The sequence below is a fragment of the Pseudochrobactrum kiredjianiae genome (assembly GCF_030362795.1).
Lineage (GTDB): Bacteria > Pseudomonadota > Alphaproteobacteria > Rhizobiales > Rhizobiaceae > Pseudochrobactrum > Pseudochrobactrum kiredjianiae.
In genome coordinates this window covers 114,261-171,931 of record NZ_JAUCBM010000002.1, presented here as the reverse complement: position 1 = coordinate 171,931, position 57,671 = coordinate 114,261, and the positions used below count along the sequence as shown (strand labels likewise).

Below are 57,671 nucleotides of genomic sequence, written 5' to 3'. Positions count from 1 at the left end.
ATTATATATTATGTTGGGGGGGCGTTTTATGAAGGGGAATGTTTTGCAAAACGATAAATTATCAAAAGTTGATTGCGCTTATGAATTATTAAAAAAAGATATTTTAAATTTAACAATTCCCCCTGATACTCCTCTGAAAATGACCTGGGTACAAAAGCAATATAATGTTGGCTCAACGCCGCTGCGTGAAGCGTTGAAACGCCTGGAAGCTGATAGATTAGTAATATTACATCCGAATAAAGGTTATGTTGTCTCGCCGGTTTCCATTGAAGAAATGATGGAATTGTATCGGGCAAGGCGATTAATCAAACAGCAACTTTTGAAAGAGGCAATGCTTTTCGGAGATAAAAGCTGGGAAGCAAACATCGTTGCAATGCATTATTGTTTTGTGCGGGAACCATCCCCTGCTGATGATGCATGCAGAATTGAAGGCTTCATTGCCTGGGCGCAGGCACATGATGCATTTGATAGCGCACTCCTTGCGGCGCATCGTGCACCGTGGTTGAAACGTTTTTATACCCTGACAACTGAACATATCCGGAGGCATGGTCGCGGGTTAAGAATATTAATGCCAACCGTAGAGTGGCAGGAGTTTGCCGATGCGGTGCACAAGTCGCAAGCACTTCGTACTCTGTACGCAATAGAAACATATACAGAATTAAAAGAGGCTGTGCTCAATCGTGACTTTGATTTGGTAGCGCAATTCGTCGATAAGCATGTGGATCTCGTTATAACTGCAAATAATGAAATTCATGAATTAAACGAGGGAAATAATAAAGGCGGTGCCAATTAAATTGGCACCGTACTTAGAAAAACTCATCTAATCCAAGATGAAAACGTAATCTCTTCTGATCGGGTGTTGTAATACCATAGGTTTGAAACAGCCTCTCCTGAAGGGCGGGGCTGAATTCACCAAGGCAATCCCATAAAATAGCAAGGTCCTGATATTGGTCGGCAAGGCCAGCGCGGCCGGTATCAATACAGCCGATGACTTTGTCGCCATCCATCAGGATATTATCAAGTGAGAAATCACCGTGGGTGACAACAGCCTCTGTTTGTAACGGTAACAGAGCTGTTATGTCATCCCAGACCTGCTGGGCTGTCTGCCCTTCATAAAGCGCACCAAAATCATCTGTATCGACGCTTCCGGCCTTTAAGCGCTGATATGCGTGAGCAAGACGCAAATGATGATCGCTGTTAAATGGACAGGATCGAGCGGGAATAGCGTGAATTTGACGTAAGAAATCCGCAAGCGCAGCGACAATCTGCGGACGCGCTTCCGGCTCTTCGCTCAAGCGTTGATAGGCGGTACGGCCGGATAAAGCTGACATTAATAGCCATGCCTGCCCCTCTTGTATTGTGAAAGCAACCACGTGCGGCACGGTTATATATTGTCCCAGCCAGTTCAGGCGTGCCATTTCATCGGCAATATCAGCTGCAACTGATCCACTGCCATATTTGAGATAGAGATCTGGCTCACCAGCTACGCCATAGAGCCTGTAGACTGTACCACCGGACATTCCAACGACATTGCGCTTGGCAAGGCGACCCTGCACAAGCTTAAAAATATGGTCCGGCAGTTCCGGAAATTCAGCACTGATTTCGCGTAGATCATTCATAAAAAAATATCTGTTTTGTTTGTAGGGAGAATAATATCCCATGTGCCGAACTGGATCAGTCCGGCAGATATTGCCAGAGAAACCGAAGCCTGATTATCCAACTGGCAGCGATATTGCGGTTCATATCCCAGAGATGCAGCATGTCTGCTGATCGCATGGACTGTATCGCGTGCATAACCTTTGCCTCTATAGGCTGACAGCGTCAGCACCCCCATATCGGCCAGCTTGGATTCTTGCCAGGGATACATACTGGCAGCACAAACAAGGCGATCTCCTTCAAAAGCACCGAAAACCAGCCAGTGATCGAGTTCCACATAAGCGGCATCCAGATCGTCTTCAGAAGATACGGCGCAAAATTCTGCAAAGGTGGTTTTATCGGCTGTAGTCAACTGGCGCACTGTGCGGGATTGCGGGGCAAGCGCTGCTGCTGCGCCGGCTGGGAAGTAAAAGAGATAGTCAGCACCATGCAGGCCAATATTATGCTCTGTGAGTTTCTGTCTGAAACTCTGATCAGATATTGGCGCAGAGTTTAGATCCAAGCGCTTGGCAAGTTGCGGATGGAGGCTGACAGCGATCTTATTCTTTGTTGCAAGGATGGTGCCGCTCTCATCCTCATCCAGCTCATGATCGGCATAAATTGAAATATCAGCGTCCTTATAAAGCAGATCACCTTTTGAAAAGGACTGTTGCCAAAGCTCGGTAATGATGGGTGAAAACATGGGGGTCTCTCATGATGCATGCAGGACAGAATAAAAGCCGCGCTGGTATCCCTTATTCATTAATAGCGTTTTTGTGCGGGCAATGTGTAGTGATTGTGTAGGTTGTGTGCAGAAACGACGCCGCAGATTGACGGCTGGCATGGAATGCCTGATTTTATTATTCAGGAAAGGCACCCATTGGCTATGACGAATGCGCTTATACTCATCATTGAAGATGAGCCGGAAATTGCAGATATTCTTCGCCGCTATTTTGAGCGCGAGGGATTTCGCACGGTAAGTGCCGGTGACGGCGAGACGGGTTTATCGCATCATTTGCGGTTGAAGCCTGATCTGGTGGTGCTGGATGTCAAGCTGCCGCGTCAGGATGGTTTTGAGGTCTTGTCTGTCTTGCGCCAGCGTGGTGACACGCCGGTTATTATGGTGACAGCACTTGCGCAAGATATTGATAAGCTTCAGGCTTTGCGCAGTGGTGCCGATGATTATGTTGTGAAACCGTTTAATCCGCTGGAAGTTGTGGCACGGGCAAAAGTCGTGTTGCGGCGTGCGGGCCATAATCGCAAAAGCGTTATGAGGGTCGGCGCATTGTTGATCGATATGGATGCCCATACAGCCATTGCCGAGGTCAACCATCAAAGACACAATCTTGATCTGACCCGCACAGAATTCCGCCTGCTTGCCCATATGGCGCAATGGCCGAACCGTGTGTTCGAGCGTGGTGAACTGGTTGATGCCTGTCTGCCGGAGGGCGATGCCGTCGATCGCACTGTCGACAGTCATATCAGTAAATTACGCCGTAAGCTTCATGAGGCGGGTATTGATAATCAGCTGACTGGTGTGCGCGGTGTCGGATACCGGTTGGAGGATCGCTTTGTTTAAGAATGGTCTGATCTGGAAGATCGTTCTGGCCATGACGATCGTCAATATTGTTGCCCTTGCAGCCATGTTTTTTGGCTGGATGATCTTTCTCGCCGTTTATGACTGGTTGTTTCCCAAAACGCCCTATCCTGATGACTGGACGGCTTTCGATCTTGTTGTGTTTGGCAGCATTATCCTGATCGGGCAGCTGACTGCTGCTGTCGTTGGCTGGCGTCTGGCCAGAAAAATTACCGCTCCGCTCGCTGCTGTCGGCATGGCGGCACGCTCGGTGGCAGAAGGTGATTTCAGCGCCCGTGCAATGGAAAATGGAAAAAGCTTCGGAGAAGCCGAACAGCTGCTGACAGATTTTAATGCGATGGCTGCACGTCTTGAAGCGGCAGAAGCAGAGCTGCGTTATTCGAATACGGCGATAGCCCATGAATTGCGCACGCCACTGACAATTTTGCGCGGCCGTTTACAGGGCTTGAATGACGGGGTGTTTACACCGGGTCCTGAGTTATTTGACTCTCTGGTCGCGCATGTCGACGGACTGTCACGACTGGTGGAAGATTTGCGCGTATTGGGCTTGTTTTCGGCCAGCAAACTGGAGCTGACAACGCAATCCGTGGATCTTGCCGCGGAAGCGACGGCTGTGCTGCGCTCCATGGCACCGGATCTGGCGATTGCTGATATCACGCTCGAAACCGCATTCAAACCTGTGTGGATTAAGGCCGATGCAGCGCGGGTGAGACAAGCCTTATTAGCTTTGCTGGAAAATGCCTGCCGCTATGCAGCAGGGTCTGATGTGCGGGTAGAAACACTGATCATTGATCACTACGCTGTATTGCGGGTGAGTGACACCGGTGCCGGTTTGCTGCCGGATGAGTATGACCATGCTTTCGAGCGCTTCTGGCGGGCGGATACATCCCGCACCCGCGCCCGTGGCGGCTCAGGGCTCGGACTTTCAGTGGTACGCGCGATAGCTGAAAGCCATGGCGGCAAGGCTGAGATCAGGCCGAATGCGGGCTGCGGCATCATTGTTGAGGTGTTTTTGCCGCTGCCCAAGCGTGATCACGGCACAACGCACTAAATTCCAAAATACAAATTGGGCACTTCTGCAAGTGCCGTACAGATTTTACGAACAGGCCTTGCTGGCCGGGAAATACCTATGTCTGAAACTGACTTTTCAAGAGATGATGCCTATCACGATCTGGCTGCAAACCATGTGTCGGCTGGCAGAATTTTAGCTCTGTTTAAGCCCTATAAGCGGCAGGTTTTGCGCGTGGTTATTTTGCTGCTGTTTGGCTCTGCTGTCGGTATGGCATCGCCGTTTTTGCTGCGCGCTATTATCGATGAAGCCTTGCCTAAAGCGGATATACAATTGCTGATTTATCTTGCCGGTGGTCTGGTTGGCATTGCTGCCCTTTCTGCAGGGTTGAATACATTGCAGATCGTGATGTCCACCAAGATCGGTCAATCGATTATGCATGATCTGCGTGTGCGGCTTTATTCGCATTTGCAATCACTGTCCTTGTCGTTTTTTGCGGCAACGCGGTCCGGTGAGATTCAGTCGCGCATTGCCAGTGATATTGGTGGCTTGCAAACGCTGGTCACTAATACAGCCAACGAACTGGCACGTAATACCAGTGTTGTGGTGATGACCGCAGTCGCGATGTTTTTTCTGGATTGGCGTCTGGCGCTGTTTTCTATGATTGCGGTGCCGGTATCGATCCTGCTGAGTGATCGTGTCGGTAGATTGCGTGAAACAATCACGCATGAGCAGCAGGTGCGTCTTGGTGATATGTCTGCAGCCGTGCAGGAATCTTTGTCCATTTCCGGTATTATTCTGGCACGTACGATGGGGCGGGGGGAACATCTGACACGACGTTTTACCCGCACATCCGAGGATGTGGCGCGCCTTGAAGTACGTTCGCATACGGCCGGTGAATGGCAATGGCAGATGATCTATCTCATCTTGTCCATTCTTCCTGCGCTGACTTTGCTGCTTGGCGGTTTTCTGATGAATAGCAGTGTTCCGGTTACGATCGGGACGCTGGTTGCCATGATTGCTTTGCAAGAGCAATTGCTCTGGCCGCTGGAAGAATTGCTGTCGATCGGGCGTGAGGTACGTAAGACCCGCGCCTTATTCACCCGAGTGTTTGAATATCTTGATAAGCCGGTTGAGATTAAAGAAACAGCGGATGCCGTTACCTTTGATAAATCTCAGATGCGGGGCGCCGTGCGTGTTGAAAATGTGAGTTTCTCTTATCCTGAGAGTGAAAAGCCGACTTTGTCTGAGATCAGCATTGATGTGCCTGCGGGCTCAAGTGTTGCGATTGTCGGTTCAACGGGCTCGGGCAAGACCACGCTGGGTTATCTGCTGGCGCGGCTCTATGATGTTGGGAGCGGTTCTATCCGCTATGATGGTATTGATGTTCGTGACCTGAGCTTTGATACATTGGCGGATATGCTGGGTGTGGTAACACAGGAGCCCTATCTGCTTTATGCCTCGGTTGCAGAAAATCTACGTTTTGCAAAGCCGGAAGCAACGGATGAAGAACTGATCAATGCGGCAAAGATCGCACAGATTCACGATAGTCTCGCTGCACTGCCTGAGGGCTATGATACGATTGTCGGTGACCGCGGCTATCGCTTCTCCGGTGGTGAAAAGCAGCGCCTTGCTCTGGCACGCACAATCTTGCGTAATCCGCCGGTGCTGCTGCTGGATGAGGCAACAAGTGCGCTGGATACGAAGACAGAACGGACGATGGAAGCTGCTTTGGCCAACCTGTCCAAAGATCGCACAACCATTACCATTGCGCATCGTTTATCGACTATTCGACGGGCGGATCAGATTGTTGTTCTGCAACAGGGAAGAATTGTTGAAAGAGGCACACATGAAGAACTGGAGCGCCTAAACGGTGTCTATGCAGCACTGATTAAATCCGGCTCCTGATGCGTTTGGTGCTTCGAAGGGACGTTTTAGACTTTGTGTCATGTGGCTGACATTGTGTTTGATTATGAGCTGACATGGTCTGGAGAACCAGAAATAGTCTGCAGAAAGCAAAACGGGAATTTGTGAACAGGATATGGTGCAGTCAGATGATGTCAGCAGTTCTGAAACAGCTGCCAACAGAGGCTCTTGTTCGGAGGTGTTTCGTGTTTTTCTTAAACTTGGCCTGACATCTTTTGGCGGGCCGGTTGCTCATCTGGGCTATTTCAGAGATGAGCTTGTTGTGCGCCGCAAATGGATTGATGAAGCAGGTTATGCCGATCTGGTGGCGTTATGTCAGTTCTTGCCAGGGCCAGCATCCAGTCAGGTGGCTTTTGCGCTGGGTGTGTTGCGTGGCAATGGTCTTCCCGGCGGGCTGGCTGCATCGCTGGCATTTACGCTGCCCTCGGCCCTCGTTCTGGTGGTGCTGGCTTTAGGTGCAACATCTCTGGCAGGCTCTTCTGCTGATGGCCTGCTGCATGGTTTGAAACTGGTGGCCGTTGCCATTGTTGCACAGGCAGTTTGGGGTATGGCTCGCAGCCTGACACCCGATAAACCACGTGCAGCCATAGCTTTAATAGCGGTTGCTGTGCTGGTTTTTGTCGGGGGAGCAGTGTCACAATTCGCTGCGATCATCAGCGGGGCATTGCTGGGGCTGTGGTTGTGCCGTGATTATGGCACCGTTCCGGCAGGTTCGTTTAAATTCCCCGTTAAGCGCAATACTGCCATATCTGCCTTAATTCTGTTTACTGTCTTGTTCGCGCTACTGCCACTTCTGGCTGTCATCACCGGTCAGCAAGGTTTTATGCTTTTTGATGCGTTTTATCGTGCCGGTGCGCTGGTTTTTGGTGGCGGGCATGTGGTTTTACCATTGTTACAAGCCGAGGTGGTTGCGCCGCAGTGGGTGAGTAATGAAGTGTTTCTGGCCGGTTACGGGCTGGCACAGTCCGTTCCGGGGCCGTTGTTCACATTTGCCGCTTATCTTGGTGCTGTGATGCAACCGCAACCCAACGGGATTGTGGGCGCTCTGATTGCGCTGGTCGCGATATTCCTGCCAGGATTGCTGTTGGTTTATGGCATATTGCCGTTCTGGGACAGGCTGCGGCGGCGCCAGACAGCACAGGCTGCGATGCGTGGTGCCAATGCGGCCGTTGTCGGTATCCTAGGCGCTGCATTGTATAATCCGCTATGGACAAGCGCGATTTTGACTGCGCAGGATTTTGCGCTGGCACTCACCGGCTTTTTGTTACTGACAGTCTGGAAGATACAGCCGTGGATTATTGTTGTTCTGTTGGCCGGTGCGGGCATGATAACGGCCATCTGAAGGGAGTTAAAAGAGTGTAAAACCGCATTGACTTTTGTCGCGGGAAAGCTCATTGCGCAGCAAGATACGGTTGTATTGTCTGAAGGGAATGAGAATACAACCGGCGACGGGAGAGGCTTTGAAAATAGCAGGTTTCCCCGATGTTTTTGACTATACACTCGAAACGGGGGACAACATGCGCCGCTACTATCTTTCTGCAGCTGTTACTTTTTCATTGTTCACTGCCATGACCGGCAGTGCTGTGCAGGCACAGGACAGTATCGATCCTTCCTATCTCGAAAAGCGTAATGATCTTGGCATTATCGCCTTTTGTAGTGACAAAGGCCTGCTGGATAAGGATTCCGAAGAGTTTTTCCAGGTCGGTATTGATGAGATTTACGGCGAAGTGCCGGATTCAGACGAGGCTGATCTGCATGAGCAAAAGGGGCGTGATGGTATTTCTTATTTGCAGGGGGATGAACAGCCTCTTGAAGAGCTCGCAGAAGCCAATAATGTTGATGTGGAAGCAGTCTGTAAGCAGTATAAATCTCAGGTGACTTTGGGACGCATGATTGCTAAGCAGAAAAGTGGCCAGTAAGACCAGTTCTTAATACGTATGATCATTCCATTATTCTTCCTATAAACAGGATTTTCTCATGAATATGAAATTTTTATCTGTTGTTGCAGTGGCACTGATCCAGTTGCCGGTTTTGTCTGCTGTTTCTTTTGCGGATGCGCAAAGCGATCAGGTTTATAATTCTGCCCGCAATCAGCTTGGTCTGATTAAATATTGTGTAGAAAATGGTCATGCTCCCGCTGAAACCGTTGCTGCCTATGAGAAAATCATCACAATGCTTCCCGCGGCCTCAGATGCGGCGACAAGTGAGAAATACGAAGCGGAAGGTGTCAAAGGCAATAGCTATGACGGTTCGCAGACTGTTTCTCTGACAGACATTGCGACAGCAATGGGATCAACTGTTGCTGCCCATTGCAGCCAGTATGAAATGCTGACCAAGCAGTAATTACGTGTCCTACTGTGTTTTGCAGATCATTGAATAATCAGAAAATGTGAAAGGCAGCAGATGATAATCTGTTGCCTTTTTATTTGCCTTTCAGACCCGCGTAGCAGGTTTTTAGCTCCTGCATTGCAGTTTTAGACTGAGCGGATGTAAAGTGATAATTACCAATTTGGAGTGTTTTTGCTTCGGATATGGCGGCAATCCAGTCTGTTGCGCCGTCGAGTTCAACAGTCAAAGTGCCGGCCAAAGGGGTGGCCGTTGCGGATATGTTGCGGCCATTAAGAACAACGGGCAGCTCACCTGTAGTTTCAGGAAAAGCCTGTGCAACCGACAGCATCGCGGATAAACGCGGCTGTTTCTGGTCGGCAGATGCTTTGACCATAACAATTGAAAATTCACTCTGATCTGAGCCGGCAAGAGCAATGAAGCAGGAGCATTTTGCATAGAGCAATGTCCAGGCTTCAATTGATTTTTGTGATAGCGCAATATCGCCATCCTCAACCAGGCACATATCCGGTGGTGTTGAGGGAGGAGCGGGCAGTGAGAAATACCACAAACTGATTGCGTAAAGCAGAGTGAGCATCATGCACCGTTAAGATGATTAGCTGGTATTTCAATCATCAGGCTGTGAGCAGAAGCGTGATCATCGCGATTGCTGCAAAGGGAATGACTGCCCAATAATATTCTCTGCGCAGCATCTTGAGGCTTACAAGAAGCGCAATAATCATAGCAATGACGAGTGGTATAACGATAAAAAAGATATCGATCAGGGACATTGAGCACTCTTTGCAAGTTTGAGCTGTAAAATCCTTGCTTCCTTCAATGCAAAAGAAGTTTTAGAATTTGAGAGTGCTATTAGACGAAGAGCTATTTTAAAAGCAAGATTACTGACTGGAATTTTGAATTATTTTTTGGATTCATATTTTGGATTTTTACTCTGTTTTTATTCAAAAAAATCTCCGGAATATTCGTCCTGAATAATATTCCAGAGATGTTATAATGAAATTTCGACTTTCACAGTTCCTGAGGCATGCATTTCTTGCGACTATAAATTGAAACTGTGAAATTATATGCTGAGATTAGAATTTATAAGCGATACCCAGACGCACATTATTGGTTGTTAATTTAACTTTATCATCATCGCCGTCACCAAATGACTTTTTACCGTAGTCGGCATAGCGATATTCAGCACGCAATAATAAGTTGTTCGTCAGGGAATAATCAACACCCGCACCGATGGTAAAGCCAACACGTGTATCGGACTGCTCAACAGAATTACGACTGGTAGCGTTTGTTACTGCAACAAAGTCTTTTACCCGCGCAAAGCTGACACCACCGGCGATATATGGCAGCCAGCGATCATAATTGACGCCAAAGCGCGCACGGACAGCGCCTTCAAACTCAACGCGCGGTGTATATTCTACATTAACGGCTGATATGATTGTATTCGTCGTTTTGCTCAGATCAGCATAGTTAACGTCACCTTCGATACCGAAGAGGTAAGCGTTGGAAAATTCCCAGTTATAACCGGCATAAACACCGCCGATGAAACCGGACGGACTTGCTTTCAAGTCGTCATTAAGGAACCCGGTGCTTAACTTAGACGTTGCCCAGTTGTAACCAATCTGGCCACCAATATAGGCGCCGCCCCAGATTGTAGCTTCGTCATATGCTGGGGCTTCCGGAGTTTGATATACAACGTCAGCGGCATGAGTAATATTCACACCGGAGATAAATATAGCTACTGTTAAATATAAAAATTTATTTTTCATAAACAATACTCCTTTTAAGTATATTTAGAAGTATATTTATTTTTGAAATTAATGATGTAACAGAAATGCAACATGTAATTTTCAATAATTGTATTTACTGTTTTATATTAATTAGAAAATAAATTTTATTTTTTACTATTGCGAATATTTGAATGTAATTCACTTAAAATTTATATCTATACTGTGATTTTTTCTTTGAAAAATATTTTATGGATAACTGTAAGGTTTTTCAGGGGGAATGGCCGAAAACTCCCTGAAAATTGATTTTATCTTTGCCTTTAATCGCGTGCCAGCGCTGCTACCGGATCGAGTTTGGAGGCATTGCGTGCCGGCAGGAAGCCGAAGCAAATACCGATCAGGCTTGAACAGATGAAGGCTGCGATAATCGAGAACGGCGAATAGATCAGCTCGAACGGTGTGTTGAACATTTTGAAGATCCAGCCGAAGCTCATCGCCAGTGCGATGCCCAGCATACCGCCGATCAGACAGACGAGTACCGCCTCAATCAGAAATTGCTGCAAAATATCGCTGCGTCTTGCGCCAACGGCCATCCGCACACCGATTTCGTTAATCCGTTCTGATACCGAAACCAACATAATATTCATCACGCCGATGCCGCCAACCAGCAGGGAAATTAACGCAATGGCAGATACAAGCAGTGTCAGCGCCTGTGTGGTGCTGGTAATGGTTTTGCGGATGTCATCAGTATTCAGAATGGTGAAATCCTGCTCGCCATGACGCTGGATCAGAAACGCGGTGACGGCTTTTTCTGCAAGTTCCGGCGATGTATCGTCATTAATGCGCAGTGTCAGGCTTCGCAGAACCCGCGAACCGGTCATACGTGTTTGCACGGTCGTGTAGGGCAGATAGATCGACAGGTTCTCGCTGGAACCAAAGCCGCCTTGTTCCGGCTGGATAATACCGACAATCCGCACCGGCACATTTTTCAGAATAATGATCTGCCCGACCGGACTGCCTTCAAAATTGGCAAACAGGGTTTTACGGGTATTGGCATCAATCACCGCATCAAGTGCAATATCATGTGTGCTCTGCTCGTCGAAGAAGCGGCCTTCCGCCAGTTTGCTGCCACGGGTGACAAAATACTGATCGCTCACACCATTGACGAGCGCATTGGCTTCAATGCCCTGAAAGCGTGCTGTGGTTGATGTGGAAACCGTCGGCGTTGCGGCCATAATATATGGCTGTTTGGCAAGCTGGTTAGCATCATCAATCGTCAAGGTTGTGATGCGGGCAGACATCCTGTCACCGAAACCACGGCCGGGAAAGACTTCCAGCGTATTGGTGCCGAGACTACTGATCTGGTCAAGAACCTGTTTTTGTGAGCCTTTTCCGAGCGCAACCACGCAAACCACCGAAGCAATACCAATAATAATGCCGAGCATGGTCAGAAATGTGCGTAACCGATGCGCATTCATAGAGCGCAGCGCCATCAGAAAAGCTTCGCTAAAGCGGTCGGCTAAGGTGCCGATCGATGACTGATTGCCATTGGTTTTCAGTCCGCCGGTGGCAATATCGCTGACAGGCTTTTCGGGTGCTGGTTCTGCGGGTTCCCGCGTTGTGTCTGCAATAATCTCACCATCACTGATCTCGATAATGCGTTCAGCACGGGCTGCCACATTGCGATCATGGGTGACGATGATGATGGTTTTGCCTTCGCGATGCAGTTCTTCAAGAATTTTCAGAACTTCTTCACCGCTGTGAGTGTCCAGCGCGCCGGTTGGTTCGTCAGCCAGAATAATATCGGCATTGTTGATCAAAGCACGGGCGATTGAAACGCGCTGCTGTTGCCCGCCGGAAAGCTGCCCCGGGCGGTGATGGGTGCGATCCCCCATGCCCAGCCGGTCGAGAATATGGACGGCTTGTTCCTGACGGCTTTCGCGGCTGTGGCCTGCGTAAATTGCCGGAATTTCCACATTGCCGACGGCAGACAGCTCGTTGAGCAGATGATAGCGCTGAAAAATAAAGCCGAAATGCTCGCGGCGCAATTGAGCAAGCTCATCGGCATCAAGGTCTGATGTCTCACGACCGGAAATGAAATATTTGCCTTCGCTCGGACGGTCGAGACAGCCCAGAATATTCATCAGTGTGGATTTGCCGGAGCCTGACGCACCGACAATCGCCACCATTTCTCCATGGCCGATTGTCAGGTTAACGTCTTTCAATACGGTCGTAAAACCATCACCCGAAGGATAGTGCCGGTACAGGTGTTCAAGGGTAATCAGTGGCTTACCCATTATCAAAACCTTATGGAGCGGCCGCGATTGCTGCGCGGAACAGCAGGCCCGCCGGCATTATCACCGGTAACAACTTTTTCACCCTCGGTCAGGCCGGAGCGGATTTCCACCATAACCTTATCATTGAGGCCGGTTTCAACCGGTTTTTGGGTGATTATGCCGTTTTTACCCATCACACTGACGGTGATCTGGCCTTTTTTGTCCGGCTCGGACAAAGCGGTGGAGGGGATTAGCAACACATCTTTTGCGCTGCCGAGAATAATGTGAATTTCAGCTGTCATATAGGTCTTCAGCACGCCGTCCGGATTGGCAATGTCGAAAATACCCTTGTAATAAATCGCCGAAGCGCTCGCGGTGCTGCTGCTGGCAGCGCTGCTCGTGCCAAAGCTTTTATCGCTGACAATGGATTGCGGTGCAGGCTCCAGTGTCTGTAATTGCGCGGTATAGCGCTTGTCGCTCTGACCCGGAATTGTGAAATACAGATCCTGACCTTCTTTAACATTGATCACATCGGCTTCGGAAATATCAGCCTCAACCGTCATCGTGTCGAGCTGACCGATAATGGCAATGGTCGGTGCCGATTGCACCGCATTGACCGTCTGGCCTTCTTGCACAACGGTTGCCAGAATGGTGCCGTCAATCGGGGCACGGATTTGGGTATAGCCGAGATTGGCTTCTGCCGTTTCAACTGCAATTTTCGAGGACACAATCAGTGCATCAGCCGAAGCAATCTGTGCTTCCGCGGATTTGACTGTGCTGACCGCCTTGTCAAAATCTGCGCGGGAGATCGCGTTGCGCGAAATCATCTGCTGCTGGCGGGTCATATCCTGTTTGGCCAATTCCAGCTTGGCAATTTTGTCTTCACGGTCGGCCTGATTGCGAACTTCGTCCGCTTTGGCTTTACGCAGTTCATTTTGCTGGGTGGTGGCATCAATCTGGGCGATCAGGTCGTCTTTTTTAACCTGCTGACCGGCTTTAACGCTCAGGCTCAGAACACGACCGGAGGCCTGTGCACCGACGGCCACCAGTCGCGCCGGTTTCAGGATGCCTGTGGCCAGCACTGTGGTTTCAATATCACCTTTATGCACCGTTGCCGTCATGATTTTCGGGGCTTCGGTTTTGAAATAACCGGCGGTGAAGTAATAGAGAACAGCAGCAAGCCCTGCGATTACAAGCAGCCAGAAGAGCCATTTTTTAGCAAAACCGCGTTTCTTATTGGGACGACCGTTCATCTATACCTCGTGAGCCTGCACTTGTGGTGTCAGGGTGTTGTCTTTTGTAGAGCGGTTCAGTTCAAACTGAATGATCAGAACCGCTCTATTTCTTTATTGCCGCATTATCCAACACAAAACCGCTTCACACTTTTGCTGGAAATGCTTTAATCAAATGCGGGCCGGTGTAACCGTCCTGAATTTCAGGCTTGTCCGCATTGATGGTTCCGTTCCAGCCGCCGCCAAGGGCTTTGTGCAGATTGATATAATCCTGCATCAGGCTGACTTTGAGCTGGATCAGATTACCTTCATTCGAATAAAGCGAGCGCTCAGCTGTCAGCCAATCAAGAAAGCTGCTGGAGCCGTTTGTGTAGAGATCGCGTGACAGATCGGTGGCGCGACGGAAGGATTTTACGGCTTTTTGCGTCTTGGCATATTGAATACGCCGCTGATTGAGCGAAACGCTGGCGTTTTCGACTTCTTCCAAAGCGGTCAAAATTGTCTTGCGATAATTGATAAAGGCCTGATCACGGCTGGCTTTTGCCATATCTACCGCTGCATTGAGCTGACCGCCTTTAAAAATTGGCACACTCAGGCTCGGGCCGATACCCCAGCCAATTGATGAGCTTTTGCCCAGATCACCGATTTGCGCACCGGCGGTGCTGATACTACCGGTGAGGCTGATACCCGGATAAAGCGCTGCCTGTCTTTGCCCGATCGTCGCTGTTGTACGGGCATAGCCGCGTTCAGCCACACGCAAATCGGGACGATTGAGCAATAAATCTGCCGGAATACCCGCAGTCACAATCGCAGGTACATTGGGTACAGCTTTTGGCTTGGTCAGCAGTGATGTCAGTGCCGTCGGTGCTTGTCCGGTGAGAACCGACAGGCGATGCAGGCTCTTGGCATAGGCGGTTTTTAGTTCTGGAATTTGGGCTTCCGTACTGCTGGTCTCACCTTCTGCTTTGGCGAGATCGACTTCAGAAATATCACCGGCATTAAACCGTGTACGGGTCAGCTCGGCGGTTTTGCGCTGCGAGGCAACCGTGCGCTCTGTCAGCGCAATTCGTGCCTGCAAACCACGCAAATCGGCATAATTGCTGGCGATATCACCGATCATCGTGACCAGTATCGCATGCATATTTTCCTGCTCGGCATCGAGACCATAACGGGCTGCCTCGACTGCACGATAATTGGCGCCAAACAGATCAATTTCCCAGCTGGTATTTAAACCTGCACTGAGACTGGTGCCTTCACCGCCACCGCTGGCTTTGGAGCGCTGAGCACTGCCATTACCGTCCAATGTCGGATAAAGCGCACCGCCGGCCTGTTGTACAGAAGCACGGGCTTCGCGGATTTTGGCTTTAGCATTCACGACATCATTATTATTTGCGACCGCCTGTTCGATCAGATTATCGAGCACCGGATCATTAAACCGCTTCCACCATTGTGCGAGCTGCGCCGGTTTGGCGGGAGCAGCTTTCTGCCCGCTCCAGGACGAAGGCAAAACGGTTGACGGCGTTTGATAATCGGGGCCGACGGCCACGCAAGCGGCAAGAGCCGGTAGCATCGCTGATAATGTTGCCAGGCGCAGAAACAGCACAGTCATGAAATGGCAAAATCCCTGAAAAATAAAAAACAGCAATGCAAACACCGCTGTCATGCCGTGTTTGCAGTCTTGTCACAGCTTGGCGCTGAAAAAAAGCACGAAAGGCGTTTTTTTACCAAGCTTAACGATTTGTAATCTTAAAACGCCTGAATGTGCATAAAAAGCGGATGAATTGTCAGGATTTTGCTGGTTTCCATCTGTTATGCACTGAGCGCGTAGGAGTGAATGCGGCTGATAATCAAATCGCTGGCTGTGAGAATGTCATGGGCAATGGCCGCTTCGGCAGCATCGGCATCACGTCTCTCAATTGCCTCTACAATTTTATAATGATCATCAATCATTGCCCGCCCGCCATGTTTATAGGCATCGGCAATCAGCGGTCCCATTTGCAGCCATAGGCGGTTGATAATGGAATTCAGCACCGGCATAGCAGCTACTTCCACCAGAGCGGAGTGGAAAATATGGTTCATTGCCAAGGCATCGCCCCAGAGCTGTTTCTCCATGGCTTTGTCATTGTCTTTGACCAGCTTCCAGAGTTTTGCAATGTCTTTTTTATCGGCAAGAATTGTGGCCTGTCTGGCTGCCAGACCTTCAAGACGCACGCGGATGGAGCGGATTTCTTCATATTTTTGCTGATCCAGCACCGGCACACGAATGTCGCGCGGGGTCTTCTGGGTCAGCGCTTCATCCTGAATGAGCCTTAATAAAGCATCGCGCACAGGCGTAACACTGGTGCCGAGTGACGCGGCAAGTTCACGGATGGTCAGTCTGGTATCGGGTGCAAACTGCCCGCGCATCAACGCCTGCGATAATTTGCGATAGACGATTTCGCCGAGATTGTGATGCTCAAGCGCCTGAAGTTCTGAAATGCCATTCATGCAAGATGTTTCCCCCGCAGTGAGTGAACTGTTTTGTTTTTATAGTCTCACTTTATAACCGGCTCTTTTACGACCGGATTATCCTGAATAATATGCAGTATCATAACCATGAATAGTCTCACGGCAATGGTATTGATTACGCTGATTGCATAGGACTTCGCAACGGTAAATTGTCCCGATGAGTCTGCTTGACAAACTATTATATAAAAAACATGATGCATCAAATGGGAGGCGGGGTTTTATTTCAGATCATCGCTTCAGCGGAGAAATTTCAGAGTAGCTTTGAGCCGGAAACAGCAATGTTTTTGCGTAAAAAGCTACGCCGAGCAAAGCGATGAACGGTATCCTGTTCGGGAGATCAGGCCGTTCTGGAGTAAAATCAGGTAGGGAACTATGGATAAGCAGCCGAATTCACCTGAAGCGCGTGATATTCAGTATCACCTTCATTCTTACACGAATGCGCGTCGTCATCAGGAAATCGGACCGATGATCCTTGAAAAAGGTGACGGGATCTATGTCGAGGACAATAACGGCAAGCGCTATATTGAAGGTCTGGCCGGTCTGTGGAGCGTAGGTGTCGGCTTCTCGGAACAGCGTCTTGTTGATGCTGCCACCAAACAGATGCAGAAACTGCCTTATTACCACAATTTCGGCCATAAATCGCATGGTCCGGTGATCGATCTGGCAGAAAAACTGGTGACGATGGCGCCGGTGCCGATGAGCAAAGCCTTCTTCACCAATTCCGGTTCCGAGGCCAATGATACCGCAATTAAAATGCTGTGGTACCGTTCCAATGCGCTCGGTCAGCCGCAGCGCAAAAAGATCATCAGCCGTAAGCGCGGTTATCACGGTGTGACCATTGCTGCTGCAAGCCTCACCGGCCTGCCGGCAAACCAGATGTCCTTCGATCTGCCGATTGCCAATATTCTGCACACATCCTGTCCGCACTACTGGCGCGAAGCGCTGCCGGGTGAAACGGAAGAGCAGTTCACTGACCGTATGGCCGCTGATCTCGAAGCGATGATCCTTGCGGAAGGCCCTGATACTATTGCTGCATTTATCGGTGAGCCGATCATGGGTGCCGGTGGTGTTGTGGTGCCGCCGGACAGCTATTGGGCAAAAATTCAGGCTGTTCTCAAGAAATACGACATTCTGCTGATTGCGGATGAAGTGATCTGCGGTTTCGGCCGTACCGGCAATATGTTCGGGACTGAAACCTTCAAAATGCAGCCGGATATTATGGTGTTCTCCAAGCAGCTGTCTTCTTCCTACCTGCCGATTTCGGCACTGTTGGTGAATGACAAGGTGTTTGAACCATTGGCAGATGAGAGCAACCGTATTGGCACATTCGGTCATGGCTATACCGGTGGTGCGCATCCGGTGGCTGCTGCTGTTGCCAATGAAAATATCAAGATTATTGAAGAGAATAATCTGGTCGATAATGCCCGTAACGTTGGCGCGCATATGCAAAAACGTCTGCGCGAATTGGCAGATCATCCGCTGGTGGGTGAAGTGCGCGGTAAAGGCCTGATCGCAGCGGTTGAACTGGTTGCTGACAAGCAGACCAAAGAGCCTCTGGAAAAAGCCGGTAATCTCGGCCTGATGGCAAATAATGCGCTGCTCAACAACGGCGTCATCTGCCGCAACATGCTGGATACGGTTGCATTCTGCCCGCCGCTGATCATCAATGAAAAACAGGTTGATGAAATGGTTGGCGCTTTCGCTAAGGCATTGGACCAAGTGGCTGCTGAAGTGAAGAAATAATCTGTTCGGACAGATCTCATGAAACGGCGCATGTGAGCAATCACATGCGCCGTTTTTATTTATTGCTCTTTCAAAGTGCTGCAATATGTGTTTAATCTCGCGCATCCACAGGGGGGCTCCGTAGTGCCGGGGCTGAGATGTCAGTGACAAACTGGCGGACTCTAAAGCTGATCTGGGTAATTCTAGCGGAGCGAGGCGGACCATGTTTTCTGGCGCACAAATTTCCACTTCTTTTGTCACGGTATTTTCGGCGGCGTGTTTCCGGCTGACCTGATTCATTTCACAGCAAATTTGATTTTATTCTTATCTGTGGAACTGAAACATGTCTGTTTATCAAGCGACTGAGGCAGATTGCACGCAATCTGTACGCAAGTCATCGGATCATCTGTCCAGAATCCTTCCTGCAATCTTGTCTGTTGGCGCAATCTTTCTGTTCTGGGAAAGCTATGTTGTTCTGTCCGGCATTGCACCATCCGTATTGCCGGCACCAAGCCGGATTTTGCAGCAGATTGTGCTGCATCGCCAAGCTTTATGGGACAATACCCTGCCGACAATCCGTGCCACGCTGATTGGTTTCAGCTGTTCGGTGGTCACGGCCTGTTTGCTCTCCGTCCTGATTGATCGCTATATCTGGCTGCGGCGGGCGCTGTTTCCGGTTTTCATTATCAGTCAGACCCTGCCGCTGATCGCCATTGCACCGCTGATTGTGCTGTGGTTCGGCTTTGGCCTGCTCCCGAAAATTCTGCTGGTCTCTCTCGTCACCTTTTTCCCGATGCTCGTGGCGCTGGTGCAGGGCTATGCCGCAACAGATAAAGAGATTGAGCATTTGCTGTCTTCTATGGGCGCTGGTCGCTGGACGATTTTCCGGTTGGCGCGTATTCCCTCGGCGTTGCCATATTTTTTCGCAGGCTTACGCATTTCGATTACCTATGCAGTTGTCGGTGCGATATTTGCTGAATATGCCGGTGCCTTCAAAGGCTTAGGTATTTATATCCTCAATGCCAAAAACAACTTCCGGCCTGATCTGGTGCTGGCAGCAGTGTTTATCAGCGCGACGCTGACATTAAGCCTGTTTGGCCTGACATTGCTGATACAAAAATGGGTTGCCCCGTGGCTGAAAACAGAGCGGGGTGCAGAATAATGACACGTCTGCAATTGCAATCTGTCGCCAAATCTTTCGGCTCGCTGGAAGTGTTAGGGGATATTTCGCTGCATGTGGCGGAGGGTGAGTTTGTCTCGGTTCTGGGGCCGTCAGGTGCCGGAAAAACCACGATTTTCAATCTGCTGACCGGTGCCGAACAGCCGCAAAAGGGTTCAATCCTGTTTGATGGTGCGCCCTTAGTGAAGGCAAGCAATGCCTTTGCTTTCATGCCGCAGCGCGATGCTTTGATGCCGTGGCGGTGCATGATTGATAATACCACGCTGGGGCTGGAAGTGCAGGGCATGAGCCGCAAAGATGCCCGCAAATTAGCTGAGCCGCTGTTTGAGAAATTCGGCCTTGCCGGTTTTGAACAGGCTTATCCGGCGGAATTATCAGGGGGCATGCGCCAGCGTGCGGCTTTGCTGCGCACAGTCGTTCAGCAACGTAAAATGCTGCTGCTGGATGAACCATTTGGTGCGCTTGATGCCCTAACCCGCGCTGCAATGCAGCACTGGCTGGAAAGCATGTGGCAGAGCCATCGCTGGACGGCTTTGCTGATTACCCATGATGTGCGCGAGGCGGTTTATCTCTCCGACCGGATTTATGTGTTGTCTTCTCGTCCGAGCAGGGTCGTGCATGAGGTGACCGTCGATTTGCCGCGCCCGAGACGAAGCAGCATGCACAAAACCGCATTGGAAAAAGCCGCAGCGCTTGAAGCCGGAATACTAGATCTCCTCTTGAATTCATAAGGAAGCAATCATGGCAATTTTGAATCGTCGTCGCCTGTTATCCGCATTGGCTCTGTCCGGCGCGATGAGCGTTTTACCAATCTCTGCTTACGCCAAAGATATGGCGAAAGTGACTGTCGCGCTCGACTGGACGGTGAATACCAATCATATCGGTATGTTCATTGCCCGGGATCAGGGTTTTTACAAAGAAGCAGGACTGGATGTAACAATCCTGCCTTATTCCGACACATCAGCCGGATTGCTGGTCGCCAATGGTGCGGCGGATTTCGGCATTGTCAGTTCCACCGGTCTGTTTGCGCAACGCGCTGCCGGTGCTGATCTTGTCGGCACCTATGCCGTGGTACAGCACGAAACCGGCCGTCTGGTGTTTATGGATGACCGGCAGGATATTCAGTCGCCGAAAGATCTCGACGGTAAAACCTATGCTGGTTTTGGCTCCAATTGGGAGCGTAAGCTGATTGAAACCCTGATCCGTGCCGATGGCGGCAGAGGTGAGTTTGAAATTGTGACACTCGGCACCTCCGCTTATGAGGCGCTGGCCAATGGTGCGGTGGATTTCACGCTGGAAATCGCCACATGGGAAGGTGTGAAAAACAAGCTGGAAGGTGTGAAACAGCGGTCGTTCCGCTACTCGGATTACGGTATACCGGATCAGCATACCACGCTGCTGGTTTCCTCAGGCAAATATCTCAAAGATAATCCGGAAACGGCAAAGGCATTTTTGAGTGCCACGCAGCGCGGATTTGCTTTTGCAGCGGATCATGCCGATGAAGCGGCCGATATTCTCATTCGCGGCAATCAGGATGTGCTGACGGATGACAAGCTGATCCGCGCTTCACTGAAGGCATTGAATGACGGGCATTTCCTGCGCGATAGTAACGGTACAATTGGTAAAATGCGGCCGGAAACCATGCTGGCTTTGGGTGAGTTCTTGTTTAAGGCAGGCATTCTCTATGATAAAGAAGGTGCGGTGTTGCAGGAAAAACCGGACTTTTCGAGCTATTTTACCAATGATTTCCTGCCTTAATATAAAAACTTAAGCAGAGAGGCGGAACCGGTGCGGATTATAGTGATGGGCGTTTCCGGTTCCGGCAAATCAACACTGGCTTCAGCTTTGGCGCAGGCTCTGACATTGCCCTTTATTGAGGGGGATGATCTGCATCCGCAAAGTAATATTGTGAAAATGCAGGCCGGTCAGCCGCTGGATGATGCTGATCGTCTGCCTTGGCTGAAAGCCATTGCAGCGGCTCTTTCAAGCGGGACAGAGGGCGCTATTGCGAGTTGTTCAGCGCTCAAAAAATCCTATCGGGATTTGTTGCGTGAACAGACTGTCGAACCGTTATATTTCATGTGCCTGACTTGCGATCCTGACATTATCGCTGCGAGAATGCAGGCAAGACACGGGCACTTTATGCCCGCATCTTTACTCACTTCGCAACTGGCAAGTTTCGAAATCCCGCAGGGTGAACCGGCGACATTGCTATTGTCCTGCGATCAACCCGTGAACACCATGCTTGCAACCTGCAAAACATGGCTTGAAGATCAGGCCGGATTGAGCACAATCACAAAGACTGTGCCATTACCGGAAAGCTGAAGCTCTGTATGGTTACAGTGCTCAAACCGCAGACAATCATTGACTTCAAGCTGTGTATCTCCGGCTTGCACCGTACCTTTGCCGCAGAATATCAGCACAGTTGCTCCGTTCAGAGATCGGGTGACTGGCTCTGTCACCACATGACGGCTGACCTGATGCGTAAAACGCCCGCGCCGTGTCATCACATTCAGATCTGTGATTGCGGAGCCGAGCAGTTTCGCACTGGTCGGGCTGTCTGCCGGAAATGAAAAGGGCGGTGTTTCACCTTTCAGTTGCTGGTCTGCCAGACCTTCAACGGACAGGGTAATCCCGTCACCTTCCAGTACGGATAAAGTACGGTCAATGCCGGTAAAAACCGAAAACGGCCCGTCACTGGCCACAGTGGCGGTGCTGAGACGCCAGTCGAAATTATCGACTGACGCATTTGCCGGAAAAACAGCGATTTCAACGGTAACACCGCCGCCGTTTTTCCACGGCATCCGGCGGTGCTGATGATGTTTGAGAAGTTGCATTTATTGTAACCAGCCGTTGGAAACCGCCCAGAGAGCCACCGGTGCTGTCAACAAAATGCTGAGCGCTGTGCGGATATACCAGATCACAATCAGATCACGGAATTTGAGCGGGATTGAAGTTGCAAGCACACAAGGAATGGATGCCGAGAGAAACAGTACCTGCGAGACGGAAACCACAGCGGCCACAAATTTGAGCGCCACATCGGCATCTTTCAGCAGGATGGCAGGCAGGAACATTTCAGCAAGACCGGCTGCCATGGATTTCGCGGCCAGCATTGGCTCCGACAATTGTGCCAGCCATGTGAAAGGATACAGCGCCAGCCCCAGCACATCGAAAAGCGGGGTGTATTTCGAGGCCAGCAGACCGAGCAGACCAACAGCCATAATGCTTGGCAGGATCATTGAAGCCATGCGCAGGCCGTCGATGAAGGTTGCACGCAGCATTGGCAGAATGTGCGGCGCTTTTTCAGCTTGCTCCAGGCCAACATCAATTGCGGTTGCTAAGCGGGACTTGCCAGCCTGTAGCGGTGTATCGCGGGTTTCCGGATGATCCATTTGTGCCAGCGGCCAGAGACGGGCAGCAATCGCGGAGACGATGAAGGTCACAAAGAAGGTTGTCCAGAAATACAGGTTCCAGAAATCCATCAGATTAAGCGTTTTGGCGACGATAATCATGAAAGTTGCTGAAACAGTGGAGAAACCGGTGGCAATGATCGCGGCTTCACGCGCGGTGTATTTGCCTTCGCGATATACGCGGTCGGTAATCAGCAGTGCCAGAGAATAGCTGCCGACAAAAGAAGCCACCGCATCAATGGCTGACCAGCCCGGTGTACGCCAGATCGGACGCATCACCGGCTGTACGATGACGCCGGTAAATTCCAGCAGGCCATAGCCGATCAGGAACGCCAGCGCCAAAGCGCCGATCGGCACGATCAGGCCGACGGAAAGAACGAGCTTATCAAAGAGAAACGGCAGCATATCCGGTGTGAACAGCAGCTCCGGCCCGACACCGGCGAGATACATGCCGGTGAGTACCAGACCCAGCACACGCAGAACGGAGAAAATGCTTTCCGTCAGATTTTTATTCCATGTACCACGAATAAACGGGCTGAGTGCGCCATAGGCAATCAGCAGACAGACAAAGGTGAGCGCTACAGGGCGCAATTGCACAGCAATGGCTGTCGCTGCATGGTCGAGCAGGATGGTGGATTTGCCACCAATAGTGACCGGAACAAAGAAGAAAAAGATACCGAGAAAACTGAAAAAAATCAGTTTGAATGCGGCTGAGCCGCGGGAGCCGCCGCTGCTGCCAACTGTTGTATCTGTCATGATTTACCCCTGATTATTGTTATTCATGCAGAAGGAGATACCGTAATCTCAGATGCTGTTTTGCCTTTGTCTGTTACGGCCTCTCCCAAAGCCGGAAATGTGAAAGATAAAGGCAGCCTCCTCACAGGCTGCCTTTGTATTCAGATCATTAGTTGCCGAGAATGCCCGGCAGACGCAGACCCTGTTCCTTGGCGCAATTGACGGCAATGTCATAACCGGCATCGGCATGACGCATCACACCGGTGGCAGGGTCATTCCACAACACGCGCTCTAGGCGGCGGGCGGCATCATCGGTACCGTCAGCGCAGATCACCATGCCTGCATGCTGGCTGAAGCCCATGCCAACGCCGCCGCCGTGATGCAGGGACACCCATGTGGCACCGGATGCGGTGTTGAGCAGGGCATTGAGCAGCGGCCAGTCGGATACGGCATCGGAACCGTCCTGCATCGCTTCTGTTTCGCGGTTTGGCGAAGCTACAGAACCGGAATCCAGATGGTCGCGGCCAATCACAACGGGTGCTTTCAGCTCGCCGTTTTTGACCATTTCGTTGAAGGCGAGGCCGAGACGATGGCGGTCACCAAGGCCAACCCAGCAAATACGCGCTGGCAGTCCCTGAAACTCGATGCGCTCACGCGCCATATCCAGCCAGTTATGCAGGTGCTTATTATCCGGTAGCAGTTCCTTGACCTTGGCATCGGTCTTGTAAATATCTTCCGGATCGCCGGAGAGTGCTGCCCAACGGAACGGGCCGATACCACGGCAGAACAGCGGACGGATATAGGCAGGCACAAAGCCCGGGAAGGCAAATGCGTCTTCCAGACCTTCTTCCAGCGCCATCTGACGGATATTATTGCCGTAATCGAGGGTTGGAATGCCCATGTTCCAGAAATCAACCATGGCTGCGACCTGAATTTTCATCGAAGCGCGCGCTGCCTTTGCAACGCCTTTCGGGTCGCTTTCCTGTTTTGCACGCCATTCGGCAACGCTCCAGCCGATTGGCAGATAACCATGCACCGGATCATGCGCGGAGGTCTGGTCGGTCACGATATCCGGCTTGACACCGCGCTTCACCAGTTCAGGGAAAATGTCTGCCGCATTGCCGATCAGCGCAATCGACTTGGCTTCACCGGCTTTTGTCCATGCATCAATACGTGCCAGCGCTTCATCAAGGCTGTGGGTTTTTTCATCGACATAGCGGGTACGCAGGCGGAAATCCGCGCGGGTTTCGTCGCACTCAACCGCGAGACAGCAGGCACCGGCCATCACAGCCGCCAGCGACTGTGCCCCGCCCATACCGCCTAAGCCCCCGGTGAGAATCCATTTGCCTTTGAGATTGCCGCCGAAATGCTGACGACCGGCTTCAACAAAGGTTTCATAGGTGCCCTGCACAATGCCCTGTGCACCGATATAAATCCATGAACCGGCGGTCATCTGGCCATACATAGCCAGTCCCTTTTTATCCAGTTCGTTGAAATGATCCCAGTTTGCCCAATGCGGTACCAGATTGGAATTGGCGATCAGCACGCGCGGCGCATCTTTATGCGTGCGGAAAATACCGACCGGCTTGCCGGATTGTACCAGCAATGTTTCATCACCTTCCAGATCTTTCAGGCTGGCAACAATCTTGTCAAAATCTGCCCAGGTGCGCGCAGCACGGCCGATACCGCCATAGACCACCAGCTCATGCGGGCGCTCGGCAACATCGGGATGCAGATTGTTCATCAGCATGCGCATCGGCGCTTCGGTGAGCCAGCTTTTGGCGGTGATTTCCGTGCCGGTTGCAGGACGGATTTCACGTTCATTGTGACGCGGATTAGTCATCGAATGTTCCCTTATTTAGATTTGAGACCGGCAGCGGCGGTTTCAAGCTGCTGCAAAATGTTTTTGAGATGGTTGCGCAATCTGGTTGCCTTGGCCTTGTCATAGGCAAATGGCACAGCTTCTGTTGCTAAATGCGTTGATTGCGCAAGTTCCATCTGAATGGCATGCACACCGGTTTCCGGCTGGCCGTAATGGCGCGTTGTCCAGCCGCCTTTAAAACGGCCGTTGAGGATGGACGTGTAACCTTCAGCCTGTTTCGCCACACCGAAGACTGCTGCTTCAATGACCGGCGCACAGGTTTTGCCATTGTCTGTTCCGATATTGAAATCCGGCAGAGTGCCTTCAAACAGAAACGGAATATGGGATCGGATCGAGTGGCAATCATAAAGAATGGCTATGCCGTGAATGGCTTTCACACGCTCAATTTCTGCTGCCAGTGCTTCATGATAGGGCTTGTGAAAACGATTTCTGCGATCAGCAATATCGGCCTCAGCCGGTTGCTCACCATCTTTCCAGATCGCCAGACCATCAAAATCCGTTTCCGGTATCAGCGTTGTTGTGTTCTGCCCCGGATAGAGGCTCACACCCGCCGGATCACGATTGGCATCAATGCAATAACGGTGGAATGTGGCGCGCACTGTCGTCACATGATCCAGCAGCCCGTCATAGAGTTTGTGAATATGCCAGTCTGTATCGGCAAGAATCCGGCCATTGTCATTGAGGCGCGCCCAAATATCTTCCGGCACTTCCGTGCCGGTATGGGGCAGGCCGAGAATGACCGGCGAGGTTCCCTGATGAACGTCAACGACCATTTATGCCTCCAGACTCGAGCATTTCCCGCAAAAGTGGGAACCGGTTTTGCGTAAGGACAATGCGGCTAAAAAAACTGAAGTATTTCTAATACTAGTCATCATGACGGGAAGACTTCAGGGAGAATACCGCTTGTGATAGCTGCATTCAGCGAGCCGTTTGCCACGATTTCCGCAGCCGCAGCCAGATCATCAGCCATATAGCGGTCAACTTCGAGCGTCGGCACTTTAGTGCGTAGCACGGCGATTGCCGCTTTCAGTTCAGGGCTGGTTTCCAGAGGGCCGCGCAGTTCCACGCCGAGGGCACCGGTCAGGGCTTCAATGCCGATAATCGCATTGAGATTATCAGTCATTTGCAGCAGACGGCGGGCGCCGTGGCAGGCCATTGACACATGGTCTTCTTGATTGGCAGAAGTCGGGGTTGAATCGACCGAGGCCGGATGGGACATCTGCTTGTTTTCCGACATCAGAGCTGCGGAAGTGACTTCTGCAATCATCAGGCCGGAATTGAGTCCCGGTTTTTTCGCCAGAAACGCAGGCAGGCCGAACGAGAGGGCAGGGTCAACCAGCAGTGCAATACGACGCTGGGCAATGGCACCGATTTCACAAATCGCCAGCGCAATCTGGTCGGCGGCAAAAGCCACCGGTTCGGCATGAAAGTTACCACCGGAGACCACTGTATCATCGGAAAGCACCAGCGGATTATCGGTGACCGCATTGGCTTCAATTTCAAGTGTAACCGCGACCTGACGCAGTAGGTCAAGACAAGCGCCATCGACCTGTGGCTGGCAGCGGATGCAATACGGATCCTGTACGCGCTGATCGCCTTCCAGATGGCTGTCGCGGATAATCGAGCCTTCAAGCAATTTGCGCAGAGCCGCGCCGGTATCGATCTGGCCTTTATGACCGCGCAAGCTATGAATATCTGCGTGGAATGGAGCGGTGGAGCCCATGGCAGCATCGGTAGACAGAGCGCCGGTAATCAGAGCTGCCTGCAAGGCCGTATGAGCACGGAACAAGCCGGCCAGTGCCAGTGCGGTGGAGGTCTGCGTGCCGTTGATCAGTGCCAGACCTTCTTTGGCGGCCAGAACAACCGGTGTCAGACCGGCTTTGCTCAATGCGGAAGCAGCGGAAACACGTGCACCCTGATAGAAAACCTCACCTTCGCCGATCATGGCCGCAGCCATATGTGCCAGCGGTGCCAGATCGCCGGACGCGCCGACGGAACCTTTTTCCGGAATGACCGGAATGACACCTTTTTCAAGCATGGCTTCGAGGAGCGCAATGATCTCAGGACGTACGCCGGATGCACCACGACCAAGTGAAATCAGCTTGAGCGACATGACGAGGCGTACAATATTTTCAGCCAGAGGCGCACCGACGCCGCAGCAATGCGACAGGATCAGATTGCGCTGGAGTGTGGCTACATCTTCCGGCGCAATACGGATGGAAGCCAGTTTGCCGAAGCCGGTATTGATGCCATAGACCGGCGCATCACCGGCGGCGATTTCCGCAATGCGGACAGCGGATTTGGCAATGCCCGCATGAAACGACGGATCAAGACGGGCAATAGTGCCGTTGCGGTAAATATCTTCGAGCGTGGCAAGCGGGACGGAACCTGGTTTAAGAATAATGCTCATGGAGGATACTTTCTTCAGGTGTATGTGAATGACGTGTGAGTGTTCGGATAAATTTTCAGTTGCCGCGGAAAACCCGCTTCCAGAGCGGGTTAAAGCCAATGCGATAGACAAGCTCTGCAGGGCGGTGCACATCCCAGATGGCCAGATCAGCATATTTGCCGACCTCGATTGTGCCGGTTTCAGCCAGAATGCCGAGCGCACGGGCAGCTTCACGGGTCACACCGGCAATGCATTCATCGACAGTGAGACGGAATAGGGTTGCGCCCATATTCATGGTCAGAAGCAGGGAGGTCAGCGGGGATGTACCGGGATTATTATCGGTAGCCAATGCCATTTTTGTGCCCGCTTGGCGGAAGGCTTCAACCGGCGGTTTTTGGGTTTCGCGGATGAAATAATAGGCGCCGGGCAGCAACACTGCGACTGTGCCGGCCTTGGCCATCGCCTGCGCGCCTTGCGCGTCAGTATATTCCACATGATCGGCAGAAAGCGCATGATAAGAGGCGGCTAATTTGGCACCATGCAGATTGGACAGCTGATCTGCATGGAGTTTGACCGGCAGATTATGCGCTTTTGCGGCATCAAAAACACGGGCGATTTCATCCGGCAGGAAGGCGATCCCTTCACAAAAACCATCGACTGCATCGGCGAGTTTTTCAGCGGCGATGGCAGGCAGCATCTCATTGATAATCAAATCAATATAGGCTGAATTGTCGCCGTTCATTTCCGGCGGCAGGGCATGAGCACCGAGGAAAGTGGTGCGGATTGCAACATCACGTTCCTGTGCCAGACGTCTGGCCGCTTTCAGCGATTTGATTTCATTTTCCGTATCGAGACCGTAACCGGATTTAACCTCAACAGTTGTTACGCCTTCGGCAATCAAAGCATCGAGGCGCGGCAGGCTCTCGCGTACCAGATCATCTTCACTGGCAGCCCGCAGCGCTTTGACGGAAGAAACAATACCGCCGCCAGCTTTGGCGACTTCCTCATAGGACGCGCCTTCGAGGCGCAGTTCAAATTCATGAGCGCGGTTACCCGCGTGTATCAGATGCGTGTGGCAATCAATCAGCCCGGGGGTAATCAGACGATTTTCGCAATTGGTTGCCGGATAGTCCGCGTAGAGCGCAGGCATTTCAGCCTGCGGGCCGACATAAGCGATTCTGCCCTGCTCAACCACGATTGCCGCATCATCAATCAGGCCGAGTCCATCCGCATTTTCACGCAGCGTAGCAACGCGCGCATGGGTGAAAATATGGCCGCTCTGGTGGCGTGTATCTTTTGTCATGAGTGTTTTCCCGCTTCCCCTCTCTGGCTATAATGTATATACATATTAAAAAATGGCAAAGGAAATTTTTAGCCGGATATTTTCAGGAGGAGAGAACCGTGCTTCAGCAAAAACATGTTATCCATGCGCAACAGGCCCTATTGAATACAGAGCTGGAAAGCGGCTGGGCTGAGAATGTCCGCCTGACGGTTGAAGCCGGAAAATTCACAACCATTGAAAGCGGCGTGCAGGCGCAATCGGGTGATGAGTGCCATGCGGTGATCATCGCGGGGATGCCAAACCTGCACAGCCATGCGTTCCAATATGGCATGGCCGGACTGGCAGAAAAGCGCGGGCCTTCGGCCGATAGTTTCTGGAGCTGGCGCGATGTGATGTATCGCTTTGCCCTGACCATGTCGCCGGAACAGGCGGAAGCCGTAGCTCTGCGGCTCTATGTGGATATGCTGGAAAATGGCTTCACCCGCGTAGGTGAGTTCCATTATTTGCATCACGACCGTAACGGTACGCCTTATGCGGATGTGGCCGAGATGGGCAAACGTATTGCGTCTGCTGCCAATAAAAGCGGTATCGGCCTCACACTGTTGCCGGTGTTCTATGCTCATTCAACTTTTGGAGGTGCTGTTCCTAATGAAGGCCAGCGCCGGTTTATCAATAGCATAGATCAATATGCGCGCCTGCTGGATGGTTGTAGCTCTGCGCTCAAAGACATGGACGGCGCGGTGCTGGGTGTTGCTCCGCACAGCCTGCGGGCGGTGACACCGGATGAGTTGAAAATCGTTACGCAAATGCTGCCGGAAACACCGGTGCATATTCATGTCGCCGAGCAGGTTAAAGAAGTTGAAGATTGCATTGCATGGTCCGGTAAGCGACCTGTTGAATGGCTGTTGGACAATGCCAATCTGAGCGATCGCTGGTGTCTGATCCACGCCACCCACATGACCGATGACGAGACAGTACGGATGGCAAAAGCCGGTGCAATCGCCGGTCTTTGCCCTGTGACTGAGGCTAATCTCGGTGATGGCACGTTTAATGCCGGTGTGTTCACACAGGCAGGTGGCAAATTCGGTATTGGTTCAGATTCCAATGTGCTGATCGGCTTGGGTGATGAATTGCGCCAGCTCGAATATTCGCAGCGCCTAAAACATCGCGCCCGGAATGTGATGGCGGTTGCGGAAGGTTCAACCGGCCGCGCTTTGTTTGACGGTGCACTTACCGGTGGTCATATTGCTATGGGCGTGCGCGGGCAGGGGCTTAAAACCGGTGCGTCTGCTGACTTTGTGGCACTGGATGTCAGCCGTCTTCCTCATGCCAAAGGGGATATGGTGCTGGACGGTTTGATTTTTGCCAACCGCGCCAAACCGGCGCATGTCTGGGTGCGAGGTGTAAAACAGGTTGAAAATGGCCGTCATCACCTGCATGAACAGGCAGAAGCAGGATTCCGTGCGGTTTTAGGCGCACTTTTGGAAGACTGACGAGTTGGATTAAAGAACGGGCTTAAGCGCATAATGCAGACATTATCATCCGGAGACAGCGAACAGGCGTCATCTCTGCATCAGCGGATTCTGGATGATATTGAGAGCCGGATTCTCTCCGGTGAGTGGCAGCCCGGTTATCGTATTCCGTTTGAGCACGAGTTGACGGAGCAGTATTCCTGCTCGCGCATGACGGTCAATAAAGCGCTGACACAATTGGCAAAAGCCGGAATGATCGAGCGTAAGCGTCGTTCTGGCAGTTTTGTTTCCAAGCCGCAGTCACAGGCAGCGGTGCTGGAAATTCACGATATTCGCGATGAAGTCGAGCAGCTTGGACTGCCTTATCGCTATGAATTGCAAAAGTCCGTGAGCCGAAAAAGTACAGCGACAGACGGTAAAAAACTCGAGATTGAACGCAATACACCACTGATTGAGCTGACCTGCCGTCATTATGCCGGAAAACGGGTTTTTGCGCTGGAAGAGCGTATCATCAATCTGCTGGCCGTGCCGGATGCGGCGCAAACAGATTTTTCCAAACAATCACCAAGCCCGTGGCTGGTGGCCTGCGTGCCGTGGAGCAATGCGCAACACGCAATCCGCGCGGTGGCTGCTGACGAAAATGTGGCGGCAATTCTGGGGATTCCGGCGGGGGCTGCCTGTCTGGTGATTGAGCGCCAGACATGGAATGCCGGACAGCCGGTGACCTATGTGCGGCTAACCTATAGCGGTGACAGCCATGCGCTGGTCGCCCGTTTTGCGCCAAATCAAGGGTAAAAAAACGGCGGGCTCACACCCGCCGTCTGCCTAGACAATGACGGGAGATCAGCATGTCATGATAATAACGCAGTCCTTCTACGTTATTAAAGGCAGATCATTGAAGCATCAGTATCAATGATCTGCAACTCGCTGAAACAGACCAGCTATTAGTTGTTTATCAGAAGCTACGCTGGAAGCGGATCATACCCTGAACAGCATCTTTGCCGTTCTGGATGGATTTTGTATCGTTCCACTTGGTGTAAGACACTTCCGGTGTGATGGAGAAGCCCGGCACCAGCTCATAAGCAATATTGGCTGTTGCTGCAAAAGTCTTGGAAGCATCATAGGCCAGCTGAGCGTTCAGCACTGTCTGAGGGTTGAGTTTATAGGCTGCGCCACCCCAAACGGCCCAGTCACCACCCCATGTACCGTAGAAGCTGCTGACAGCACGAACCTGACCGATAACCTGATCATTGTCACCTAACACATCGGCGTAATTGTCTTTGTTAGATTTGTAACCACCCATTGCCCAGACAGAGAAGCTGTCTGTTACATTCAGGTCACCACGGATTTTACCGGCCCATTCCTTGTTATAGGCATCATAGGCAGCAACGGCAGTCAGCGAACCCCAGCCTTGTGCATAGCGCAGACCACCAACGACATGCGGTGTGTAGTCTTTAATGGTTGCGCCCCATTTCTTACCGGTCCAGTTTGCAGGTACATCATCAATATCGCTATTGCCGCCCTGTTCCAGCGACACGATGGCGGACAAACCATTGTCTCCGGTAAAGGTGTAGCTGATCAGGCCGGTACGGTAGCCACCGGCAAGGATCACGTCATCATTGATGACATTGCCGAGATAGCCGGGGAAGGTGACGAATGCGGATTCATCCAGACCAATCCGCAAACCACCAAGTTGCATATAACCGAAGCGCAAAGTGCCTGAGGATTTATCGTCGACACCATCTTTCCATTGAAAACGAAGATCTGTGTAGGTTTTCAGTGTACCAAGTTCGGTTTCAGATGCGGTGCTGAATTTCAGGCTGAAACGGGCGAGGCCTTCATAGGTATCGCGCTTATTGTTTTTCGCGTAGAAATTGCCATTACGGGTTTCAAAGCCATGACCGGAGATATCGTCACCACCTGTGATATCATAACGGACATAACCACCGATTTTCAGACAGGTTTCTGTACCCGGAATGTAGAAATAGCCTGCACCATAGGCATCGCAAACGCGCACATATTCTACGGCTTCAGGTTCAGGTGCAACGACTGCATCTGCTGCATAGGCGCCGGAACTGATGATAAGAGTTGCAGAGGAACTGATTAAAATAGTTTTGATTGACATTGTTATCTCCAGAATTTCACCTGAAGACAGTTAGCGATGCGGCCAGCAATAAAAACGCAAAAATAGGGAGTTTAATTCATAAAAATCAATATGTTGTATAATTGTATCATAGCAATAAATTGCCGGATATTTTGAATTTTTTACTTATGGGTCGTGAGATTGGCGATAAAATTTTATCCTTAAAACTGTATTATTTTTGATTATGCCGGAAACGGCTCCAGCGCCTGCAAATATCCCGTGGCATAAGTGATGAATTCTACACCTAGCTCCGGCAGTCTTGGCTTGTCCGGATAAACAAATGCAAAGTGATGCGGCACATCGGGCAGGAACAGGCGGACTTCCGTATCCAGATCCATACAATCCTGCACAAGCAGGGAATTGACGATAGAGACGCCGATCCCTTCTGCGGAGAACCCGCAGGCTGAGCTGACCGAATGAGCTTCAAGCCGGATTTTTGGCCGGACACCATGGGAAGAAAAGACCAGATCAAGATCGTGGCGCGGCGAGCGTCTGCGCCCAAGCAGGACCAGTGGTTCATCACGGAGATTTTCAGGACGGACGATCTTATGTTTGGTCAGGGGATGATCTTTCGCCATCACACAAACGGAACGGGCGACGATCACATCCGAATACATGAAATTACTGTCGCGGAACGGCAGGCGAAGAAAGCCGATTTCTGCCTGTTTTTCATCCAGCATCCGGCTGATAATATCATAGGTGCCGTGCAGAATTTCAAAACGGGTTTGCGGATATTTATCGAGAAACCCTGCAATAATTTTCGGCATGATCTTGCGGCAGATGCCCGGCGGCACGGCAATGCGCAGCAACGCATTTTCATAACGGCCTGAGCGGATTTTATTCGCGGCATCGTCAAGAATATGGACGCGCTCCAGAACATCCGCCACATGGGTTTCCAGCAGTTCATTGAGGCGTGAGGGGACGATTCTCGCGCCTTCACGGATGAAAAGCTGGATACCCAATTCTTCCTCAAGCTGGCTGATCCGGCGACTAACCGCCGATTGTGAGATGCCTAAAAGTTCGGCCGCCCCTTGTGTGGAGCCGGTGCTCATGACGGCGCGATAGGCTTCTAAGTCTATGATTTTAATCATGCTGTCTCACACTATTTACAGATAAAGGTGCTTTCCGGCAAAGAAAATTATCTATGCATTAAACGCATAGACTTGGCATTATATCTCATAATATTGCAAGTATTTTTCTGCTATGGCAAGTTTGGAATGTTTCCAAATAGACATATGCGCGGGGAAGCGTAATGGAGGAGTTCTAAATCATGTATGTTCGGGTCCATAAGAGATGACAGCGTTTATTATTCGCCGGTTGTTTCAGGCGCTGCTTGTCCTGTTTGTAACCTCCGTTATTGTTTTTGCCGGCGTTTATGCGATCGGTGATCCGCTGGAAATCCTGCTGCCTGCCGATGCTACGATGGCAGAACGTTTGCAGGTGACACAGGCACTTGGTCTGGATAAGCCGCTGATCGTGCAATACTGGCATTTTCTCGCCAATGCATTGCAGGGCGATCTGGGTACGTCTTTTGTCTATAACCAGCCATCCATCAGCGTTATTTTGCAGCGTCTGCCAGCCACACTCGAACTGGCTTTCTGTGCGCTGGTTCTTGCTATTGTCATTGGTATTCCGCTCGGCTTGCTCTCCGGCCTCAAAGCTGGCAGCGCCACGGATGAAACCATTATGACCGGCTCTATTCTCGGGTTCAGCTTGCCGAATTTCTGGCAGGGCATGATGCTGATTATGATTTTCTCGGTCTATCTTGGCTGGCTGCCTTCAACAGGGCGCGGTCAGACCGGCACTATCCTCGGTATTGAAACCAGTCTGGCGACCTGGAACGGTATTCAGCATCTGATCCTGCCTGCGATTAATCTGTCGCTGGCGAAAATTTCGCTGGTGATCCGCCTGACCCGTACCGGTGTTCAGGAAACCATGCCGCTGGATTTCGTGAAATTCGCGCGCGCCAGAGGATTGGCACCATCGCGCGTTATTTTCGTGCATGTTTTGAAGAATATTCTCATCCCGATCATCACAGTGATCGGCATTGAATTCGGCTCACTGATCGCTTTTGCCGTGGTGACCGAAACGATCTTTGCCTGGCCGGGTGTTGGTAAGCTGATTATCGACAGCATCAATATTCTCGATCGCCCGATTGTCGTAGCCTATATTCTCGTGGTCGTCTCGATGTTTATCGTCATCAATCTCGTGGTTGATGTCCTCTATTCGCTTCTTGATCCACGTATCCGGAGCAAACGCTGATGACCACTCTCACACAACGTCTCTTTGGTGAAGGCATGGTCTCAACGGCTGTGTCCGGAATTCTACACAGCCCGAAAGCGACAATCGGCCTGATTTTCTGTGTCTTGCTGGTGCTGGCTGCAATTTTCGCACCATTGCTTGCGCCGCAAAATCCCTATGATCTGATGCAGATCGATATGTTCGATGCCAAGCTGCCGCCTTTGTCGGAAAGCATGAACGGCATGACCTATTGGCTGGGCACTGATGCGCAAGGCCGCGATATGCTCTCGGCGATGCTTTATGGTTTGCGTACCAGTCTCGGTGTCGGCCTGACGGCCGGTTTTCTCGCTATGTTTATCGGTTCTGCACTTGGGTTGCTCGCTGCCTATAGCGGCGGCCGTCTTGATGCATTTTTAATGCGTATGGTTGATCTGATGCTGGGCTTTCCGACCATTCTGGTGGCGCTGCTCATTCTGGCGGTGCTGGGGCAGGGCACATGGAAGGTGATTATGGCGCTGGTCTTCGTGCAATGGGCTTATTTTGCCCGTGCCGCCCGCGCAGCCGCGCTGGTCGAAGTTAATAAAGACTATGTGGAAGCGGCGCGTTGTCTTGGTCTGAGCCGTATCCGTATTTTGTTCGGGCATTTGCTGCCGAATTGTTTGCCACCGCTGATCGTGATCGGCACCATCCAGATCGCCAGCGCAATCGCGGCAGAAGCGACACTGAGCTTTCTGGGGATCGGTCTGCCGATTACCGAGCCGTCGCTGGGGCTGCTGATTTCCAACGGTTATCAGGTACTGCTCGCGGGTCTGTACTGGATCAGCGTGTTTCCGGGATTGCTGCTGCTGACACTGGTTTTCTCGATCAATATTGTCGGCGACCGCCTGCGTGAAGTCCTGAATCCGAGGTTGGCCAAATGAGTTCACAACAGAAAACTGAAACCAATAAGCCTGAAACCGTGCTGGATGTGCGTGATCTGCAAACGCATTTCTTCACACCGGCAGGCACGATCAAGTCGGTTGACGGCGTAAGCCTGACGGTAAAACGCGGTGAGATTTTAGGTCTGGTCGGCGAGTCCGGCTCGGGCAAATCCATTACTGGTTTTTCGATTATTGGTCTGGTGGACAAACCGGGGCGCAATGTCGGCGGGTCGATCACTTTCAAAGGTGAAGAGCTGCTCAATGCATCGGAAAAGCGTTTGCGCAGTCTGCGCGGCAATCGCATCGCGATGATCTTTCAGGATCCGATGATGACGCTCAATCCGGTTCTGTCGGTCAAAACCCATATGGTTGAGACCGTGCGCGCCCATGAAAATGTCAGCGAAGCGGAAGCCTTGCGCCGCTCGATTGATGCGCTGAGCATGGTGGGTATCTCACAGCCGGAGCTGCGCATTCAGAGCTATCCGCATGAATTTTCAGGCGGTATGCGTCAGCGTGTGGCAATTGCCATTGCACTGCTGCACAAGCCCGATCTGATTATTGCCGATGAACCGACAACCGCACTGGATGTGACCATTCAGAGCCAGATTCTTGCGGAAGTGCAGACCCTGTGCCGTGAACTGGGCATGGGGCTGATCTGGATCAGCCATGATTTGGGCGTTGTGGCTGGTCTCGCGGATAATGTTGCAGTGATGTATGCCGGACGCATTGTCGAGCAGGGCAAAGTCGATGATGTGTTGGATCGCCCGCAACATCCTTATACCGCAGGGCTGATCGGCTCCGCACCGGCAGCTAATGCGCGTGGCGCACGCCTGACCCAAATTCGCGGGGCGGCACCGCATCCGTTGAAGCGGCCGGAAGGGTGCGCCTTCCGCAATCGCTGTGATTTTGCCACGGATCGATGCCTCGAAGAACCGGCAGAAACGCTGAGTGACAGTGGTCACCGCTGGCGGTGTTTCAACCCGCTTGCAGGTTCTGCCGCATCCGCAATCAGCGTGGAGGGACATTGATGTCTGAATATATTGCTGAAGCACGGAATGTTTCCAAACGCTTTTCGACCGAGCCGGATTTTGCTGAAAAACTCGCCTCAATGCTGGGTGCAAAATCTGTCAGGCGTGTTGTCCATGCGCTTGACGGCGTTGATCTGAAAATTCGCAGAGGCGAAGTTGTTGGTCTGGTCGGTGAATCCGGCTGCGGAAAATCCACACTCGGCCGTGTGATTGCCGGTATGCTGCCTGCAACAGAAGGCGAGGTGCTGATTGAAGATCAGCCGCGCAATCAGTTGCGTGGCAAAGCCGCCAAACAGGCACGTCTCAACACGCAGATCATTTTTCAGGACCCGATGTCCTCCCTCAATCCGCGCAAGCGCGTGGTGGATATTATCGGCGAAGCGCCGGTTGCTCATGGCCTGATTAAACGCAGCGAAAAGCAGGCTCTGGTTGAAAAACTGCTTGAAACCGTTGGTCTTGATCCGTCGATGGCCAATCGCTATCCGCACCAGTTTTCCGGTGGTCAGCGTCAGCGTATCGGCATTGCACGGGCATTGGCGGTTAAGCCGGAATTTCTGATTTGTGACGAGAGTATCGCGGCGCTGGATATCTCAATTCAGGCGCAGGTTATCAACCTGTTCATGGATTTGCGTAAAACACTTGATCTGACCTATCTGTTTATCAGCCATGATCTGAGTGTGGTCAGACATATCGCCGACCGTGTTGTGGTGATGTATCTGGGGCGTATTGTTGAAAGCGGCTCGGCTTCAGAGATTTTTGACAAGCCTAATCATCCTTATACCGCCGCATTGCTATCAGAGGTGCCGCGTATTGATCGCCGTCACCGCGCTTATAATCCGATCAAAGGTGAAATTCCTTCACCAATGAACCCGCCGTCGGGCTGTCATTTCCATCCGCGCTGTCCGCATGCCTTTGAGCGCTGCAAACTTGAACGCCCGCAACTGCGTATTGTGGACGGGCTGCATGAAAGCGCCTGCCACCTCAACGATCTCGAAAACCGTCCTGATTTTTCAAATATTGATGACATAGGGGAGAAATTGTCATGAAAATCGTTAGAAATTTAAGCAAAGCCATTATCGTTACCGCACTTCTGGCCAGCTCAGCGCTGACTGCCTTCGCTGAAAATATCATCATTGGCCGTGCCAATGAGCCATCGGCCATTGATCCGCAATTTTCGCGTACCGGCAATAACCAGATGACTGCGGATAATATGTTCGACACGCTATTGTCGACCGATGCCAATCTGCAGATGCGTCCGAGTCTAGCGACAGAGTGGAATAATATTGACCCGCTGACATGGGAAATTTCACTGCGTGAGGGCGTTACATTCCATAATGGCACGCCGTTTACCGCGGATGATGTGATTTTCTCACTCAATCGCACGGATAAAGTGCCGAACAGCCCTGCACCTTTCACCGATGTGGTGAGTTCTGTTGCTAAGGTTGAGAAGATTGACGACCATAAAATCCGCGTCACCACCAAAGCGCCAAACCCTGCACTGATGGAGCAGATCGGTCGTGTTTTCATCATCTCGAAAGCGGCTGCTGAAAATGCCACGCTGGAAGATTTCAATTCCGGTAAAGCGGCGATCGGCACCGGTGCTTATCAGTTTGTTGAATGGAAACCGGCAGAATCTCTGAAGCTGAAAGCCTATGAAGGCTATTGGGGCGAAAAGCCGGATTACGACATGGTGGAATATCGCTTCATCGCCAATGATGCAGCGCGTACCGCTGCCTTGCTGTCAGGCTCGGTTGATCTGATCGATGCGGTATCGCCGTCGGATATCGTGCGTCTTGAAGGCCAGAAAGGCTTCAAGGTTTTCCCGATTGATTCAGGCCGTCTGGTCTATCTGGCTCTGAGCATGCGCGATGATACAGCACCGGGCGTGGATGATTTGTCGGGCAAGCCGTTGAATCCGAACCCTTTCCGCGATGCACGCGTGCGTCAGGCGGTTTCGATGATGGTTGACCGTAAACTCATGGTTGATCGTATTCTCAACGGTTCCGGCGTGCCGTCTGCACAGGTTGTGCCGTCGGTACTGGGCGGTTATGCGGAAGATTTGCAGCCGCAGCCTGCCGATGGTGCCGGTGCCAAGAAGCTACTTGCCGATGCCGGTTTCCCTGAAGGTTTTGGCATTACGCTCTATTCCTCGAACAACCGTTTCCCTGGTGACGGCGATATAGCGCAGGCAATGGGGCAGATGCTGGCGCGTGGCGGCCTGAAAGTAAACGGCGTTAAAACCCAACCTTATAACGTCTATGCGGCAGCTGCGACCAAGGGTGAGTTCGGCGCGTTTATTTTCTCGCTGGGTGCATCCACACCAAATTCGGAAGCCAATCTGCGCTCGCTGTTGCAAAGCTATAATAAAGATGCGGGCACCGGCGGTTTTAACCGCATGCGTTATGCCAATCCGGAATTTGACGCAGCCCTTAAATCAGCGATGGAAGAGTTCGATCAGGCCGAGCGCATGAAAAAACTGCAGGAAGCCACCCGCATTGCGATGAAAGATCAGGCGATTGTGCCGCTCTATTTCCAGAAAATTTACTGGGCTTCGCGTGACGGCATTGATTTTACGCCAAACCTTGCAGAACGCACCATCGGTCAGGATGTCCGGAAAGCAAAATGAATTTTATTGCCAATAAATTGACACCGGCGGCAGAGGTAGCCGGTGATGTGATTGTTCATCGTAATGTGATGATTGCAATGCGCGACGGTATCCATCTGGCGACAGATATTTATCGTCCGGCAGTCGATGGTGCTCCGGTTGAAACGGCATTGCCGGTTATTCTGGAGCGCACGCCCTACGATAAAGCAGGGACACCACGCACAGAATTGTCGCTGAAAAAACCTGTTTCCATGTCGCGTCCTGAACTCGCGATTCATCTGGCGCGCAAGGGCTATATTGTGATCTGGCAGGATTGCCGCGGTCGCTATGACAGTGAAGGTCATTTTACCAAATACCTCTCCGAAGGTGAGGATGGTTATGACACGATGGTGTGGGTTGAAGCGCAGCCGTGGAATAACAGCCGCATCGGGACGATGGGGCTGTCTTATGATGCCCATACCCAGATGGCGCTGGCTTGTCTCAATCCTCCGGGCTTGAGCGCGATGGCCGTGGATTCCGGTGGTTTCTCCAATGCTTTTACCTGCGGTATCCGGCAGGGTGGTGCATTTGAGCTGAAACAGGCAACATGGGCTTATCACCGTGCGCAGGAAGGCACGGATGAACGCACAGCGGCTGCCGTTGCCGATGAGGATTTGGCCTATTGGTTCGCGCAAATGCCGTGGACGAAAGGGCGCTCGCCGGTACGCTGGAATGCGGAATATGAAGACTATCTGCTTGAACAATGGCAAAGCGGCACCTTCAATGATTTCTGGAAAAAGGTCGGCATTTACGCCGCCGGATATTATGACACTTTCCCGAAAGTGCCGACGATTTTCATGTCGAGCTGGTATGATGCCTATGTCACGACCACACTTGAGAATTTCACAGCGCTGAAAGGCGATGCTGAACGTCCGTTGAGCCTGATTATGGGGCCGTGGACGCATGGTAACCGCTCCCGCACGATCTTTGGCGATGTGGATTTCGGTGCTGCTGCGGTCTTTGACGGGCAGGTTGATGAAGACTGGCTGACCTATCGTGAGAAATGGTTTGCGCGTTATCTTAAAGATGAGCTTACGCATCAGCAGGCCGGTCGTGTGCATATTTTCCTGATGGGTACGGGACAGGGCAATAAAACCGAGGCCGGACATCTCAATCACGGCGGTCGCTGGATTGAAGGCACAGACTGGCCGCTACCGGATGCTGAACCGCTCAATCTATATCTGCAAAAAGATATGTCATTGAGCGATAAACAGCCGGAACTGGCTGTGGCCAGTATCAGCTATGATTTTGATCCGGCTAATCCGGTGCCAACGATTGGCGGTTCTCTTACATCGGGCGAACCGATTTTCACCGGCGGCGGGTTCAATCAGGTCGAGGCTGAACAGTTTTACGGCTGTACACGTCCGGGTCTGCCGCTGACGGCGCGTCATGATGTATTGAGTTTTGAGACGGCACTTCTGGAACAGGATACCGCGATTGCAGGGCCGGTTGAAATCGAGCTTTGGGTCAGCACGGATGCGCCGGATACGGATTTCACCGCCAAACTGGTTGATGTCTATCCGCCTTCTGCGGATTATCCGCGCGGTTATGCGCTGAATATTACCGACGGCATTTTCCGCGTGCGTTATCGCAAGGGCTTTGACAAGCCGGAGCCGGTTGCGAATGGCGAGGTCTTTAAGATTACGATCTCACCTTTTGCGACGGCAAATATGTTCAAGAAAGGTCACCGGATCCGCTTGGATATTTCATCGTCCAATTTCCCGAAATATGATGTGAACCCGAATACCGGCGAGCCTGAAGGCACCAGCCATCGTAAGCAGATTGCGATGAATACGGTGTTTGTTGAGCATGACCGGCCATCAGTACTGAAACTGAGCAAAATTCCGGTTTGATTGTGATCGAAATGGATTGTCCCGCAGTTTCTGCGGGACAATTTTTTACAGGTTGTTAGCCGATCCGATGAGACATTATTGTTCTTTTGTGATGGGCGGAAAAGCGCAGTAAGACAAAGACTGCAATCATAATCCACGGTATCAGTAATATATTCAGCGTCTGCCAGCCGAAATATTGCAGCAGACCACCGGCGCTGAACGAACAAGCAAGGCCAACTATGAAAATGGACAGGTCATTTGTTGCCTGTGCGCGCCCTTTTTCGGCTGAAGTATAGGTGGTTGTCAGCAGGGTTGTGCCGCCGATATACAGAAAATTCCAGCCGATACCGAGCATAATTAGGGCACTGGCGAAAGAGACAAAGCCGGTGCCTGTCAGTGCCAGCGCCACATGCGCGCCGAACAATGCGAGTCCTGTCAGCATAATGCGCATAACGCCAAAACGGGCGATGAGTGAACCGGTGAAAAATGACGGCAGAAACATACCCAGCACATGCAGCTGGATAACCATTGTCGACGAGGATAGTTCATGCTGGTGATGCCCCATGGCAATGGGTGTAGCTGTCATCGCTAAAATCATAATGCCATAACCGGTTGCCGCAGCGAATAAGGCGACCAGATAGGCTGGCTGCGTTACGATCTCACGCCATGTTCGCCCCGTTTCAACATCGGTTGCCGGTGCAGATGGTGCAGGGCTGTGTAAGCGGCTGAGGATACCGGCTGCGATCAGCGACACCAGAGCAAGCAAGAGGAACGAGGCCATATAAGGCGGCACCATCAATGTTCCGCCCGCACGAGCAAGCATGGGGCCTGCGAGCGCGGCGACAACACCGCCGCCAAGCACCAGAGAAATTGCTTTGGAGCGATAGGCATCGTCAGCAATTTCGCCCGCTGCAAAGCGGTAGAATTGCGCAAAGGCCTGATAGGAACCGACCAGAAATGTACCGAGCGATAGCAGCAGGAGTGAGGATTGCCACAGTCCGAATGCTGCGAGTAAGCCGCCGCTAGTGCCTAGCAATGCACCGGCGATGAAGCCGGCTTTCCGGCCAATGCGTGCCATCCATAGTGATGCGGGAAGCATAGTCGCGGCGGTACCCAGAAACATCGCAGCGACGGGTATTGTGGCCAGTTCCGGCTTTGAGGCAATCTGTGCGCCTGCAAGGCCACCAATCGTCATGACCATAACGGAAGCTGTCTGAAACAGTGCCTGTGCCGTCGCCAGCAGAAAAACCTGCCCTTTTACCGTTGCAGCCGTCATGATCTCCCCCTCATGATGTTATTATTTCAAACATTCAAAAACTTGTTTGATCGTTTAAGGCATGATAGAAAAGCGGTCAATGATCAATACGAAAACATATTTACTGGAACAACTGGCTGAATTGGCGCGGGTGCTCGGGCATGCGCACCGGCTGGATTTGCTTGAGCATATTTCGCAGGGCGAGCGCTCGGTCGAAAGGCTGGCAGAAATCACCGGCTTGTCCGTTGCCAATACATCTGCCCATTTGCAGCAATTGCGCCGTGGCGGCTTTGTGAATACACGCCGCGACGGTAAGAGGATCTTATATCGACTGGGCGACGGACCGGTTTTGGAACTGTTGTCGGCTTTGCGCTATTTTGCCGAGCGAAATAAGGCCGAAGTCCGTGAAGTTGTTTCCGATTATTTTGATAATCTGGACAGCTTGGAGCCGGTATCCCGTCAGGAGCTAATGAGCGCGATGCGCGATGGCGGTGTTACTTTGCTTGATGTGCGACCGGATGAGGAATTTGCACTGGGGCATTTGCCGGGTGCTGTCAATATTCCGCTGGAAGAGCTGGAAAAGCGCCTGAGCGAATTGCCGAAAGACACGGAAATCATCGCCTATTGCCGTGGCGCTTATTGTGTCTTGTCTTTTGAGGCCGTGGCAGCATTGCGCAGTAAAGGCTTTCGCATCCGCCGTCTTCAAGACGGATTTCCTGAGTGGAAAGCCGCAGGCCTGGCGGTCGAGGTTGTGGCTTGATAGGGGACAAGAATAAACTGTTTAAGGATGCAAATATTTTTTAGAAATTATCTCCACAAGATGAGAATATCTCTGCGTAATTGAAATTTGTCTGAATATAAAAAACAATATTCATTATGTTAATATTATAATATGCTTATTAATTGACATGTAATAATTTACTGAACTCTAATCATATCTCGTATCACATTATGAGAATGGTAGGGTTCCTATGTCTTTGTTTCCGGAAGATTTACAGTCTGAACATTCATTGATTAGCAGATCACTGGCAACGCCAGCTTTGCGTTCTGATCAATGGCTGTCTGTGTTGTCGATGGCGCGCGATTGGGTTGCCGGTAATACGATTATTCTTGCCGAGCTTGAGGCGGCGTTACAGCGTTTGAATTCTATCGAGCGTTTCTTTGCATATCCGGGCGCCGCGTTGCTGGATCGTTTGCATGCGCGCTTAACCGACCGCGATGAAAAGGGATTTCTGCGGGTTGCCCAGAATATCTCAACAACCATTATCTCTCAGAAATATATGGCAGATATCAATGCTTGGGATGCCGTGGATGCGGATGAGAGCGCCCCTGCCGACCGCTTGCCGCAAGCGATTAATCACGTAGCAAACAAGCCTTATTTTGAAGTGCTGAGCATCGTACCGCATATGACGTCACGCTGGCAGCATATTGTGCAGCAGACCCGTGCAATCCGCCGCGTTGAAGATGAATTCGTCTATGAAACTGTGATCGTCGGCAATACTGAAGATGCGTTGACGGCTTTGTTGTTGAACCCGTCAATCGCTGCCGTTGTCATGTATGAAGGTTTCTCTGCGAAATCTGCCACTGACAATCCTTTGCTCGATGCCATCGGTGAAGTGGCCAATTTCAGCAAGATTAAAGATGAAGGCGCATTGGCGCTCACGACTGCGCAGGCAATCAAAAAGGTGCGTCCGGAACTGGATTTATATCTTTTGAGCGACCGTGAAGTGGAAGAGCTGGCCGGTGACATGGAAGCCAGTGTCTTCAACCGTCTGTTCTATCAGGTAGAAGAGCCGCTGGAACTGCATTTGAGCATACTTGAAGGTGTGCAGAAGCGTTATAAGACACCGTTTTTTGATAATTTGAAACGCTATGCCGCCCGTCCTGTCGCTACATTTCATGCTTTGCCGATTGCGCGCGGTAAAGCGGTCTTCAAGTCGCATTGGATTCGCGATATGGGCGAATTTTACGGAGCCAATCTGTTTTTGGCGGAAAGTTCCGCTACCACCGGCGGTCTCGACAGCTTGCTGGAGCCTACAGGCAATATTAAAGAAGCGCAGGCCATGGCTGCACGCGCCTATGGTGCAGACCATGTGTTCTTTGTCACCAACGGCACCTCCACCAGTAATAAGATGGTATTGCAGGCACTGCTGGCGCCGGGTGATATTGCGATTATTGACCGTAATTGCCACAAGTCACACCATTATGGCTGCGTACTGGCAGGGGCTCTTCCTTATTATGTCGAATCCTTTCCGCTGACAGAATATTCCATGTATGGTTCGGTGCCGCTCAGCACGATCAAACAGGCTTTGCTGACCTTGCGGGCGAATGGCCAGCTTGACCGTGTGAAAATGGTTGATCTGACCAACTGTACCTTTGACGGTCATATCTATAATACCCGCCGCGTGATGGAAGAATGTCTGGCGATCAAGCCTGATCTGATCTTTCTTTGGGATGAGGCATGGTTTGGTTTTGCCCATTGGTCGCCATTCCTGCGCCAGCGCACGGCAATGGGTGCCGCGCAGGTAATCGAAGAATATCTCGGCACAACGGAAGCCAAAAAGGCATGGGAAAAACAACAGCAGGAACTCGGCGATAATCCGAGTGACGAACAACTGCTGAAAACGCGCCTTGTGCCAAATCCCGATGCGGTGCGCCTGCGTGTCTATCAGACAAACTCCGTGCATAAATCCATGTCTGCGCTGCGTCAGGGCTCGGTGGTTTTGGTGCGTGACGTTGATTATGCCGATGTGGAAGCCCAGTTCCATGAAGCGGTCTTCACCCATGCTTCAACCAGCCCGAATTTGCAGATCATTGCCACCCTTGATGTGGCACGCCGCCAGATGGAGCTGGAAGGTTATGGTCTGGTCGCAAATGCCTTGCAGATTGCTTTCGAAATTCGCCGGCGAATTAATTCTCATCCGGTTATTTCGAAATATTTCAAAGTACTAACCAATGCGGAAATGATACCTGCAGAATACCGACCGTCTGGTCTGAGCGATGTCAATGATCCGAATGTCAGCTGGACTGATGCGGTCAATGCGATCCGTGATGATGAATTTCTGCTTGATCCGACACGGATGACACTGACCTGTGGTGCTGCCGGATTTGACGGTACGGCCTTCAAAGTGATGCTGGCCGATCAGTTCAATATTCAAGTCAATAAAACATCGCGTAACAGTATTTTGCTGCAATCCAATATCAACAATTCCCGCAGTGATATTGCTCTGTTGATCCGCGTGCTGCTCAAAATTTCCATGGAAATTGAAACAGCGCTTAAAGAAGGTAATGAGGTGCGGAAAGCCGCGTTTAATGAGCGTGTGCGCTCACTGATCGAGGATGTGCCGGACCTGCCGAATTTCAGTCGTTTTGATGAGCGTTATCGTAGCGATCCGAGCCACAACACGCTGCACGGTGATATTCGCAAGGCATTTTATGATGCCTATAAAATGGATGAGTGTGAACACATCCATCTTGAGAGCGATGTCATTGATGAGCGCCTGAAGTCGGGGCCTGAGCTTGTTTCCGCGAATTTTGTGATCCCGTATCCGCCGGGCTTCCCGATTATGGTGCCGGGACAGGTCATTACCGCAGAGATTATCGAGTTCATGCGTAAACTGGATGTCAAGGAAATCCACGGTTACGACAAATCTTTGGGGCTCAAGCTTCTGAAACGCAACTGATCGCTTTGTTTGAACATGCATAGATGCAGAACTGTGCTTCCGGCAGACAGATTTCCGGAAGCACAGTTCATTTCTGGAAACAGCATTTATGCGCATTGCGTGACATGACATTACAACGAAACGTCGGCTTGTGTTTCAGATAATGCATACGGCGTTTGATTGAGAGAGATCGAAACATGGCCTTGTGGGATTGGTTTGCTGATGCCTTGCGCGCGGCACCGGAACTGGCGATATTTCTGGCACTCGCCATCGGCTTCTGGGTAGGAGCCATCAAATTCGGAAAGATTAATCTGGGTGCAGTAACCGGCACACTGCTTGCCGGTGTCGTCATCGGGCAGATCGGCATTGAAATTTCGCCGCAGATTAAATCTATTTTCTTCATTATGTTCTTGTTTGCTGTGGGTTTTGGTGTGGGGCCGCAGTTTTTTCGTGGCATTGCCAGCGATGGTCTGCCGCAGGCCATTTTTGCGGTGGTGATTTCGCTGCTCTGTCTGTTGTCCGTTTATATTGCCAGCGTTGTCGCCGGTTTCGAGCCGGGTTCTGCTATCGGGCTGCTTGCCGGTTCGCAGACGATCTCGGCTTCTATCGGCCTTGCTACAGATGCGTTTAATCGTAGTGGTCTGGAGCCTGCGGAGATTAAAAGACAGCTTGATGCAATTCCGGTTGCTTATGCGGTGACCTATCTCTTCGGCACCATCGGCACCGGTATGATCGTTGCATTTCTGGGGCCTAAATTGCTGCGGATTAATCTGCAGGAAGAGTGCCAGCGTTATGAGCGTGAAATGTCGGTCGGTGCGCCGGCCACAGGGATTGAAACCGCATGGCATCAGTTTCTTGTCCGCTCCTTTATCCTGGAGCGGCCGGATATGGTGGCGGGCAAAACGGTGGCTGAAGCCGAGGAAATGTCAGGAAGCCGGATTTATCTGGAGCGCTTGCGGCGCGATGGTAAGATTATCGACTTTACGCCGGAGACGATTTTGCAAGTCGGCGATGTTATTGCCGTTTCCGGGCCGCATGAATCTATCGTGCGCTGGACGAATTATGCGGATGAAGTGGCGGACCATGAGCTGCTCGATATTCCGATTGAGCATGTTGATGTGGTGGTGACGAATAAAGGTCTGGCCGGTCGTTCGTTGATTGATCTATCTGAAGAACCATACGCACGCGGTGTGTTTTTGAAGAGGATCCGTCGCGGTTCGATGAGTGTGGATGTGCCGGTTAAAGCGCAGAGCAAAGTCTATCGCGGTGATATTGTCAGCATTACGGGCAGCAAAACCCATACGGATGCTGTTGTTAATGCAATCGGCTATGCTGATCGTCCGACCAGCGTAACCGATATGGTGCTGGTGGGCGCAGGTATCGTTCTCGGTGGTCTGATCGGTTCTATTGTCATTCCGGTCGGCGGTGTGCCGATTACATTGTCGACTTCAGGCGGCGCACTGATTGCTGGTCTGATTTTCGGCTGGCTGCGTAGTTTTACGCCGAAGATCGGGAATGTACCAAGCGCGACCGTTTGGTTTATGAACACGGCGGGTTTGAATATTTTTATCGCCGTTGTTGGTATCACCGCAGGGCCGACCTTTATCGCAGGGCTTAAAGAAGTCGGTTTTGAAATGTTCCTGTGGGGGATTTTTGCAACCGCGACTCCGATGCTTCTGGCACCTTATATCGGCAAATATATTTTCCGTTTTGATCCGGCGATCAATTTGGGCTGCTGTGGTGGTGCGCGCACCAGTACCGCATCGGTGGCAATGGTGGCAGAGGCCGCCAAGAGTAATGTCCCGATGCTTGGCTATACAGTTCCCTATGCAATCAGCAATACATTGCTGACAATGTGGGGCATGGTGATGGTTTTGTTGCTGCTCTAGCCCTTAAAGACAGTGTCAGTTGCAGCGCTTGTTTCAGGCTGCAACTGACAACCTCGCCTATATTCTCGCGTTTGAGAGGGGGGCAGGGAGGTCGCCGGAATAAATGCCAGCGCTATCCACAAGGCAACTTGCTATTCATTTTAAATATGAGTAAATAAGTCTAGTTATTTTGCATTGCGACTACGCTATTTATTTACAGGTTTTTTATGCCCCCCATGAACGCTGTCTTTGAACGGATTTATGTCAGGGAGCGTTTGCGTCTGAAACGGCTGGCAGCCCGTATTCTCGGCAATGCACAGGATGCCGAAGATATTCTGCACGATACATATGTTAAATTATCCAAACGTTCTTTAACCGAGAATGATAGCGGGCTGGTGGTTCGCACCGTTACCACGCTGGCTCTGGATCAGCTTCGCAGCCGCAAAATACATCCTGACACTGCCGGATATGAACCGCGTTATAGCGAGGTATCAGACCTTATCCAACCGGAGCGGATTATAGAGGCGCGTCATGAGCTTTTCGCTTTGCTGGATGTTATCAATGCCTTGCCGGAACGCCGTGCGCAGATCTTTCTGCTGGCCAGAGTGGACGGTATGACCTATCAGCAAATCGCGCATTATTTACAGCTTTCACTGAGTACGGTTGAAAAAGAAATGGCAGCGGCAATTGCTTACTGTCATAAATGGCAGCAAATGCGTGGTCAAAAATGATTGTTTTTGTCTGTCGTCAATTTGCAGGCAACTGCGTGCTCTATGGAAAATGCTTCACCTCATGCTGAAAACCAACAGTTCTGAACTTTTGACAGATGCTGCGATTGAAGATGCGGCACAATGGTTTGTAAGAATGAGCACTCAGCCGGTCAGTGCAGATGTGCAGCAGTCTTTTCAGGCATGGCTTGAGCAAAGCCCGATGCATGAGCTGGCCTATCAACAAACTGCGCAACTCTGGACGGATCTGAAAGCGCCTGCCCGTGAAGCTGCCAAGAGCGGCTGGCATCGTAAAAGACAGCAGCGGCCATTTGTGCGCAAACAATTTGCTAAGTGGAGCAGTATTGCAGCAGCAGCTGTGGTCGTCCTCACGTCAACTGCACTGTGGCGCGATGCAGGGCTGATACAGCGTGCTTTTGCTGAATATGCTGTAGCGCCCGGCACCTATAGCGAATTAACCCTGAGTGACGGATCACGCGTCTATCTGGATGGCGACAGTGCTATTAATACGAATTTCAGTGATGCGGAACGCAATGTCGAGCTGATCCGTGGTCGCGCATGGTTTGATGTGACACGGAATGAAAACCGGCCGTTTAATGTCAACGGCGGTACAACATCTGTGCATGTACTCGGCACAGCCTTTGCTGTTGAGCTGGAGCCTGACGTGACCAAAGTGACTGTTGAGCGCGGGCTGGTTGCGGTTCATTCCAAAGACAGGACGGACACCGTCCGGCTGGAAGCCGGAGACAGTGCTACGGTGACCAAAGACAGGATTGAGCAAATCCGCGATGGCAATGCGGAAGCCCGTCTCGCATGGCGGCGCGGCTTGATCATGATGAATCAGACACCGCTTAAAGCGGTGCTGCAAGAGCTTGGTAAATATACTGCGGGGCGTATTATTCTCAGCGATAAAGAGCTGGAAACTCTGCCGGTATCCGGCGTGTTTCAGGCACAAGATCCTGATGCGGTTTTTGATGCTCTGCGCAGCACGCTCAATCTGACCGTGGTGCGCGTGCCGGGTTTGATGACAATTATCTACCGGTAAAATTATTTTTACGGGTTTTATTCGGGCAAACCGTTCTTTCATTAAGGGCCTGACGTCCTTGAATTTGAACAGGAAACGTCCAGAATGAAGACCATCAGAACTGCGTTCACCGCCAGCGGTGTTTCGCTCATTGCGCTTATGTCCGCTTATCCGGCTGGTGCTTTGGCGCAATCCGCCACGACGGCACAGGATCGCGCCAGCTATAATTTTAATATTCCTGCGAAACCGCTGCTCACAGCATTGGCTGATTTTACGGCAACCACCGGCATACAGGTTGTGCGCCAGAATGGCGGGGCAATTTCCGGACAATCCGCAGCTGTGATCGGACGTCAGTCACCGGAAGCAGCACTCAAACGCGTTCTTGGTCATTCTAAACTACATTATCGTTTTGTCGACAGCCGCACAGTCAGCCTCTATGCGCCTGATGAAGCGCCCGCAACTGTCACTGGTGCGAATGCTGATGGCGCTACCCAGCTGAATATGATTACGATTACCACGCCTGCCGGAGCTATAGATGGCGCATCAGCCGTTTATTCCGCACCTAAATCCACGGTTTATCTCTCGGAAGAACAGATTAACCGCTATGGTTCGGTATCATCGGCCGATATGTTGAAAGGCTTGCCGGGTGTGCAGGTTGCAGATAGCCGTAACGGCGGCGGTCTTGATGTGAATATTCGCGGTGTACAGGGGCAAAGCCGTGTGGCTGTGACCGTGGATGGTTCCCAGCAATCACTTAATGTTTATCGTGGCTATGCCGGTACGCAGCAGCGTAGCTATATTGATCCCGATCTGATCAGCGATGTGGTGATCAGCAAGGGGCCTGACCTGGCACCAGCCGCAGCCGGTGCGATCGGTGGTGCGGTCAGAATGACGACCTTGCGCGTTCAGGATATTCTTAAACCCGGTCAGACTTTCGGTGTGCGTCTGAAAGGCGAATTATGGGACAACGGTGTGAAGCAGCCGTACCGTCCGGATCAGGTCAGTTCTGTATCCGAGCTTAACGCAGATGTACGGAGCGGTCGTCCTGATATTTTTGGCTCGGCAGCGAAATCCGGTAGTATTGCTGCCGCTTATACCAGTGATTTTGTGGATGTGGTTGCCGCCTATGCACGGCGCAATCAGGGCAATTACTTTGCCGGTAAACATGGTCGCGATAAATATCGCCAATTCTCCAAATCCGGCTATGAAGAGAACACGGTTGCCAAATCCTATAAGGCCGGAGAAGAGGTTTTGAACTCATCTTCACAAACGGAATCCGTGCTGCTGAAGGCGACAATCAAACCAACCGATGAACAACAGCTTGAGCTGAGTTACCGTTATTATGACGGACGTTTTGGTGAGGTCATGCCGTCGGATATTTTCCGTTTTGGTACCGCCGGGCTTTATCAGTATCCGACCGGCAGTATTGTTATCAATTCAGGCTCGGCACGCTATCAGTATAAACCAACCGATAATGATCTGGTTGATTTTAAAGCTAATTTCTGGATCACCAGCGCTAAAAGCGATCAGATCAACGCCACGAACGGACCGAAATCCCAGCAGGTCTATAAGAGCCCGGATCGCACATGGGTGCGTATGGATGATGTGCGTGTAGGTGGTGATCTCTCCAACCGGTCTGAATTTACCACGGAAGCCGGTGCCTTTGCGCTCGATCTTGGCGGTTCGTTCCAGTATGAAAATATCCGTCCGCAGAAAGATGTTGTGATCAGTGAGCATGACATCAACCAGAACCGCAATTTGCGTGACGGTTATCGTTCGGAAATCAGTCTGACCGGTAAACTTGAATATGAGCCGCGGGAGAATTTGCAGTTCTGGGCGGGCGGGCGTTATGGCCGCTACAGTTCGCATGACCGCAATGCACCATCCGTTGCACGCCGCGAAAAGGTGTTAGGCAAATGGATTTCTCTGTCCAGAGGCCCAGGCACATGGGACAGCATGTATTGGCGTGCGGATGAAAACGGACAGTTTACCGATGCCACCGATCCGCGTCTGAACAATGGTATTGCTTCTGCCGATACCAATAATCCTTTTGACGGTACGCCGTTTAATGAATATGGCACGCCGACTTATATGGCGGTGGGCAAAGCAGGGTATAATGAAATCGTAACAGGTTTTGACCGCGGTGAGAAAATGTCGAACAAAGGCAGTGGTTTTACACCGGCCTTTGGTGTGAATTACGAGATTATTCCGCAGACTTTCCTCTATGCCAGCTACACACAAGGTTACCGCCTACCGTCGCTGTTTGAAACCACGCTCGGCACCTTGCAGGTTGACCCTGCGACAGGTCTGAAACCTGAGCGTTCCCGCGCTATTGAGATTGGTGCCAGCACGACACAGGATGATCTGTTCATGCAGGGCGATACGGCGTCTTTCAAGCTCGCTTATTTCGACAATAACATCAAAAATTACATCAGCCGTTATTATGACCCGACATCCAACGGTCTGATGACGTTCAGCAATGCCGACAGCTATAAAGCGAACGGGCTTGAGTTCCAGTCGAGCTATGATAATGGCCGGATTTTTGCTGATCTTTCCGCGACGTATTATTTCAAAACGGAAACTTGTGATGCAAATTTCGCAGCGCGTTTGCGGGCAAGTGCCAATAAATATCAGCCGACCGAAAATACACCGGATTGCACCCCCGGCAGCTATATGGGGTCTTTCACTAATACACAGAACCCGCCGAAATATGCAGCAAATTTGACACTTGGCAGCCGTTTCTTTGAAGAAAAACTGACTATTGGTGGCCGTATGACCTATACATCAGGGCCGACCGAGACAATCGACAAGCCGTGGCAGACAGGTGCAACCACGCCGCAGATTATCTATAAGCCGGTTACGCTGTTTGATGCTTTTGTCAGCTATAAATTGCGTGAAGATGCCGTGTTCAATGCATCGGTGCAGAATATCGGGAACCGCTACTATCTGGATCCGCTGGCACAAAGTTTTATGCCTGCACCGGGACGCACGTATCGCGCTGGTTTCTCAGTTAAGTTCTGAGGCGAAATTCAGGTTCCGGTCACTCATATGGCCGGAACTTGTTGTATTTTACATATGATGCACCGGCTCTTGCCGTGTTTTACAACGCATTTTTCCGGCGTAATATGCTTCTTATCAGCGCTCAATGCGTGTGGAGAGTATGATTGACGACATTGTGCGCTCAACCCCTTCCAAGGCGCCGATCTGATCCAGCACACTGTCGAGTTCACCGATTGACGGTGCTTCAACAATCACAATCATATCAAAATTACCGCTGATTGAATGAACCGAGCGCACGGCCATCATGGTTTTGAGGCCGATTTCAACTTTTGGCGAGAATTTTGGCAGTGCAGTCACCAGTACATGGGCGCGTACCAGATGGCTCTCATGCTCTGACGATAATTTAACTGTGTAGCCGGTAATAATGCCGCGCTTTTCCAACCGGTCGATGCGGCTCTGTACTGTTGTGCGGGAGACTCCAAGCCGTCTGGCCAGCGTTGCTGTTGATGCCCGGGCATTCTCGCGTAAAAGAGCAATCAGGGCCATGTCGGCTTTTGTCGTCATTTTGAACCTCGTCAACGTCACTTCGACCAAATATATAGCGTCATTCCGTCGTTTTAGATACTTCTTTTTGACGAAATTTCTGCGACTCTATGCCATCATCTTTTGGTCGTGAATCATCATGTCCGAAAAATAATGCAGTATTATTAATGTGTTACATTTATTCGGGCAGGCAGTCATATCTGACGGGCGATAAATGGAACAGCAAGAGCAGTCAGTAAAGGTTCAGTCATGAAAGACGTCGTCGTCGTTGGTGCCGGTAAGATCGGTGTAACAATTGCACAGCTTCTGGGTAACACCGGTGATTATAATGTAACGGTAACAGACCGTTCGGAAGATCAGCTGAAAGCCCTCGCAGGCAAAAAGAACATCACAACGAAAGTTGTTGATATTGCTGATGCATCCGCTCTTGAAGCTGTTCTGGCTGGCAAATTTGCTGTTCTCAGCGCTGCTCCTTACCAGATGACAATCCGTATTGCTGATGCCGCTGCAAAAGCCGGCGTTCACTACCTCGACCTGACTGAAGACGTTGCAAGCACACGCCACGTTAAAGAACTGGCGAAAACCGCTAAATCCGCGTTCATTCCACAGTGTGGTCTGGCTCCGGGCTTCATCTCGATCGTTGCTTACGATCTGGCCAAGAAATTTGACAAGCTGGAATCCATTGGCATGCGCGTTGGCGCTCTGCCGCAGTTCCCGACCAACTCCATCACCTACAACCTGACATGGAGCACAGACGGCGTTATCAACGAATATATCGAGCCATGTGAAGCCATCGTAAACGGCAAACTGACACTGGTTCCTGCGATGGAAGAGCGCGAAGAATTCTCGCTCGAAGGCGTTCAGTACGAAGCTTTCAACACTTCCGGCGGTCTCGGCACTCTGGCAGAAACCCTCGAAGGTAAAGTTCGCACCCTGAACTACCGCACCATCCGTTACCCAGGTCATTGCGATATCTTCAAAACTTTGCTCAACGACCTCGGCCTGCGTCACCGCCGCGATGTATTCAAGGACATCCTTGAAACTGCAGTGCCTGGCACCCAGCAGGACGTTATCGTAATCTTCGTAACTGTAACCGGTTACAAGGATGGTCGTCTGACTCAGGAAACCTATGCAAACAAGGTTTACAACCAGACACAGGGCGATCTGGAAATGACCGGTATTCAGGTCACGACAGCTTCCGCTATCTGCGCTGTTGTTGATATGCTTGCTGACGGCAGCATTCCTGCACAGGGCTTCATGAAGCAGGAAGATATTGCGCTGGATAAATTCCTCGCAAACCGTTTCGGTAAAGTTTACGCCTAATTTAGTAAATTATTCCGGTTTTTGCATCTATTGATGCGAAACTGGAATAGCATGATGCAATGAGAAACGGGGCAAGGGCTTTCCTTTGTCCCGTTTTTCTGTTTAGCTGCGGGTTGAAATATCAGGTTTATTTTACGGGAGGTATTATGCGTAAATCTGTTTTGTTTGCAGGACTTTTGATTGCGTCATTTGCAGCTTCTGCCGGAGCGCAGGAAATCAAGGAAATCCGCATTGCTACAGAAGGCGCCTATCCGCCATTCAACTTTGTTGATGCCGATGGTTCGCTGAAAGGTTTTGACGTTGATATTGCCAACGCACTTTGCGAAGAAATGAAAGCAAAATGCACGATCGTTGCCAATGACTGGGATGGCATGATCCCGGGTCTGCAGTCCAATAAATTTGATGCGGTTATTGCATCGATGAGTATTACGGAAGATCGCCTGAAACAGGTTGATTTCAGTAATAAATATTATTCCACGCCGCTGGCGATCGTTGTCCCTAAAGACAGCCCGATTAAAGATACCAAGACAGAGAACTTTAAAGGTAAAACCATCGGCGCGCAGGGCGGCACAACACAGTCGATTTATGCTGAAGATGTGCTTGCCAAAGCGGGTGCGGATATCAAACTCTATCCGACCAATGATGAAGCTGTGGCTGATCTCGCCACCGGTCGTCTGGATGCTGTAATTTCTGACAAGTTCCCGATTGCAGACTGGGCGAAAACAACCGGTAAAGATTGCTGTATCATGCTGGAAGACGTGCCGGGAACACAGACAGAAACCGGTATTGCGCTCAAAAAAGGCAATGATGCTCTGAAGGCGCAGTTCAATACAGCTATTGATGGTATCCGTAAGAACGGCACCTATGCCAAGATCATGCAGAAGTATTTCGACTTCGATATTTATTGATCTGAAGGGTATTTGATACTTGCTTGATGAGCGCGCAGTTTTGCGCGCTCATTTCTCTTACTTCTGTTTTTCAGTCATTCCGTGGCACAACTTCCGGCCGGTATGCTCCGGTTTGCAGTTTATGACCCGCATTTTCCGGCCATCTCATGCGTAAATTCGATACAATCATTCTGGGTGCAGGCATTATCGGTGTCAGCACGGCACTTCATTTGCAGGCACGCGGTCATGCCGTTTGTCTGATCGACAGACAAGACCCGGGTGAAGGCACCAGCTATGGCAATGCCGGTCTGATTGAACGCTCAAGCGTTATTCCCTATTCCTTTCCGCGTGGCTTCGCTAATCTGGTAAAATATGCGCTGAATAACCGTTCAGATGTGCGTTATGATCTGGCCTATATGCCGAAAATGGCACCGTGGCTGTTTCAGTTCTGGCGCAATTCCTCACCGGAGCGACTGGCTAAAGCGACTGAAGCCATGCTGCCACTGGTGGAATCCTGCGTGACAGAACATGATTTCCTGATTGAACAGGCCGGTTGTGACAACCTGGTGCAGAGTAAAGGCTGGCTGGAGGCATTTTGCAGTGAAGAAGCGCTGAATAGTTTCATTAAAACTCTGCCGTCGCTGGATCGTTTTGGCCTGAATTATAAAGTGCTGGATCGTGCCGGCTTTGCTGCAACCGAACCTTCGATGCGCAATATTGCCGGTGCAGTGCATTGGCTTGATCCGAAAACGGTGCGTGATCCGTCCGCATTGGTCAAAGCCTATGCGGCTTTGTTTACACAGCGTGGCGGCATATTCCTGCATGGTGATGCCACAACTTTGCAACAGCAAAGCGATGGCTGGTCTGTGCGTGCATCTGAGCAGGTCACAGCACGCAATGTTGTTGTGGCTTTGGGGCCGCAATCGCATCTGATTTATCAGCAGGCTGGCATCAAGCTGCCAATGGCGGTTAAACGCGGCACGCATTTGCACTTTTCCATGGAAGATGATGCCGTACTTAATCACTCAGTTGTTGAGGTTGAAGGTGGTTATGTCATGGCGCCGATGCGTCAGGGGATGCGTTTGACCACCGGTATTGAATTTGGCTCACCGGATGCACCGGCTAATCGTATTTTGCTGGATCGTGCCGAGAAACGCGCGCGCAAAGTTCTGCCTTCCTTGGGTAAGCCGGTTGAAGCACAGCCATGGCTGGGACTACGTCCTTGTATGCCGGATATGTGCCCTGTTATCGGCGCTGTGCCGAATAAGGCGGGTCTATGGATGAATTTCGGTCATGCGCATCACGGGCTGACATTAGGGCCTGCGTCCGGTCGTTTGCTGGCGGAAATGATGACCGGTGAAAAGACTTTCATTCCGGCAGAGCCGTATTCTGTCAGTCGTTTTCTCTAGAGTATTTCCAGTTATGTTGTAGCATGCAACCTTGTCAACTTTGACAATATAAGCAAACTTGACAACCTGCCTGTGCAGTATCATCTTAAAGACAGGAGATGATTATGGCACAGACAACGCAAAGCACACCTGAGCATAAGAAAATGCAGCAGTCCTCTGCCGCTAATACCAAGGCACGCGCTACGACAAGTCGCGTAAAGCGCCAGCCTGCACTGCAAACTGCGGGCAAGGCTGTGGCGAAAGAGGCCTACCAGCCGGATGCCCGTGCGCTGGCTTTGCTGCGTGGTGTGGAAATTGCTCAGCAGGATTTACGCGAAGCTGGCGGTGCTTATACGCTGGAGCAGGTACGCTTGTTATTGCAGGGTATTTCCCGTCAGGCGGTGGATAAACGTGTTCAGGAGGGGACTTTGCTGGCTGTGCCTGGTCCAGCGAACCGTCGTGCCTATCCGACAATTCAGTTTCTCAATGACGGCAGTATTGTTGCCGGATTGAAAGCTGTGCGTCAGGCACTTGGTAGTGCTAACCCATGGTTTATACTGAATTTCCTGAGCAGGCCGGATGCGCGTCTCAACGGTAAAAAGCCAATTGAACTGTTGCGTCGCGGTGAAACGGAACCGGTGCTGGAAGCTGCACGGCTTAATGGTTTGCAAGGCGCGTGAGCGGGCCTCAACCGCCCTTAAATCTGGCTTCCCGACAGCCTGAACTGATTACTCTGGCTGCGGGGAGCAAGCTTTATCGCTTCTACACCGCTGCCTTTGAGCCGGTTTATTTTGACCGTTCAAATATGGGCAGGCTCAATGCACCGGATGCATCCTATGGCGTGCTTTATACTGCCGCTG

General features: G+C 51.2%; 50 protein-coding genes (1 of these 50 only partly in view). 31 read left to right on the top strand and 19 right to left on the bottom strand.

Annotated elements, in window-relative coordinates; genetic code table 11:
* Positions 1–28 precede the first annotated feature (28 nt).
* Positions 29–793: a GntR family transcriptional regulator gene (locus QUF18_RS06845; RefSeq protein ID WP_289386340.1), complete on the top strand. Its 765-nt coding sequence runs from the start codon at positions 29–31 to the stop codon at positions 791–793.
* 13 nt (positions 794–806) lie between these two features.
* Here QUF18_RS06845 and QUF18_RS06840 read toward each other — a convergent pair whose 3' ends face one another.
* Positions 807–1,619 (bottom strand): APH(3') family aminoglycoside O-phosphotransferase, encoded by an 813-nt coding sequence (locus tag QUF18_RS06840; RefSeq protein WP_289386339.1) that lies wholly within the window; start codon positions 1,617–1,619, stop codon positions 807–809.
* On the bottom strand, positions 1,616–2,338 hold the full coding sequence (locus tag QUF18_RS06835) for a GNAT family N-acetyltransferase (protein WP_289386338.1): 723 nt from the start codon (positions 2,336–2,338) through the stop codon (positions 1,616–1,618). Before QUF18_RS06835 ends, QUF18_RS06840 begins: the two co-directional genes overlap by 4 nt.
* Before the next feature lie 183 nt (positions 2,339–2,521).
* On the opposite strand from QUF18_RS06835, the gene QUF18_RS06830 reads away from it, so the two are divergent.
* The 6 genes from QUF18_RS06830 to QUF18_RS06805 all read left to right on the top strand — a co-directional run bounded on the left by QUF18_RS06830 (position 2,522) and on the right by QUF18_RS06805 (position 8,510).
* Positions 2,522–3,214 (top strand): response regulator, encoded by a 693-nt coding sequence (locus QUF18_RS06830; protein ID WP_289386491.1) that lies wholly within the window; start codon positions 2,522–2,524, stop codon positions 3,212–3,214.
* A complete protein-coding gene (locus tag QUF18_RS06825) occupies positions 3,180–4,283 on the top strand; it encodes an ATP-binding protein (RefSeq protein WP_289386337.1) in 1,104 nt (367 codons plus the stop codon). The genes QUF18_RS06830 and QUF18_RS06825 overlap by 35 nt, the downstream gene beginning before the upstream one ends.
* A gap of 78 nt (positions 4,284–4,361) precedes the next feature.
* A complete protein-coding gene (locus tag QUF18_RS06820; RefSeq protein WP_289386336.1) occupies positions 4,362–6,149 on the top strand; it encodes an ABC transporter ATP-binding protein in 1,788 nt (595 codons plus the stop codon).
* 133 nt (positions 6,150–6,282) lie between these two features.
* On the top strand, positions 6,283–7,509 hold the full coding sequence (gene chrA / locus QUF18_RS06815; protein WP_289386335.1) for a chromate efflux transporter: 1,227 nt from the start codon (positions 6,283–6,285) through the stop codon (positions 7,507–7,509).
* A gap of 118 nt (positions 7,510–7,627) precedes the next feature.
* The gene (locus QUF18_RS06810) at positions 7,628–8,086 is read left to right on the top strand and encodes a hypothetical protein (protein WP_289386334.1); all 459 of its coding nucleotides are present in this window, start codon (positions 7,628–7,630) and stop codon (positions 8,084–8,086) included.
* 58 nt (positions 8,087–8,144) lie between these two features.
* Complete coding sequence (locus QUF18_RS06805) at positions 8,145–8,510, top strand: hypothetical protein (RefSeq protein ID WP_289386332.1); 366 nt, start codon at positions 8,145–8,147, stop codon at positions 8,508–8,510.
* A 79-nt stretch (positions 8,511–8,589) separates the two neighbouring features.
* Here the strand turns inward: QUF18_RS06805 and QUF18_RS06800 are convergent, their stop codons facing one another.
* From QUF18_RS06800 to QUF18_RS06770, 7 genes are all read right to left on the bottom strand, one after another.
* Entirely contained in the window at positions 8,590–9,093 is a 504-nt protein-coding gene (locus tag QUF18_RS06800) for a hypothetical protein (RefSeq protein ID WP_289386331.1), read from the bottom strand.
* Positions 9,094–9,127: 34 nt separating this feature from the next.
* On the bottom strand, positions 9,128–9,283 hold the full coding sequence (locus QUF18_RS06795) for a hypothetical protein (protein WP_289386330.1): 156 nt from the start codon (positions 9,281–9,283) through the stop codon (positions 9,128–9,130).
* 303 nt (positions 9,284–9,586) lie between these two features.
* Positions 9,587–10,279, bottom strand: a complete 693-nt coding sequence (locus QUF18_RS06790; protein WP_289386329.1) for an outer membrane protein — start codon at positions 10,277–10,279, stop codon at positions 9,587–9,589.
* 278 nt (positions 10,280–10,557) lie between these two features.
* On the bottom strand, positions 10,558–12,534 hold the full coding sequence (locus QUF18_RS06785; protein ID WP_289386327.1) for a MacB family efflux pump subunit: 1,977 nt from the start codon (positions 12,532–12,534) through the stop codon (positions 10,558–10,560).
* A 2-nt stretch (positions 12,535–12,536) separates the two neighbouring features.
* The gene (locus QUF18_RS06780) at positions 12,537–13,766 is read right to left on the bottom strand and encodes an efflux RND transporter periplasmic adaptor subunit (RefSeq protein ID WP_289386326.1); all 1,230 of its coding nucleotides are present in this window, start codon (positions 13,764–13,766) and stop codon (positions 12,537–12,539) included.
* 124 nt (positions 13,767–13,890) lie between these two features.
* The gene (locus tag QUF18_RS06775; RefSeq protein WP_289386325.1) at positions 13,891–15,354 is read right to left on the bottom strand and encodes an efflux transporter outer membrane subunit; all 1,464 of its coding nucleotides are present in this window, start codon (positions 15,352–15,354) and stop codon (positions 13,891–13,893) included.
* Positions 15,355–15,554: 200 nt separating this feature from the next.
* Positions 15,555–16,232, bottom strand: a complete 678-nt coding sequence (locus tag QUF18_RS06770) for a GntR family transcriptional regulator (RefSeq protein WP_289386323.1) — start codon at positions 16,230–16,232, stop codon at positions 15,555–15,557.
* Between the two features lie 393 nt (positions 16,233–16,625).
* On the opposite strand from QUF18_RS06770, the gene QUF18_RS06765 reads away from it, so the two are divergent.
* From QUF18_RS06765 to QUF18_RS06745, 5 genes are all read left to right on the top strand, one after another.
* Positions 16,626–17,996, top strand: coding sequence for an aspartate aminotransferase family protein (locus QUF18_RS06765; protein ID WP_289386322.1), 1,371 nt, complete (start codon positions 16,626–16,628; stop codon positions 17,994–17,996).
* 322 nt (positions 17,997–18,318) lie between these two features.
* Positions 18,319–19,137, top strand: a complete 819-nt coding sequence (locus tag QUF18_RS06760) for an ABC transporter permease (protein ID WP_289386321.1) — start codon at positions 18,319–18,321, stop codon at positions 19,135–19,137.
* A complete protein-coding gene (locus QUF18_RS06755) occupies positions 19,137–19,886 on the top strand; it encodes an ABC transporter ATP-binding protein (RefSeq protein ID WP_289386319.1) in 750 nt (249 codons plus the stop codon). Before QUF18_RS06760 ends, QUF18_RS06755 begins: the two co-directional genes overlap by 1 nt.
* Positions 19,887–19,896: 10 nt before the next feature.
* Complete coding sequence (locus QUF18_RS06750; RefSeq protein WP_289386317.1) at positions 19,897–20,913, top strand: ABC transporter substrate-binding protein; 1,017 nt, start codon at positions 19,897–19,899, stop codon at positions 20,911–20,913.
* Between the two features lie 30 nt (positions 20,914–20,943).
* Positions 20,944–21,480 carry a gluconokinase gene (locus QUF18_RS06745; protein ID WP_289386316.1) on the top strand — a complete coding sequence of 179 codons (537 nt, stop codon included), beginning with the start codon at positions 20,944–20,946 and terminating at the stop codon, positions 21,478–21,480.
* On the opposite strand, the gene QUF18_RS06740 is transcribed toward QUF18_RS06745, so the two are convergent.
* From QUF18_RS06740 to hutI, 6 genes are all read right to left on the bottom strand, one after another.
* The gene (locus QUF18_RS06740) at positions 21,429–21,992 is read right to left on the bottom strand and encodes a HutD family protein (RefSeq protein ID WP_289386315.1); all 564 of its coding nucleotides are present in this window, start codon (positions 21,990–21,992) and stop codon (positions 21,429–21,431) included. The genes QUF18_RS06745 and QUF18_RS06740 overlap by 52 nt on opposite strands.
* Positions 21,993–23,321 carry a YjiH family protein gene (locus tag QUF18_RS06735; RefSeq protein ID WP_289386314.1) on the bottom strand — a complete coding sequence of 443 codons (1,329 nt, stop codon included), beginning with the start codon at positions 23,319–23,321 and terminating at the stop codon, positions 21,993–21,995.
* Between the two features lie 148 nt (positions 23,322–23,469).
* Entirely contained in the window at positions 23,470–25,143 is a 1,674-nt protein-coding gene (gene hutU, locus QUF18_RS06730) for a urocanate hydratase (RefSeq protein WP_289386313.1), read from the bottom strand.
* An 11-nt stretch (positions 25,144–25,154) separates the two neighbouring features.
* Positions 25,155–25,955, bottom strand: coding sequence for an N-formylglutamate deformylase (gene hutG, locus QUF18_RS06725; protein ID WP_289386311.1), 801 nt, complete (start codon positions 25,953–25,955; stop codon positions 25,155–25,157).
* A gap of 98 nt (positions 25,956–26,053) precedes the next feature.
* Complete coding sequence (hutH, locus tag QUF18_RS06720; protein ID WP_289386310.1) at positions 26,054–27,592, bottom strand: histidine ammonia-lyase; 1,539 nt, start codon at positions 27,590–27,592, stop codon at positions 26,054–26,056.
* 55 nt (positions 27,593–27,647) lie between these two features.
* Positions 27,648–28,874, bottom strand: a complete 1,227-nt coding sequence (hutI, locus tag QUF18_RS06715) for an imidazolonepropionase (protein WP_289386308.1) — start codon at positions 28,872–28,874, stop codon at positions 27,648–27,650.
* A gap of 98 nt (positions 28,875–28,972) precedes the next feature.
* On the opposite strand from hutI, the gene QUF18_RS06710 reads away from it, so the two are divergent.
* Together QUF18_RS06710 and hutC are read left to right on the top strand one after the other, a co-directional pair.
* Positions 28,973–30,346, top strand: coding sequence for a formimidoylglutamate deiminase (locus QUF18_RS06710; RefSeq protein ID WP_289386307.1), 1,374 nt, complete (start codon positions 28,973–28,975; stop codon positions 30,344–30,346).
* Between the two features lie 33 nt (positions 30,347–30,379).
* Complete coding sequence (gene hutC, locus QUF18_RS06705) at positions 30,380–31,120, top strand: histidine utilization transcriptional repressor HutC (RefSeq protein WP_289386306.1); 741 nt, start codon at positions 30,380–30,382, stop codon at positions 31,118–31,120.
* A 160-nt stretch (positions 31,121–31,280) separates the two neighbouring features.
* Here hutC and QUF18_RS06700 read toward each other — a convergent pair whose 3' ends face one another.
* Together QUF18_RS06700 and QUF18_RS06695 are read right to left on the bottom strand one after the other, a co-directional pair.
* On the bottom strand, positions 31,281–32,450 hold the full coding sequence (locus QUF18_RS06700; RefSeq protein ID WP_289386305.1) for a porin: 1,170 nt from the start codon (positions 32,448–32,450) through the stop codon (positions 31,281–31,283).
* A 200-nt stretch (positions 32,451–32,650) separates the two neighbouring features.
* Positions 32,651–33,559, bottom strand: a complete 909-nt coding sequence (locus QUF18_RS06695; protein WP_289386304.1) for a LysR family transcriptional regulator — start codon at positions 33,557–33,559, stop codon at positions 32,651–32,653.
* Positions 33,560–33,761: 202 nt separating this feature from the next.
* Here QUF18_RS06695 and QUF18_RS06690 point away from each other — a divergent pair, with 202 nt between their 5' ends.
* Genes QUF18_RS06690 through QUF18_RS06665 form a run of 6 tightly spaced genes read left to right on the top strand, consistent with a single transcriptional unit; the run spans position 33,762 to position 41,154 of the window.
* Positions 33,762–34,730 carry an ABC transporter permease gene (locus tag QUF18_RS06690; protein ID WP_113945438.1) on the top strand — a complete coding sequence of 323 codons (969 nt, stop codon included), beginning with the start codon at positions 33,762–33,764 and terminating at the stop codon, positions 34,728–34,730.
* Positions 34,730–35,629, top strand: coding sequence for an ABC transporter permease (locus QUF18_RS06685; protein ID WP_289386301.1), 900 nt, complete (start codon positions 34,730–34,732; stop codon positions 35,627–35,629). The genes QUF18_RS06690 and QUF18_RS06685 overlap by 1 nt, the downstream gene beginning before the upstream one ends.
* Positions 35,626–36,657, top strand: coding sequence for an ABC transporter ATP-binding protein (locus QUF18_RS06680; protein WP_289386300.1), 1,032 nt, complete (start codon positions 35,626–35,628; stop codon positions 36,655–36,657). The genes QUF18_RS06685 and QUF18_RS06680 overlap by 4 nt, the downstream gene beginning before the upstream one ends.
* Positions 36,657–37,703, top strand: coding sequence for an ABC transporter ATP-binding protein (locus QUF18_RS06675; protein WP_289386299.1), 1,047 nt, complete (start codon positions 36,657–36,659; stop codon positions 37,701–37,703). Before QUF18_RS06680 ends, QUF18_RS06675 begins: the two co-directional genes overlap by 1 nt.
* Positions 37,700–39,283 carry an ABC transporter substrate-binding protein gene (locus QUF18_RS06670; protein WP_289386298.1) on the top strand — a complete coding sequence of 528 codons (1,584 nt, stop codon included), beginning with the start codon at positions 37,700–37,702 and terminating at the stop codon, positions 39,281–39,283. The genes QUF18_RS06675 and QUF18_RS06670 overlap by 4 nt, the downstream gene beginning before the upstream one ends.
* Positions 39,280–41,154, top strand: a complete 1,875-nt coding sequence (locus QUF18_RS06665) for a CocE/NonD family hydrolase (RefSeq protein WP_289386297.1) — start codon at positions 39,280–39,282, stop codon at positions 41,152–41,154. Before QUF18_RS06670 ends, QUF18_RS06665 begins: the two co-directional genes overlap by 4 nt.
* A 55-nt stretch (positions 41,155–41,209) precedes the next feature.
* Here the strand turns inward: QUF18_RS06665 and QUF18_RS06660 are convergent, their stop codons facing one another.
* Positions 41,210–42,409, bottom strand: a complete 1,200-nt coding sequence (locus QUF18_RS06660) for an MFS transporter (protein ID WP_289386296.1) — start codon at positions 42,407–42,409, stop codon at positions 41,210–41,212.
* Between the two features lie 79 nt (positions 42,410–42,488).
* Here QUF18_RS06660 and QUF18_RS06655 point away from each other — a divergent pair, with 79 nt between their 5' ends.
* The 6 genes from QUF18_RS06655 (at position 42,489) to QUF18_RS06630 (ending at position 52,691) form a co-directional block, all read left to right on the top strand.
* Positions 42,489–43,148 carry an ArsR/SmtB family transcription factor gene (locus tag QUF18_RS06655; RefSeq protein ID WP_289386295.1) on the top strand — a complete coding sequence of 220 codons (660 nt, stop codon included), beginning with the start codon at positions 42,489–42,491 and terminating at the stop codon, positions 43,146–43,148.
* Between the two features lie 211 nt (positions 43,149–43,359).
* Positions 43,360–46,071 (top strand): aminotransferase class I/II-fold pyridoxal phosphate-dependent enzyme, encoded by a 2,712-nt coding sequence (locus tag QUF18_RS06650; RefSeq protein ID WP_289386294.1) that lies wholly within the window; start codon positions 43,360–43,362, stop codon positions 46,069–46,071.
* Between the two features lie 176 nt (positions 46,072–46,247).
* Positions 46,248–47,939: an aspartate-alanine antiporter gene (gene aspT, locus QUF18_RS06645; protein WP_289386293.1), complete on the top strand. Its 1,692-nt coding sequence runs from the start codon at positions 46,248–46,250 to the stop codon at positions 47,937–47,939.
* Between the two features lie 206 nt (positions 47,940–48,145).
* Entirely contained in the window at positions 48,146–48,649 is a 504-nt protein-coding gene (locus QUF18_RS06640; RefSeq protein WP_289386292.1) for an RNA polymerase sigma factor, read from the top strand.
* 61 nt (positions 48,650–48,710) lie between these two features.
* Positions 48,711–49,691 carry a FecR family protein gene (locus QUF18_RS06635; RefSeq protein ID WP_289386291.1) on the top strand — a complete coding sequence of 327 codons (981 nt, stop codon included), beginning with the start codon at positions 48,711–48,713 and terminating at the stop codon, positions 49,689–49,691.
* 84 nt (positions 49,692–49,775) lie between these two features.
* Entirely contained in the window at positions 49,776–52,691 is a 2,916-nt protein-coding gene (locus tag QUF18_RS06630; RefSeq protein WP_289386290.1) for a TonB-dependent receptor, read from the top strand.
* A 114-nt stretch (positions 52,692–52,805) separates the two neighbouring features.
* Here the strand turns inward: QUF18_RS06630 and QUF18_RS06625 are convergent, their stop codons facing one another.
* Positions 52,806–53,234: an Lrp/AsnC family transcriptional regulator gene (locus QUF18_RS06625; RefSeq protein WP_289386289.1), complete on the bottom strand. Its 429-nt coding sequence runs from the start codon at positions 53,232–53,234 to the stop codon at positions 52,806–52,808.
* Between the two features lie 228 nt (positions 53,235–53,462).
* On the opposite strand from QUF18_RS06625, the gene QUF18_RS06620 reads away from it, so the two are divergent.
* The 5 genes from QUF18_RS06620 to QUF18_RS06600 form a co-directional block, all read left to right on the top strand.
* Positions 53,463–54,536, top strand: coding sequence for a saccharopine dehydrogenase family protein (locus QUF18_RS06620; RefSeq protein ID WP_289386288.1), 1,074 nt, complete (start codon positions 53,463–53,465; stop codon positions 54,534–54,536).
* Between the two features lie 146 nt (positions 54,537–54,682).
* On the top strand, positions 54,683–55,444 hold the full coding sequence (locus QUF18_RS06615) for an ABC transporter substrate-binding protein (protein WP_289386287.1): 762 nt from the start codon (positions 54,683–54,685) through the stop codon (positions 55,442–55,444).
* 146 nt (positions 55,445–55,590) lie between these two features.
* Positions 55,591–56,832, top strand: coding sequence for an NAD(P)/FAD-dependent oxidoreductase (locus tag QUF18_RS06610; RefSeq protein WP_289386286.1), 1,242 nt, complete (start codon positions 55,591–55,593; stop codon positions 56,830–56,832).
* Positions 56,833–56,936: 104 nt separating this feature from the next.
* Positions 56,937–57,491: a hypothetical protein gene (locus tag QUF18_RS06605; RefSeq protein WP_289386285.1), complete on the top strand. Its 555-nt coding sequence runs from the start codon at positions 56,937–56,939 to the stop codon at positions 57,489–57,491.
* Positions 57,488–57,671 carry the beginning of an RES family NAD+ phosphorylase gene (locus QUF18_RS06600; protein ID WP_289386284.1) on the top strand. Its footprint extends 407 nt past the window's final position, so only the first 184 of its 591 coding nucleotides appear in the window; it begins with the start codon at positions 57,488–57,490; its stop codon lies off the right edge, out of view. The genes QUF18_RS06605 and QUF18_RS06600 overlap by 4 nt, the downstream gene beginning before the upstream one ends.

Excerpts from the sequence above, each read along its gene's own strand:
- QUF18_RS06845 (WP_289386340.1), top strand. The coding sequence starts at position 29 with ATGAAGGGGAATGTTTTGCAAAACGATAAATTATCAAAAGTTGATTGC.
- QUF18_RS06840 (WP_289386339.1), bottom strand. The coding sequence starts at position 1,619 with ATGAATGATCTACGCGAAATCAGTGCTGAATTTCCGGAACTGCCGGAC.
- QUF18_RS06835 (WP_289386338.1), bottom strand. The coding sequence starts at position 2,338 with ATGTTTTCACCCATCATTACCGAGCTTTGGCAACAGTCCTTTTCAAAA.
- QUF18_RS06830 (WP_289386491.1), top strand. The coding sequence starts at position 2,522 with ATGACGAATGCGCTTATACTCATCATTGAAGATGAGCCGGAAATTGCA.
- QUF18_RS06820 (WP_289386336.1), top strand. The coding sequence starts at position 4,362 with ATGTCTGAAACTGACTTTTCAAGAGATGATGCCTATCACGATCTGGCT.
- chrA (WP_289386335.1), top strand. The coding sequence starts at position 6,283 with ATGGTGCAGTCAGATGATGTCAGCAGTTCTGAAACAGCTGCCAACAGA.
- QUF18_RS06805 (WP_289386332.1), top strand. The coding sequence starts at position 8,145 with ATGAATATGAAATTTTTATCTGTTGTTGCAGTGGCACTGATCCAGTTG.
- QUF18_RS06800 (WP_289386331.1), bottom strand. The coding sequence starts at position 9,093 with ATGATGCTCACTCTGCTTTACGCAATCAGTTTGTGGTATTTCTCACTG.
- QUF18_RS06795 (WP_289386330.1), bottom strand. The coding sequence starts at position 9,283 with ATGTCCCTGATCGATATCTTTTTTATCGTTATACCACTCGTCATTGCT.
- QUF18_RS06790 (WP_289386329.1), bottom strand. The coding sequence starts at position 10,279 with ATGAAAAATAAATTTTTATATTTAACAGTAGCTATATTTATCTCCGGT.
- QUF18_RS06785 (WP_289386327.1), bottom strand. The coding sequence starts at position 12,534 with ATGGGTAAGCCACTGATTACCCTTGAACACCTGTACCGGCACTATCCT.
- QUF18_RS06780 (WP_289386326.1), bottom strand. The coding sequence starts at position 13,766 with ATGAACGGTCGTCCCAATAAGAAACGCGGTTTTGCTAAAAAATGGCTC.
- QUF18_RS06775 (WP_289386325.1), bottom strand. The coding sequence starts at position 15,354 with ATGACTGTGCTGTTTCTGCGCCTGGCAACATTATCAGCGATGCTACCG.
- QUF18_RS06770 (WP_289386323.1), bottom strand. The coding sequence starts at position 16,232 with ATGAATGGCATTTCAGAACTTCAGGCGCTTGAGCATCACAATCTCGGC.
- QUF18_RS06765 (WP_289386322.1), top strand. The coding sequence starts at position 16,626 with ATGGATAAGCAGCCGAATTCACCTGAAGCGCGTGATATTCAGTATCAC.
- QUF18_RS06760 (WP_289386321.1), top strand. The coding sequence starts at position 18,319 with ATGTCTGTTTATCAAGCGACTGAGGCAGATTGCACGCAATCTGTACGC.
- QUF18_RS06755 (WP_289386319.1), top strand. The coding sequence starts at position 19,137 with ATGACACGTCTGCAATTGCAATCTGTCGCCAAATCTTTCGGCTCGCTG.
- QUF18_RS06750 (WP_289386317.1), top strand. The coding sequence starts at position 19,897 with ATGGCAATTTTGAATCGTCGTCGCCTGTTATCCGCATTGGCTCTGTCC.
- QUF18_RS06740 (WP_289386315.1), bottom strand. The coding sequence starts at position 21,992 with ATGCAACTTCTCAAACATCATCAGCACCGCCGGATGCCGTGGAAAAAC.
- QUF18_RS06735 (WP_289386314.1), bottom strand. The coding sequence starts at position 23,321 with ATGACAGATACAACAGTTGGCAGCAGCGGCGGCTCCCGCGGCTCAGCC.
- hutU (WP_289386313.1), bottom strand. The coding sequence starts at position 25,143 with ATGACTAATCCGCGTCACAATGAACGTGAAATCCGTCCTGCAACCGGC.
- hutG (WP_289386311.1), bottom strand. The coding sequence starts at position 25,955 with ATGGTCGTTGACGTTCATCAGGGAACCTCGCCGGTCATTCTCGGCCTG.
- hutH (WP_289386310.1), bottom strand. The coding sequence starts at position 27,592 with ATGAGCATTATTCTTAAACCAGGTTCCGTCCCGCTTGCCACGCTCGAA.
- hutI (WP_289386308.1), bottom strand. The coding sequence starts at position 28,874 with ATGACAAAAGATACACGCCACCAGAGCGGCCATATTTTCACCCATGCG.
- hutC (WP_289386306.1), top strand. The coding sequence starts at position 30,380 with ATGCAGACATTATCATCCGGAGACAGCGAACAGGCGTCATCTCTGCAT.
- QUF18_RS06700 (WP_289386305.1), bottom strand. The coding sequence starts at position 32,450 with ATGTCAATCAAAACTATTTTAATCAGTTCCTCTGCAACTCTTATCATC.
- QUF18_RS06695 (WP_289386304.1), bottom strand. The coding sequence starts at position 33,559 with ATGATTAAAATCATAGACTTAGAAGCCTATCGCGCCGTCATGAGCACC.
- QUF18_RS06690 (WP_113945438.1), top strand. The coding sequence starts at position 33,762 with ATGACAGCGTTTATTATTCGCCGGTTGTTTCAGGCGCTGCTTGTCCTG.
- QUF18_RS06685 (WP_289386301.1), top strand. The coding sequence starts at position 34,730 with ATGACCACTCTCACACAACGTCTCTTTGGTGAAGGCATGGTCTCAACG.
- QUF18_RS06680 (WP_289386300.1), top strand. The coding sequence starts at position 35,626 with ATGAGTTCACAACAGAAAACTGAAACCAATAAGCCTGAAACCGTGCTG.
- QUF18_RS06675 (WP_289386299.1), top strand. The coding sequence starts at position 36,657 with ATGTCTGAATATATTGCTGAAGCACGGAATGTTTCCAAACGCTTTTCG.
- QUF18_RS06670 (WP_289386298.1), top strand. The coding sequence starts at position 37,700 with ATGAAAATCGTTAGAAATTTAAGCAAAGCCATTATCGTTACCGCACTT.
- QUF18_RS06665 (WP_289386297.1), top strand. The coding sequence starts at position 39,280 with ATGAATTTTATTGCCAATAAATTGACACCGGCGGCAGAGGTAGCCGGT.
- QUF18_RS06660 (WP_289386296.1), bottom strand. The coding sequence starts at position 42,409 with ATGACGGCTGCAACGGTAAAAGGGCAGGTTTTTCTGCTGGCGACGGCA.
- QUF18_RS06655 (WP_289386295.1), top strand. The coding sequence starts at position 42,489 with ATGATCAATACGAAAACATATTTACTGGAACAACTGGCTGAATTGGCG.
- QUF18_RS06650 (WP_289386294.1), top strand. The coding sequence starts at position 43,360 with ATGTCTTTGTTTCCGGAAGATTTACAGTCTGAACATTCATTGATTAGC.
- aspT (WP_289386293.1), top strand. The coding sequence starts at position 46,248 with ATGGCCTTGTGGGATTGGTTTGCTGATGCCTTGCGCGCGGCACCGGAA.
- QUF18_RS06640 (WP_289386292.1), top strand. The coding sequence starts at position 48,146 with ATGCCCCCCATGAACGCTGTCTTTGAACGGATTTATGTCAGGGAGCGT.
- QUF18_RS06635 (WP_289386291.1), top strand. The coding sequence starts at position 48,711 with ATGCTGAAAACCAACAGTTCTGAACTTTTGACAGATGCTGCGATTGAA.
- QUF18_RS06630 (WP_289386290.1), top strand. The coding sequence starts at position 49,776 with ATGAAGACCATCAGAACTGCGTTCACCGCCAGCGGTGTTTCGCTCATT.
- QUF18_RS06625 (WP_289386289.1), bottom strand. The coding sequence starts at position 53,234 with ATGACGACAAAAGCCGACATGGCCCTGATTGCTCTTTTACGCGAGAAT.
- QUF18_RS06620 (WP_289386288.1), top strand. The coding sequence starts at position 53,463 with ATGAAAGACGTCGTCGTCGTTGGTGCCGGTAAGATCGGTGTAACAATT.
- QUF18_RS06615 (WP_289386287.1), top strand. The coding sequence starts at position 54,683 with ATGCGTAAATCTGTTTTGTTTGCAGGACTTTTGATTGCGTCATTTGCA.
- QUF18_RS06610 (WP_289386286.1), top strand. The coding sequence starts at position 55,591 with ATGCGTAAATTCGATACAATCATTCTGGGTGCAGGCATTATCGGTGTC.
- QUF18_RS06605 (WP_289386285.1), top strand. The coding sequence starts at position 56,937 with ATGGCACAGACAACGCAAAGCACACCTGAGCATAAGAAAATGCAGCAG.